We start from the raw sequence: 57,671 nt of genomic DNA, 5'->3' as shown, positions 1-57,671 counted from the left end.
AGCGGCACCGGGCGATGTTCCCGCGCGACTGGCAGACGCTGCGGCCGGGGCAGGCGGACCCCGGTGCGCCGCTGCGGGTCGCGTCCACCGAGCCGGCACCGGGCGCGCTCGCCACCCGCGCGGCGGGGCGCTACTTCGCCGAGGTGGCGCGCTCGCGCGGCCAGGAGTTCGGCTGGGACAGCCACTGGTTCCTCAGCCAGGTGGTCTGCGGGGCGCTCGCGGTGGCCCCCGCCACCAACGTGGTGCACAACGCCGGCTTCGGCGACGAGGCCACCCACACCCAGTCGGAGCGGGTGATGCCGGCGGCCGAGCCGATCACCTTCCCGCTGCGGCACCCTGCCGTCGTGGAGCGCGACGTCGCCCTGCAGCGCGGGCTGGAGCTCGGGCTGGTGCGCACCAACGGCCGCCTGGCCCGGACCGTGCGCCGCCTGGTGCCGCAGGGCCGACTGCGCACGGTGCTGCGCGCGGTCGCCGGCCGGGTGATCACCTCCCGGTCGCGGGCTCGCTGACCTTCGTCACCGTCGCGGCGGGCGGCGTGCCGTCCGGGGCCGGGGTGGTGCGGTCGGCGCCCGGCCGGTGGGGCACCAGGTACGGCGAGGAGTGCCGCGGCCGCCGTTCGGCCTCGCGCTCCCTCGCCCGCTCGCGCTCGAGCATGTGGGCGGCCATCACCAGCGAGATCGGCAGCCAGGCGAACCGGTCCCAGATCGTGTTGAGGAAGAAGAGCGCGGCGAAGTAGCCCAGCGGGCCGTAGGCGAGCCGGTGGGTGGGCCCGGCGTCGAAGAGCGGCCGCACGCCGGTCCACAGGATCATCAGGAAGCCGATGAAGCCGAAGATGCCGGCCGCGACCAGGATCTGCAGGTAGACGTTGTGGTAGTAGAACGTGTAGACGCCCGCGTAGCCGTCGCCCAGGATCGGGTTGGAGAGGAAGGCGTCCCAGCCGCGCGACAGCAGGTCGCTGCGGTAGTTGTCGGAGCCGGACGCCGACGCGCTCCCCGAGGGGTTGAGCAACCGGTTGGGCGCGGAGTCGGGGTCGAGGCGCACCAGGATGTAGGGCGCCAGCACGGCCAGCACGGTGGTCGAGGTGATCAGCGTGTAGATCAGCCTCGACGACTTCTCCAGCAGCGCCGCGACCAGGATCATCCCGATCAGCGCCAGCAGGGCGCCGCGGCTGCCGCTGAGCCCCAGCCCGGCCAGGTGGATCGCGCCGAGCCCCCACACCGCCGTACGCCGCCAGCCGGTGCTCTGGGAGTCGAGGTAGTAGATCATCGCAAGCGCGAACAGGCTGCACACCGCGAACGCGTTGGGGTGGGTCGACATGCCGATGAGCCGGCTGCCGACGCGGCCGCCGGGGCCCACGAAGCCGTAGGCGAAGCTGATGGTGTGGCCGATGACGTAGGCCCACGCCATCACGGTGATCAGCTTCTGGCTGGGGCGCCAGGCCATGAACAGGATCGGGATGATCGCCAGCGCCAGCGCGAGGCGGGCGATCCGCAGCGCGCTGAACAGGAACTCGTCCTGGGCCGCCGAGGCCAGCACGCTCATCCCGAACAGGATCACCAGCCCGCAGCCGTAGAGCAGGGGGAGCTTGATGTTGTTGCCGAGCACCCGCGGCAGGAGCAGGAAGAAGCCGAGGCCGGCCAGCAGGTCGGAGGCGGTCAGCGCGCCGGCGGCGAACCGGTCGCCGAAGATCGGGGCGAACAGCATCGCGCCGACGACGATGATCGTGCCGACCCGCTCGAGCCCGAAGATCACCAGCACGCACACGAACGCCGCCACGCCCACCGCCGCGATCGCCCCGGTGGTGCTCGACGCCGACAGCGGCACCAGCACCGCCAGCAGGCCGAGCAGCAGCACCGCCGGCATCGCCCGGCCGACGGCGGCGGCGATCCGGCGGCGCAGGTGGTCGGGGCTCGACTGACGCTTGCGGCGCTCGCGGCGGTCGCTCACCGCGCGGCGCCCTGCGGGGGGCCGGGCAGGTCGCCGGTGACGAGGCCGCGCACGGCGGCCACGCCGACGGCGTCGTCGCGGTGGGCCAGGGCGACGTCCCAGTACTCGCACCCGTGGGTGCGCGGGTCGTCGAGGCCGCGGGCCCGCTCGGGCAGCTCGTCGATGGCCACCCGGCCCAGCGGCTCGCCGAAGTTGTCCCAGACCGCGACCTCGTCGTAGCCCAGCCCGGCCAGCGCCGCCCAGACCGGTTCGGGGTCGTTGCCGACCGCCCGGCTGCGCACGTGGTCGTACTCGAAGAACAGCACCGGCGGCTGGTCGGCCCACACCCGGGCCACCGCCGGCACCAGGTCGACGTCGTAGCCGTCGGTGTCGGACTTCACCAGCCGGAGCCGGTCGAACTCGGGGTGTGCGGCGCGCAGCTGCTCGGGAGTGACCTGGCTGACGCTGCCGGCGTCGGGCGCCTCATCGGCGGGCACGAAGTGCGCGGTGCCGCCGGAGCGCACCGACGCCATCGCTCCCTCCTGGGCCACCGGGGTCAGCAGCGACGGGACCACCGTGCAGCGCGGGTCGGCGTCGACGTTGGTGTGGAGGAAGCGCAGGTAGACCGGGTCGGCCTCGACGCACAGCACCCTGGCGTCGGCACGGTCGAGCACCTGGAGCGCCGAGTCACCGACGTTGGCGCCGATGTCGAGCACGGTCAGCGGCCCCGGCTCGGCGGCGGCCAGCGCCGCGGCCAGCTCGACCAGGTTCTGGCCGTACGGCGAGCCGTCGCGCGCGTAGTCGGGCAGCCGGTGCGACCAGGGCAGCGTCATGGTGACGCCCTGCACCTCGCGGACGACGGGGCGCTGCGGGAAGCGGTCGCGCACCAGCCAGCCGGCTCGGCGACGCAGCTTGGCGGGGAGTGACTCGGGGCGGGCTGGCACAGCCCTAGGGTAGACCGTGGCCCGGTCCGGGGCGTCGTTCTCAGTGGTTCTGGAAGGGGTCGGAGTGCGGGTGGTGGTCGACGCGGTCGGGGTGCGGCCGGGCAGCAGCGCGGTGATCCTCGAGAACCTCCTCGCAGCCTGGGTCCGCGACCACGACGACGAGGTCGTGGTGGTCTCCGACGGCGCGCCCCAGCTGGTGCTGCCGCCGGGGGTCGAGGCGGTCTCGGTGGGCGGTCCCGAGGGCGGCCCGCTGGCGGCCGTGGGCCGCCGCTCGCTCGGCGTCCGCCGGGCCGCCAAGCGGCTGCGCGCCGACGCCGTGCTGAGCGGGGTGATCGCCAGCGCCCTGGCCGGCACCCCCTGCCGGCGCGGCACCGTGGTGACCGACGTGCGCCACGAGCTGCGCCCCCACCAGTTCTCCCGCGGCCGGCGGCTGGCCCGCCTGGTCTCCTACGGCTGGACCTTCCGCCGCGCCGACGCGCTGTTCTGCATCTCCGAGCGCACCCGCGGCGACCTGGTGCGCCGCCGGCCGTGGCTGCGCGACAAGGCCGTGGCGACCCTGCTCGGCTCCGACCACGTCGACGCGTGGCCGGCTCCCGAGCCGACCGGCGAGGCGCCGTACGCCGTGGCGTTCGGGCAGTTCGCCAACAAGAACGTCGACAAGGTGCTCGCCGCCTGGGCCGAGCTGTGCCGCACCGACGACCGGCTCCAGCTCCGGCTGGTCGGGATCCCCGGCAGCGCCCGCGCCCCGATCGAGGAGCAGGTCGCTGCTCTCGGGCTCGGCGACCGGGTCGAGCCGCAGTCGTGGCTCGACGACGACGCGTTCGCCCGCTGCTTCGCCGGGGCGTCGCTGGTGGTGTTTCCCTCCGACTTCGAGGGCTACGGCCTGCCGGTCGTCGAGGCCCTGCGGCTCGGCATCCCGGTGGTGGTCTCCGACGACCCGGCCCTGGCCGAGGTCTCGGGCGGCCACGCCGTCGTCGCCCCGGATCTCTCCCCGGCCCCGCTCGCCGCCGCGATGCGCACCGCCCTGGCCACCACCCCCGAGCAGCGCGCCGCCGGCCGCGCCTGGACCGACGGCCTCACCTGGTCGGGCATGGCCGCACAGGTGCGGGCGGGGCTGTTCCCCGACGCCGCCGGGTGACGAGGACCGCCGCGGGCCGAGCGACCACTCTCGTTCCGGGTCACTCCGGGGACGGGTCTCGGGCGGGTGCTGACTGCCCTGGTGTCATCCGGCCGGGTGGTGGTTGTCGGCGGGGGTGGGTGCGGAGTGCCGCGCGGTGGGGGCACTGCGGCTGCTGTGCGCCGGACGTCGTTCGGCACTCGTTGCCGTGTCGCCGGGCGCTGCCCTGCCGTGCCCCGGCCACCGCTTCGGCGCCACGCCGCCGTCGACGTGCCGTACGACGCCCGTCGACTCCGCCGCCTCCGTGCCGAGTGGCGCGGCATCCCGGCGTGCGGTGGCCGAGGTGCGAAGGCCGCTAGGCCTGAGCCTCGAGACCCGGTGAGCCGGAAGCCCTCCCGTTGCCGCTGGAGGGTGTTCCGCCGGCGGGGGTTTCGAGGCTCGCTTCGCTCGCACCTCAACCACCGGCGCGTGCGGTGGTCGAGGTGCGAAGGCCGCTAGGCCTGAGCCTCGAGACCCGGTGAGCCGAGAGCCCTCCGGTTCCCGCTGGAGGCGTTCGGCCGGCGGGGGTCTCGACGGACGCTCCTCGCTGGGGCTCGTCGCTGCTCGACCACCGGCGCGTGCGGTGGTCGAGGTGCGAAGGCGCTAGGCCTGAGCCTCGAGACCCGGTGAGGCAAGAGCCCTCCCGTTCTCACCGGAGGGCGTTCGGGTGCGCGGGAGTGTCGAGGCTCGCTCCGCTCGCACCTCAACCAGCGCCGGTGGTCGAGCAGGGAGCGCCAGCGAGCGTCGTCGAGACCCGGTGAGCCGAGTGCCCGCCGTGCGGACGGGAGGGCTTTCGTCGTACGGGGTTTCGAGACAGTTGCTAGCGCAACTTCCTCAACCAGCGGTGCTCGCTGGTTGAGGAACGACGAAGTCGTGTCTCGAAACCCGGTGAGCCGAGAGCCCTCCCGTTACCGCCGGAGGGCGTTCGGGTGCGGGGGTCTCGACGGGCGCTCCTCGCTGGGGCTCGTCGCTGCTCGACCACCGGTGCCGGCGGCGGGGGTCAGAGCAGGCGGTCGACGTACGCCAGCACCTTGGTGGGGTCGAGGCGGACGTCGGTGAGGACGCCGGTCATCTCGGCTCCCTCGCGCGGTACCCGGCCGGCGCCGACGAGGTAGTGGTGCTCGACGTCGTCGAGGGCCTGGGTGATCGTCCAGTAGCAGTGGTTGACGTACGTCGGGGCGAACAGCTCCAGCACCCGGGCCTTCGGCGGCAGGAAGACCAGGTTGGCGAGGGCGGCGCCGTGGGGGGCGACGACGACCTCGGCGCCGCTGAACAGGTCGACCTGCTCCTGCACGGAGTGCTGGCCCGGGTCGAGGCGGAGGAAGCCGCGGGACTCGAGCTCGGGCCAGAGCTGCTCCTCCTCGACGTAGCGGCGGGTGTGGGGCCGGTCGCCGCGGGTGACGTAGAGGCGCGGCCGGCCGGTGGGCACGCCGCTCGCCGGCAGGTGCTCACGCAGCCACCGCACCACCCACCGCGGGGCGGAGAGCGCGTCGTTGGGGGTGCTCGGCACCAGCAGCCGGTCGGCGGTGAGGGTCAGGTCGGCGGCCGGTTGCACGAGCGTGGTGCCGTCGCCGAGCCCGACCATCGCGAGCAGCTGGCGCTGGTAGCCGGTGCCGTGCGGCACCGCCACCGCGTCGACCGTGGCGTCGGGCAGCGCCTCGCGGAAGACGCCGTAGCGGGGCAGCACGTCGAGCAGGACGTGGTAGTAGTTCGCGGTCGAGCCGCGGGTGGTGAGGTTGAGGAGGGTGCCGTCGACGTGCTGCTCGCGCGGTAGCCGCGGGTGGAGGAAGACCGGGTGCTCGCGCCACCCGGCGATGCCGAAGTAGTTGCTGGTCTGGAAGTCCAGCGTCCCGCCCGGGGTCACCACCGCGGCGTGCTCGCCGACCACGCTGCCGCCGCGGACCTCCAGCACGTAGCGGGCCGGCACGTCGAAGGTCAGCTCGTGGGCGAACCGCCAGTGCCCCGGGGGGTCGCCCTCGGGGGGCTCGCGGCGCAGCCGCTCGGCGGGCCCGCCCGGGTGCAGCGTCACCGCACCCGGCTCGCGGGCGGCGGTGTCGGCCGACGTGGCGGTCGCGCGCACCGGCAGCCGGCGGCGCCGCGGGGTCAGCGGCGCCGTACGCCGGTACAGCAGTCCCAGCAGCAGCGACAGCGCCCGGTGGACACGCTTGAGGAGGGGCCAGGCCGGTTGCAGCCTGGCGGGGAGCCTGCTCACGCCGCGCGGGTCAGGGGGTGACCAGCTCGGGGTGCTCGCGGAACCACGAGATGGTCCGCTTGAGCGCCTCCTCGATCGAGACCTGCGGCTCCCAGCCGAGCTCCTCGCGGGCCCGGGTGATGTCGGGCTGGCGCACCGTCGGGTCGTCGACCGGGCGCTCGACGTGGACGATCTCCGAGCTCGAGCCGACCAGGTCGACGATCCACCGGGCGAGGTCGAGCATCGAGATCTCGTGGGGGTTGCCGATGTTGACCGGGCCGGGCCGGTCGGAGTGCATCAGCCGCAGGATGCCGTCGACGAGGTCGTCGACGTAGCAGATCGACCGGGTCTGCAGGCCGTCGCCGGCGACGGTGACCGGCTCGCCCAGCAGTGCCTGCCGGATGAAGTTCGGGATCGCGCGGCCGTCGTTGGGGCGCATCCGCGGGCCGAAGGTGTTGAAGATGCGCACGATGCCGGTGTCGACGCCGTGCGAGCTGCGGTAGGCCATGGTGAGGGCCTCGGAGAAGCGCTTCGCCTCGTCGTAGACCCCGCGCGGGCCGACCGGGTTGACGTGGCCCCAGTAGTCCTCGGCCTGGGGGTGCACCTGCGGGTCGCCGTAGACCTCCGAGGTCGACGCCAGGATGAACCGGGCGCCCTTCTCGCGGGCCAGGCCCAGGCCGTGGAGGGTGCCGAGCGAGCCGACCTTGAGGGTCTCGATCGGCAGCCGGAGGTAGTCGATGGGCGAGGCGGGGGAGGCGAAGTTGAGCACGGCGTCGACCGGGCCGCCCACGTGGACGTAGTCGGTGACGTCGGTGCGCACCAGCCGGAAGTCCACCTCGGGCACCAGGTGGGCCACGTTGGTGGGCGAGCCGGTGACGAAGTTGTCGAGGCACACCACCTCGTGCCCCTCACCCACCAGCCGTTCGCACAGGTGCGAGCCGAGGAAGCCGGCACCGCCCATCACGACGACCCGCTTGGACTCGGTCACTGATCCTCCTCCGCCCGGCACCGCGCCGGAACTCGTCCACAGTAACGAGCGGGAAGGCCGGTGGTGACGCCTTCGCGCAGGTTGGTCCCCGCTGCCGGGCGTGCCTCAGCGGGCCAGCCAGACGGTGCCGTAGCGGTCACCGTTGGGCTCGTGCCGGGTCACGGTGAGGCCGGCCTCGGCGAAGAACGCCTCGAGCTCCGACCACGAGTGCCCAGCCACGTCGTGGTACTCCATCACCACCCGGCGCACCGGCGCCCAGTCGGCCGGCTCGCTGGAGAGGACGATGTCGAACTCCGCGCCCTCGGTGTCGAGCTTGACCAGGTCGACGGTGTCGGACGGCGCACCGTCGACCGGCAGCTCGAGCAGCCGGGTCAGGGCGGCCGCGAACGTGACGCACGGGACGGTCACCAGGGTGCCAGCGGTGGCACCGCCGTTGAGGCCGCTGGCGTGGCCGTTGTCGACCAGCTCGAGGGTGCCGTCGTGGCCGGCGACCGCGGTGGCGTTGACCGTCACCCGGTCGGCGAGGTCGTTGCGGGCGACGTTGCGGGCCAGCCAGGTGGCGGTGGTGGCGGAGGCCTCGTAGGTGTGGACGACGGCGGTGGGCGCGAAGCGGGCGGCGGCCACCGAGAAGCAGCCGACCTGGCCGCCGATGTCGAGGATGCGCGGGGTCGGCGAGAGGCCGGCGAGGGTGTCGCGCAGGTGGTAGGCGTCCTCGGCGAAGACCTCGTAGACCGGCACCCGCGCGCCCGGCCAGTTGGGGCAGGTGATGACCGCGCCGTCGCGGGTCTCGAAGACCAGCTCGTCGCGTCGCCACGGCGCGCGGCTCGAGGCCAGGTCGAGGAGCACGCGGCCGCCGTTGGCGAAGGAGAACGTCTGGCGGACCCGTCGCAGGGCCAGCCCCGGGGAGCGTCCCATCACTTCTTGCGGCGAGGGTTCGGCGTGGTCTCCTCGTAGTAGTAGTAGTAGTAGTTGTTGGTGGAGCGCCGGGCGATCATGTTCATCACGATGCCCGAGACGCGGGCCCCGACCTGCTCGAGACGGCCCACGGCGTCGCGCAGCTGCTCGCGGGTGGTCTTGGCGTGGCGGGTCACGATGATCGCGCCGTCGGCGATCGCGCTCAGCACGGCCGCGTCGGCCACCGGCAGCAGCGGCGGCGCGTCGATGATGACCATGTCGTAGAGGTCGCGGAGCTGGTGGATCAGGTCGGCGGTGACCCGCGACTGGAGGATCTCGGTGGGGTTCGGCGGCTTGGCGCCGCTGGCCAGCAGGTGCAGGCCGCTGGCCTCGTGCACCTGGATGGCCTCCTTGACGTCGGCGCGGCCGACCAGCACGGTCGTGAGACCGATGGCGGCGTCGAGCTGGAGCATCTGCGCGACGCGCGGGCGGCGCAGGTCGCCGTCGACGATCAGCGTGCGGCGGCCGGCCTGCGAGAGCGCGATCGCGAGGTTGGCGGCGGTGGTCGACTTGCCCTCGCCGGGCACCGCGCTGGTGATGACCAGGCAGCGGGGCTGGTGGTCGAGGTCGAGGAACTGGAGGTTGGTGCGCAGGAGGCGGAACGCCTCGGTGCGCGCCGCGAACCCGCTCACGTCGGTGAGCAGCGGCTGCTTCTTGATCGCCGGGTCGAAGGCGATGCTGGCCAGCACCGGCGCGGTGGTGACCTCCTGCACGTGCTCGAGGCTCGAGACCGTGCGGTCGAGGATCTCGCGGGCCACGGCCAGCGCGATGCCGATGAGCAGGCCGAGCACGCCGGCGACCACGAGGTTGAGGATCGTGCGCGGACTGACCGCGTCGGGGTCGAAGTCGGCCGGATCGGTGACGTTCGCGTTGATCTGGGAGTTGCTGCTGCCGCGCAGGGTCTCGAGCTCGGTGAGGTACTCCGTGAGCTGCTCGGACACCGTCCGGTTGATGATCTGCGCCGTCGAGGGGTCGGGGTCCTTGGTCTTGACCTCGAGGCTCGGGGTCTCGGGCACCACCTCGGCGGAGACCTTCTCGGCCAGCTGCGCGGTGTTGAGGTTGAGGTCGAGCTCGTCGATCACCCGCTCCATCACCACGGTGCTGGTCGCCAGGGTGGCGTAGGCCTGCACCTTCTGGGTGATGGTCAGCTGCGCGGTGAAGCTGTCGGAGGCGTTGCGGACGTCGGCGGAGATGAACACCTTGGCCGACGACTCGTACTGGGGCGTGCGGGTGAAGGTGTAGACGGACGTGCCCGCGAGGGCGGCGACCATGATCAACAGGATGGTCAGCCAGCGTCGCCGCAGGACCTGCACGAGCTGTCGGAGATCCACGCGCGTCCTTCACTTCTCTTCAGAGTGCGCTCGGCACCCGTACCCACTGTGTCGAGCGAGTCTAACTGCGCCCGAGGCTCTCCGTGTGCGGGGAGCCGGAACTGAGCAATCCGGGCGTGTCCACCGTGTCAGTCCTGTCGTCAGCGGGCGTAGTCGGCGCGCTCCGCGACGCCCGTGCGGAGCCGCTCGAGGTCGACCTCCACCATGGTGCGCACGACGTCCTCGAACGACGTCGTGGCCCGCCAGCCCAGCAGCCGCTCTGCCTCGCCCGGGTCGCCGGCGAGCGCGGCGGAGTCCTGCGGCCGCACCAGCGCGGGGTCGTGGTCGACGCGGGCCCAGGCGTCGTCGACGCCGGCCGCCGCGAACGCCTGCTCCACCAGGTCGCGCAGGGTGTGGGTGACCCCGGTGGCCACGACCAGGTCGCGTGGCTCGGGCAGGTCGAGCATCAGCCGCAGCGCCTCCACGTGGTCGCGGGCGGCGCCCCAGTCGCGGGCGACCTCGAGGGTGCCGAGCCGGAGCCGCTCCTGGCGCCCCAACGCGATCGCGGCGGCTGCCGTGGTGATCTTGCGGGTCACGAACCGGGCCGGCCGCAGCGGGCTCTCGTGGTTGTGCAGCACGCCCGCGCACGCGAACAGCCCGTGCTCGGAGCGGGCCCGGCGCACGGCCTCGCGGGCGCGGGCCTTCGACTCGGCGTAGGGGCTGCGGGCGTCGCCGTGCTCCTCGGCCGACGCGGCTTGGAGGAAGCGCACGTCGTCGCCCGTGCGGTCGCGGTGGTCGCGCACGGCGGCGAGCATCCGCTCGACGGCGGCGCCGTTGACCTCCGCGACCAGCTCTGGCTGGTCCCAGCTCGCGCCCACGGAGGTGAAGCCGCCGAGGTTGAAGACCCGATCGGGGCGGTGGCGCTCGAGGAGGGCGGCGAACCCCTCGGCGTCGCGGAGGTCGCACTCCTCGAGCAGCACCCCGTCGAGGTACGGCGCCATCGCGGCCGCCGACCCGCTCCCGGGCCGGGTGGTGCCGACGACCCGGGTGCCCATGGCGAGCAGCCGGTGCGCGAGGTAGACGCCGTCCTGGCCGGCGACGCCGGTGACCAGCGCGGTGCTCACGCGCGCAGCAGCCGCGACATCTGCTCGAGGTCGGCGTCGACCATCAGGCGGGCGAGGTCGTCGGGCCCGGTCGTCGCCGTCCAGCCCAGTACCTCCTGGGCCTTGCTCGCGTCGCCGATGAGGGCGTCGACCTCGGCCGGCCGCTCGTACTGCTTGTCGTAGACCACGTGGTCCTCCCAGTTCAGCCCGGCGTGGGAGAACGCCGTCTCGACGAACTGGCGCACGGTGCGACCCTGCCCGGTGGCCAGCACGTAGTCGCCGGGCTCGTCGTGCTGGAGCATCCGCCACATGCCCTCGACGTACTCCTTGGCGTAGCCCCAGTCGCGCACCGCCTCGAGGTTGCCGAGGTGGAGCTGGTCGGCCACGCCGAGCTTGATCTTGGCGACGCCGAGGGTGACCTTGCGGGTCACGAAGCTCTCGCCGCGGCGGGGCGACTCGTGGTTGAACAGGATCCCCGACACCGCGAACAGGTCGTAGGACTCGCGGTAGTTGACCGTGACCCAGTGGCCGTAGAGCTTGGCGGCGCCGTAAGGGGAGCGGGGGTAGAAGGCGGTGTTCTCGGCCTGCGGCGGCGGCGTCGCGCCGAACATCTCCGAGGTCGACGCCTGGTAGTAGCGGCAGTCGAGGCCGGAGGCGCGGATCGCCTCGAGCAGGCGCAGCGCGCCGACGGCGTCGGTGGACGCGGTGTACTCCGGCATCTCGAAGGAGACCTTGACGTGGCTCTGCGCGCCGAGGTTGTAGACCTCGTGGGGCTCGATGGTGCGGATCAGGTTCACCAGGCTGACGCCGTCGGTCAGGTCGCCGTAGTGGAGGTGCAGCTCGGGCGAGGTGATGTGGTCGATCCGGCTGCGGTTGAGCGTGGACGCCCGCCGGACCAGGCCGTGCACCTCGTAGCCCTTCTCGAGCAGGAGCTCGGTCAGGTACGAGCCGTCCTGGCCGGTGACGCCGGTGATGAAGGCACGACGTGCCACGCGGGGCTCCTTCTGCGAGATCTGCGGGGGTGGGAGGGGCGCCCGGTGGTCCCCCGGGTCGCGGCGCGAGCATAGCCGTGCGCGACCTGCGCCTGCGTTCGGATCGACGTGACCGGGCCGCCGCGCTCGCGGGCGGTTCTCACTCAGCGAGACGGCCGTCCACGCCTCGGGACGCGAGTCGGCGGTTCGACCGCACCCGGCCTAGGCTCGGGGTCATGACCACGACCTGGCTGACCCGCCGACGCGCAGTGGACCACTGCCGCGTCCGCTCGTCGCTGTGTCGTCGCTCCTGACCCGGGGCCCCTTCCACCGTCGGTGGACCTGAGCCGTCGCGCGCATCGTCGTGCCCGCGCCGGCCGTCAGCCCCGGGACCGTCGTCCAGACCGTCCAGGAGCAGGAGAGCCATGTCCACCACCATGTCCGGCAGCCCGACCGGCACCGACGCCGGGATCGACCCGCGCGGTCCCCGGTTCACCGCGGCGGTCACCGCCGTCGTGCTCCTCGCCGTGCTGCTGCTCCCGACCGGCGCGGCGACCGTCGTGATCGCCGTCCAGGCGGCGCTGTTCGCGCTCGGCGCCGTCCGCGGCGTCCAGCACACGCCGACCGCCCACCTGTTCCGCAGCGTGGTCCGGCCACGGCTCGGCGCGCCGGTCGAGCTCGAGGACCCGACACCTCCGCGCTTCGCACAGGCAGTCGGGTTCGCCTTCGCCGCGGTGGCGCTCGGAGGCTTCCTCGCCGGGGCCACCACCGTCGGCCTGGTCGCGACCGGCTTCGCCCTCGTCGCCGCCCTCCTCAACGCCGTCCTCGGGCTCTGCCTGGGCTGCGAGATGTACCTCCTGCTGCGCCGCCTGGCGCCGGCCACCTGACCGAAGCACCCATCCCCACCACCCAGAACCCCGCACCGACAGCGGTGCGACAGAAAGGTAACGACATGAGCCGCGAGAACAGCCTGGTCTCCGCCCAGTGGGTCGAGGAGAACCTCGACAACGACAAGGTGGTCCTCATCGAGGTCGACGAGGACACCACCGCCTACGACAAGGGCCACATCAGGGGCGCCATCAAGCTCGACTGGACCACGGACCTGCAGGACCAGGTGCGCCGCGACTTCGTCAACAAGGAGCAGTTCGAGGCGCTGCTGTCGTCGCGCGGCGTCGGCAACGACGACACCGTCGTCCTCTACGGCGGCAACAACAACTGGTTCGCCGCCTACGCCTACTGGTACTTCAAGCTCTACGGCCACCAGGACGTCAAGCTGCTCGACGGCGGCCGCAAGAAGTGGGAGCTCGACTCCCGCGAGCTGACCGACGAGGTGCCGACCCGCGCCGAGACGTCGTACACCGCGCAGGAGCAGGACCACTCGATCCGCGCCTTCCGCGACGAGGCCGTCGCGGCCATCGGCGTGAAGAACTTGGTCGACGTCCGCAGCCCCGACGAGTACGCCGGCCGCCTCCTCGCGCCCGCCCACCTCCCGCAGGAGCAGGCCCAGCGCGCCGGCCACGTGCCGACCTCGATCAACGTGCCGTGGAGCAAGGCGGCCAACGACGACGGCACCTTCAAGAGCGACGACGAGCTCCGCGAGATCTACGGCGCCGCCGGCCTCGACGACAGCAAGGACACCATCGCCCTGTGCCGTATCGGCGAGCGCTCCTCGCACACCTGGTTCGTGCTCAAGGAGCTGCTCGGCCACCAGAACGTCAAGAACTACGACGGCTCCTGGACCGAGTACGGCTCCCTCGTCGGCGTGCCCGTCGCCCTCGGCGACGAGCCCGGCGAGGCCTGAGCCGCAGCGAGACGGAAGGACGACGATCATGTGCGGTGCGACCCAGGGCGGGCTTTCGCTCGACGGTGTGAACGTGGCCAAGGAGGCCGTCGTGCAGGGGCAGGTGCTCCGGGACGGCGAGCCGGTGGGCAACGCCTACGTGCGCCTGCTCGACAGCAGCGGTGAGTTCACCGCCGAGGTGCCGACGTCGGCCACCGGTCACTTCCGGTTCTTCGCCGGCGAGGGGCAGTGGACGCTGCGGACCCTCGCCCCCAAGGCCGACCCCGTGGACCGCAAGGTCCAGGCCTCGGTGGGCAACGTCGCCGAGGTGGTCATCCCCATCGGCTGACCCGCTCGCCACGAACGGCCCGCCCGGACCTCGGTCCGGGCGGGCCGTTCTGCGTCCCGCTGGTCGAGCAGCGAGCGCCAGCGAGCGTCGACGAGACCCGGTGAGCCGGACGCCTTCCGTTGCCTGGCGACTCCGGGGACGGGGCTCGGGTGGGTGCTGGACCGCGGGCCTGTGTGATCCGGCCGGGTGGTGACTGTGGGTGGGGGTGGGTGCGGGGTGCCGCGCGTGGGTGGGCGCTGCGGCTGCTGCGCGCCGGACGTCGTTCAGCACTCGTTGCCGTGTCGCCGGACGCTGCCCTGCGGTTCCCCGTGCTCGCTGCGGCGCCACGCCGCCGTCTACGTGCCGAACGACGCCCGTCGCTCCGCCGCCTCCGTGCCGGCGGCGCGGCACTCCGGCGAGCGGACGGGCGCGCACCGCTGGTCGAGCAGCGAGCGTCGTCGAGACCCGGTGCGGCGAGAGCCCTCCCGTTCCCACCGGAGGGCGCTCGGCAGGCGGGGGTTTCGAGACAGTTGCTAGCGCAACTTCCTCAACCACCGGCAGGCCACCGCTGGTTGAGGAAGGCGTGGAACGCCTGTCTCGAAACCCGGTGGGACGAGAGCCCTGCGCCAGGGACGGTCGGCGTTCGGGTGCGGAGGTCTCGACTGGCGACGAGCCTCGAGACCCCGTACGACGAGAACCCTCCCGTCTCCCCCGGGGACCAGGGTGTCAGTCGACCTGGGCGGCGTCCGGGAGCTGGTCGACGCCGTCGCCGGCGTTGGCGAGCCAGACCTCGAACTGGTCGCGCGCCATGGCGCCCATCATCTCGCGGGTGGCGCGGATGTCGAGGGTGACGACGCTGGCGCCGTCGATGGTCGGGGTGCCGGTGTAGGGCACGGTCGCGAACCGGATCACGGCGGGGCGCAGGTTGCGCGACGAGATCGCGAGGCTGCGCATCTTGCCGGGTGTGAACGACTCGTCGACGGCCACCAGGTCGCTGAGCTCGGTGACCAGCTCGCTGATCTTGAACGGGTTGGCGAGGATCCTGCGGCTGCGCACCTGGTTGAGGACGGCGCGCAGGAAGTTCTGCTGACGCTGCACGCGGTCGAAGTCGCCGCGCGGCAGGTTGTAGCGGGCCCGCACGTAGTAGACGGCCGACTCGCCGCGCAGCGTCACCGGGCCGGGCTCCCAGGTGAAGCCGGTGGGGTCGGTGCCGCCGGTGGGGATGTTGACCTTGACGCCGCCGAGGGTGTCGGCGAGGTCTGCGAAGTGGGTGAAGTCGATGACCATCACGTGGTCGACCCGCACCTTGGTGAGGTCCTCGACCGCCTTGGTCAGCAGCGACGGGCCGCCGTAGGAGAACGACGCGTTGATCTTGGTCTTGCCGTAGCCCTCGACGTTGACGTAGGAGTCGCGCGGGATGGAGATCAGCTGGGCGGAGCGGAAGTCGGTGTTGATGTGCAGCAGCATGATCGCGTCGCTGCGGAACTCGCCCTGCTCCCACTCGCCCGACTCGAGCATGTCGAAGAGGTCCTCGCGACGCTCGGGGTCGTCGATGCCGGCCAGCAGGATCGTGGTGCCGGCCAGGCTCGGGGGCCGGTCGTCGAGGTCGAGCGGGAAGCGCTGGATGTCGCCCAGCTTGCTCATCAGCCAGAGCAGCCACAGCAGCACGATGAGCAGCAGCACGCCCACGACCGCGAAGATGATCGACAACGCCCGGTGGTTGCGGAACCACCGCTTCACCTTGTGCCAGCGGGTGATCCGCTTGCGTCGCGGCGTCGGGATCTCGGTGAGCCCCGAGTCGAGGACGTTGGTCACGTGGTCACTCTAGGTGAGTCCCGGGGTCACCGCGGGGTTCTCAGCTGCCCGAGTTGATCATGCCGGCACCCACGGTGACGCCCGTCGCCTCGTCGATGAGGATGAACGAGCCGGTGGTGCGGTTCTGCGAGTAGGGGTCGCAGAGCAGCGGCATGGTCGTGCGCAGCTGCACCCGGCCGATCTCGTTGAGACCGAGCTCCTTGGTGTCCTGGTCGCGGTGGAGGGTGTTGACGTCCAGGCGGTACTGGATGTCCTTCACCAGCACCCGGGCCGACCGGGTGGTGTGCTTGATGGCCAGCTTCTGGCGCGGGTGCAGCGGCGTGGTGGTCATCCAGCAGACCATCGCGTCGATGTCCTGGCTCGGCTTGGGGGCGTTGTTGACCCGGGCGATCATGTCGCCGCGCGAGACGTCGACGTCGTCCTCGAGGCGGATGGTCACCGACATGGGCGGGAACGCCTCCGAGATCTCCTTGTCGAAGAGGTCGATGCCGGCGATCCTCGAGGTCATGCCCGAGGGCAGCACGACGACCTCGTCGCCGGGCTTGAGGACCCCGCCGGCGACCTGGCCGGCGTAGCCGCGGTAGTCGTGGTGCTCGTCGGACTTGGGGCGCACGACGTACTGCACGGGGAAGCGGACGTCGACCAGGTCGCGGTCGGAGGCCACGTGCACGTGCTCGAGGTGGTGCATCAGCGTCGGACCCGAGTACCACGCCATGTTCTCCGACCGCTCGACGACGTTGTCGCCCTGCAGCGCCGAGATCGGGATGACCTCGAGGTCGGGGATGTTGAGCTTGGTGGCGAACTGGGTGAACTCCGCGTGGATCCGGTCGTAGACCTCCTGGGAGAAGTCGACGAGGTCCATCTTGTTCACGGCCAGCACGAGGTGGGGGACCCGCAGCAGCGAGAGCAGCACCGCGTGGCGGCGTGACTGCTCGGTGAGGCCCTGGCGGGCGTCGACCAGCACCAGGCCGAGGTCGGCGGTCGAGGCGCCGGTGACCATGTTGCGGGTGTACTGCACGTGGCCGGGGGTGTCGGCGATGATGAACTTGCGGTTGGGCGTGGCGAAGTAGCGGTAGGCCACATCGATGGTGATGCCCTGCTCGCGCTCGGAGCGGAGTCCGTCGGTCAGCAGCGACAGGTCGGTGTAGTCGTGGCCCTTGGACTGGCTGGTGGCCTCGACGGCCTCGAGCTGGTCCTCGAAGATCGCCTTGGAGTCGAGCAGCAGCCGTCCGATGAGCGTGGACTTGCCGTCGTCGACCGAGCCGGCCGTGGCGAAGCGCAGCAGGTCCATGCCGATCCCCTGGTTGGTGTTCGCGGAGCTGGTGGTGGACATCAGAAGTAGCCCTCCTTCTTCCTGTCCTCCATGGCGGCCTCGGAGAACCGGTCGTCCCCTCGGGTCGCGCCGCGCTCGGTGACCCGGGCCACGGCGACCTCCGCGATGATCTCGTCGATGGTGGAGGCGGTGCTCTCGACGCAGCCGGTCAGCGTGAGGTCGCCGACGGTGCGGAACCGCACGGTCCGCTCGCTGGCCTCCTCGCCGGGACGGGTCGGGTTGAACTCGCTCTCCGTGAGCAGCATCCCGTCGCGCTCGAAGACCCGGCGCTGGTGGGAGAAGTAGATGGAGGGGATCTCGATGCCCTCGCGGCCGATGTAGTCCCAGATGTCCAGCTCGGTCCAGTTGGAGATCGGGAAGATCCGCATGTGCTCGCCCTCGTGGATCCGCCCGTTGTAGAGGCTCCACAGCTCGGGGCGCTGCATCTTCGGGTCCCACTGCCCGAACTCGTCGCGGTGGGAGTAGACGCGCTCCTTGGCGCGTGCCTTCTCCTCGTCACGGCGCCCACCGCCGAAGGCGGCGGTGAAGCCACCCTCCTCGAGGGCGTGGAGCAGGGTGCCGATCTGGAGCCGGTTGCGGCTGGTCTTGCCGTCGTCGACGACGATGCCGTTGGCGATCGCCTCCTCGACCGACGCGACCACCAGGCGCACGCCGAGGCGGTTGACCCAGTTGTCGCGGCAGGCCAGCACCTCGGGGAAGTCGTAGCCGGTGTCGACCTGCAGCACCGGGAACGGGATCTTCGCCGGGAAGAAGGCCTTCTCGGCGAGGCGCATCATCACGATCGAGTCCTTGCCCCCCGAGAACATCAGGACGGGCTTCTCGAACTCGGCGGCGACCTCACGGAAGATGTGGATCGACTCCGCCTCCAGCTGGTCGAGCTGACTCAGCCGGTAGTCGGAATGGGTTGCGGTCATGACGCGTCGACGGACCTTCTGCTCGGGGGAAAACCAACCGACAGACTAGCCCGCGCCCGACGTGGCGGCGAAACCCGTCCAGCCGCGGGCCGGCCCGGCGCGCACCCCTAGACTCCCCGGCATGAAGATCTCTGTCTTCGGCTGCGGCTACCTCGGAGCGGTCCACGCCGCGTGCATGGCCAAGCTGGGTCACGACGTCATCGGCATCGACGTCCTCGAGGAGCAGGTCGCCCAGCTCTCCGCCGGCCGCGCGCCGTTCCACGAGCCGGGCCTGCCGGAGCTGCTCGAGGAGGCGCTGGCCAGCGGCCGGCTCGAGTTCACCACCGACGCCAGCCGTGCCGCCGACGCGGTCGTCCACTTCATCTGCGTCGGCACGCCCCAGAAGCAGGGCGAGAACGCCGCCGACCTCACCTTCGTGCGGGCGGTCACCGAGACCCTCCTCCCGATCCTCAAGCCCGGCGACGTCGTGGTCGGCAAGTCCACGGTGCCGGTCGGCACCGCCGAGACGATCTCGGAGCAGGTCCACGAGGCCCAGCCCGGTGCCGAGCTGCTCTGGAACCCCGAGTTCCTCCGCGAGGGCTTCGCCGTGCAGGACACCCTCCACCCCGACCGGTTCGTCTACGGGTTCGAGGACACCGACGCCGGCCACCGCGCCGCCGGGGTGCTCGACGAGATCTACCGCAGCGCGCTCGCCGACGGCACGCCCAAGGTCGAGACCGACCTCGCGACCGCCCAGCTGGTGAAGGTCGCGGCCAACTCGTTCCTGGCCACCAAGATCTCCTTCATCAACGCCATGGCCGAGCTGTGCGAGGCCACCGGCGCCGACGTGACGAGCCTGGCCGACGCCATCGGCCACGACGCCCGGATCGGCCGCCGCTTCCTCAACGCCGGCGTCGGCTTCGGCGGTGGCTGCCTGCCCAAGGACATCCGGGCCTTCATGGCGCGCGCCGGCGAGCTCGGGGTCGACCAGGCGCTGACCTTCCTGCAGGAGGTCGACGCCATCAACCTCCGCCGCCGGGCACGGATGATCGACCTGGCCCGCGAGGTCTCCGGCGGCTCCATCGTCGGCCGCCGGATCGCGGTGCTCGGCGCGGCGTTCAAGCCCGACAGCGACGACATCCGCGACTCCCCGGCCCTCGACGTCGCCTCGCGGATGCAGGTGCAGGGCGCGGTGGTGCGGGTGACCGACCCCCAGGCCATGGACAACGCGCGGAAGAAGTTCCCCGACCTGACCTGCGTCGACACGGTCGAGGAGGCCGTCGCCGACGCCGACCTGGTGGTGCTGCTGACCGAGTGGCGCGAGTACGTCGCGCTCGACCCGGTCGCGCTCAAGGAGCAGGTCGCGGTGCCTGCCCTCATCGATGGTCGCAACTGCCTCGACCCGGTGGCCTGGCGGGCCGCCGGCTGGACCTACCGGGCCCTCGGCCGCCCCTGACCCCGCGCCGAGGCGGGGGGTGGAGGGGCGCGGTAGGCCCCCGCCCCCCCCCCCCCCCCCGCGGGGGGGGGGGGGGGCCCGCCCCCCCCCCCCCCCCCCCCCCGCGGTCAGGTCGGCAGGCGCTAGCTCCGGGCGCCGCTGCCGCGGCGGGAGCGCACGTCGGTGCCCTCGAGCTCGGCCACGGTGGGGGCGCCGAACATGGGCAGGCCCTGGCCCCGGCGCAGCAGCCCCCAGACGAACGGCACCAGCACGACCATCGCCAGGCCGACCCCGGCGATCAGCACCGGGTGGGTCTCGTGCTCGCCCAGCGGCGCCCAGCCGGCCTTGTCGAGGAGCGCCACCCCGGACATGGTCAGCACCACGACGATGCCGCGGCGGATCACCGACTGCGGCACGCGGGGCGCGATCCGGCTGCCCAGCAGCGTGCCCGGCACCGACCCGAGGATGAGCGGGACCGTGATGCCCCAGTCGAGGCCGTTGAGCGCGATGTTGGAGACCGCGGCGGCCAGCACCAGCGGCACAGCCTGCACCAGGTCGGTGCCGACCAGCTTCACCGCCGACAGCCCGGGGTAGAGCATCAGCAGCGCCACCATGATCACCGACCCGGAGCCCACACTGGTGATGCCGACCAGCAGGCCGCCGAGCATCCCGACCAGCAGCGTCGGCACCGGCCGGATCCGCGGGTCGGGGTCGCCCAGCGGGCCGCCGCGGCGGACCCGGCGCAGGTTGATGTAGAGCCGCAGGGCGTAGGTGGAGGCGGCCAGCAGCAGCGCGGCGCCGATCGCCATCTTGAGCACGTAGTCGAGCTCGTCGGCGTCGTCGGTGAACGCGGCGACCAGGTGTGGCCCGAGCAGCGCCGTGGGCACCGAGCCGATGATCAGCCACTTGGCCAGGGAGAGGTTCGGCGAGCCCTCGCGGGCGTGCACGATCGCGCCGCCGGTCTTGTAGACGGCGGCCGCGGTGAGGTCGGCGGTGACGACGGTCGCGGTCTCACCCACGCCGAGGAAGATCAGCGCGGGCGTCATCAGCGCGCCGCCGCCCATGCCGGTGAGGCCGACGACGACGCCGACGAGGAAGCCCGCCACCAGGATGGAGAAGAAGGTGGTGGTGATGACGTCGGCCATGCGGTTCGCTTCCTCGGGCGGGCGGTACGCCGCAGGAGGGCGCGCGAGACCGGCCCGAGGCGAGCCGTACGCACCCTGTCAGCAGCCTCTGCCGCCCGACCCTAGCGCCTGGGCGGGCGCTCGCTAGCCAGCGTCGCCGCGGTGGGCGCTGAGTGCCGGCAGCACCCGGGCGAGCAGCCCCTCGATCCGGGCCGTGCAGGCGACCGCGGCGTCGCGACCGCGTCGGTAGGGGTCGGGTACGTCGCCCGCCGGCTCGGCGGTGGGCCGCGACTCCGCGACCATCCGGAGCAGCTCCTCGCGGGGCAGGTCGGCCCCGACCCGCTCGACGGCGTTGGCGAACTGGCCGAGCGTGAACACCTTGCGGAACATCCCGGGCTGCTCCTCGAGGATGAAGTCGCGGTGGGCGGTCTCGGCCGTCAGCACCAGGTCGGCCTCCTCGAGCAGCCGGGTGGACAGCTGACGGCTGCGGAAGTCGTCGCTGACCACGTCGGCCGGCAGCGAGCGCAGGATCTCGGGGTCGACCGGCTTGTCGACGTGCCCGTGGGTGCCGGCGCTGGAGAACACCACGTCGGCGCTGTCGGGCAGCACCCGGCGCGAGAGCAGCTCCATGGCGGGGGAGCGGCAGATGTTCGCGGTGCAGACGTAGAGCACCTGGAGGGCGTCGTCCTCGGTCTCCTGCTCGGGGTGCAGGGTGCCGAGCAGGTCGAGGTAGCCGCGCTCGCGGAGCACCACCAGCACGTCGGTCAGCGCCTCGTCGATGCTCCGACCGGTGGTGTCGACCCGGACGTCGGCGTCGCGCGGCTCCTCGTAGGGCGAGGAGATGCCGGTGAACTCGGGGATCTCGCCGCGCCGGGCCTTGGCGTAGAGGCCCTTGCGGTCGCGGCGCTCGCACTCCTCCAGCGGCGTGGCGACGTGGACGAGGAAGAACGCGCCGCCGGCGTCCTCGACCATCGCCCGCACCTGCTGGCGGGTCTCGTCGAACGGCGCGATCGGGCTGACCACCGCGACGCCGCCGTGCCGCGCGATCTCGGCCGCGACCCAGCCGATCCGGCGGATGTTGGTCTCGCGGTCGGCCTTGGAGAAGGTCAGCCCGGCGGACAGGTTGCGGCGCACGACGTCGCCGTCGAGCGAGGTGACCGTGCGGGTGCCGAGCTCGAGCAGGTGGTCGGTGAAGGCCCGGGCCAGCGTCGACTTGCCGCTGCCGGAGAGACCGGTGAAGAACAGCACCAGGCCCTGGCGGTCCGGCGGCGGCTGGTCGGCCAGCAGCACCGCCGCGACCGGTGCGGGCACCGGGCTGTCGTCGGGGTCGAGCTCCTCGACCGGGTCGTCCTCGGCGTACGCCGCCATGATCTGGCCGAGCAGGTAGGCGTCGTCGTCGGGGTCGGCGTGGGACGCCAGCGGCACCGCGATGACGACCGCGTCGGGCAGCAGCTCGGCGGCGGCGAGGGTGGCCCGCACCAGCGTGACCGGGCCGACGGCAGCGGTGCCCTGCCCGACCATCGCGACGAGGGCGACCGGGCCGAGCGTGGCCAGGTGGCCGAGCTGGTCGGTGGTGATCGGCTCGCACACCGGCACGAACACCCGGCCGCCGTGCCGGCGCCTCGCCACCCGTGGGGTGAGCCGCAGGTGGCGGAACGGGCCGAACGCAGCGTGGGTGAGCGGTTGGATCCGGCCCTCCGGCCACGCGACCCGAGCCAGCGGCAGCCCCTCGGGGTCGACCAGCTCGACCGTGCCCGCGGTGCGCGCCAGCTCGTCGACCGACGGCGGCAGCTCGAGGGTGACCGGGCTGCCGGGGCGGTTGAACTCGGTGAGCGGCACCAGCGCGCCGCTGACGAGCAGCTCGAGGTCGTCCAGCTCCCGGGGCGTGGGGCAGTGCTGCGGCACGGGCGCGGACGACATGCCCGACATCCTGCCAGCCGCCCACAGCGCCTACGCTCGGGGCGTGCCAGCCCCCGTCGTCGCCGAGATCGTCCGCTCCGGGTTCGTGGAGGGCCACCACTACGGCTCGGTCGTCGCGCTCGATCCCGACGGTGCCACCGCCTGGTCGGTCGGCGACGTCGAGGCGCCGGTGCTGCCGCGGTCGTGCAACAAGCCGCTCCAGGCGGTGGCGATGGTTCGCCACGGCCTCGACCTGCCGCCGGAGCTGCTGGCGCTGGCCTGCGCCTCCCACTCCGGCGAGCCGTTCCACCAGGACGGCGTGCGCCGGGTGCTCGCGCTGGCCGGGCTCGACGAGTCGCACCTGCAGACCCCGCCCGACCACCCGCTCGACGACGCCGCGCGCGACGCCGTGCTCCGGGCCGGCGGGGCGCGCACCTCGATCGCGATGAACTGCTCGGGCAAGCACGCCGCGATGCTGCTGACCTGCGTGACCAACGGGTGGCCGACCGCGACGTACCTCGAGCCCGACCACCCGCTCCAGCGGGCGATCGCCGAGACGTTCGCCCAGCTGACCCGCGAACCGGTCGCGGTGACGGCCGTCGACGGCTGCGGCGCCCCCCTGCTCTCCACCTCGCTCACCGGGCTGGCCCACGCCTTCCGGACGCTCGCGCTGGCCGACGCCGGTCCCGAGCGCCGGGTCGCCGACGCCATTCGGGCCCACCCCGAGTGGGTCTCGGGCACCACCCGCGACGAGCGGGCGCTGCTCACCGCGCTCTCCGGCGCGATCGGGAAGGCCGGTGCCGAGTCGTGCTACGCCGTGGCGCTGCCCGACGGGCGGGCGTTCGCGCTCAAGACCGACGACGGGGCGCCCCGGGTGCGCCCGGTGCTGATGGCCGCCGCGCTGCGCCGGTCCGGCATCACCGACGAGGCGGCGCTGAGGACCGGGGCGGCGCCGGTGCTCGGCGGTGGCCGTCCGGTCGGTGAGATCAGGGCGACGTTCTGAGCAAGCACCCCTCGTGACCCGGATCCGCCTTGTCCGGCAGGGCGGATCCCGCCGCCGTGTGACTCGTCGCACAGACGCGTAGTTTGCATTTGCTAGCAGGAGTTAGCACAGTGGGGTCATGGCGAAGGCAACGATGGGCGAGGTCGTCGGCAAGACCGTCGGCTCGCTCGGCGACTACCTCAGGGAGCAGCGGGTCGGCGCCCGACTCTCCCTGCGGCAGCTCGCCGACCAGGCCGGGGTCTCCAACCCCTACCTGAGCCAGATCGAGCGCGGCCTGCGCAAGCCCTCGGCCGAGGTGCTCACGCAGATCGCCAAGGCCCTTCGGATCTCGGCGGAGCAGCTCTACGTGCGCGCCGGGATCATCAGCCCCGAGGACGGCGTGGGCGGCTCGGTCGAGCTCGCGGTCCTCAACGACACCGGGCTGACCGAGCGGCAGAAGCAGTCCCTGCTCGACGTCTACGCCTCCTTCCTCGCCATGAACGGCGCGGTCGGTGGCGACGAGCCGCCCACGCCGGCCTGACCAGCACCCCCCCGGAGCACCACCCGACAGCTCAGAGGAGCAACCATGCCCAAGTTCGATCTCAAGTCCGAGGCCACCCGCACCTTCTACGCCGGCGCCGGCGTGGCCGACCTGGCGGTCGAGGCCGTCAAGGAGTACGTCGTCGACGTGCAGAAGCGGGTCACCGACGTCCAGAAGGACGTCACCCGGACCATCACCTCGGTGGACCTCAAGCCGCAGGCGCTGCGCGAGCAGGCCGTGACGGTCGTGAACTCCCGCGTCGAGGCGATCAGCGAGGACGCCAAGGCCCGCCGCTCGGCGGTCGAGGCTCGCGTGGCCGACCTGCAGGAGCAGGCCAAGGCGCTGCCGACCAAGGTGACCTCCTACGTCGCCACCAACCTCGGCACTGCCTCGTCGGCGTACGCCGACCTCGCCAAGCGCGGCGAGCAGGCCGTGAAGACCTACCGCGGCCAGGCCGCCGGTGTGCTCGACGAGATCGCCGACGACGTCGAGGACTCCATCGAGGCCGTGGCCTCGGTGGTCGACGCCCCGAAGACCCCCGCCGCCAGCCGCTCGGCCGCCCGCACCGCCACGTCCGGCGCGGCTCCGCGCAAGGCCGCGAGCAAGCCGGCCGCCAAGAAGGCTCCGGCGAAGAAGGCCACCGCCAAGAAGGCGCCGGCCAAGAAGGCCGCCACCAGCAAGTGAGCCGGTCCGCCTGACCCGGCACCACCGGGTCGTCAGGCGGGACGACCAGCCGGACGACCAGCCGGGACGACCAAGTCCCCACGAGGCCCCGGGAGCCAGCGGCCCCCGGGGCCTCGTCGCGTCCGGACGGCGGACGTCGCGCGGGTAGACTCCGGCGCATGGAGACCGTGTTCACCGGCGTGGGGCTGATCACCCTGCTCGTGGTGCTGATCCTGCTCGCGGTGAACATCTTCGCCTTCGTCAACAGCCTGATGTTCCCGGCTCCGGCCTACGAGGCGGCGGGCAAGCTCACCAAGCCCGCGTGGAACCTGATCCTGGGCCTGGGCATGGTGGCCCAGGTGCTGAGCTTCTCGTTCCTGCTCAACCTCGTCGCGATCATCGCGGCCCTGGTGTTCCTGCTCGACGTGCGTCCCGCGCTCGCCGGGCTGCGGCGCCGGTGAGGTGTTCACCCACCTTTTGACCAATACCCGCCGGGGTGCCCGTGACCCTGCCTACGATGGCAGCGTTGTAGCGAGGACCGGTCCGTGGGGGCCGGCTGAGACGACAGGACCAGGATGATCGGCGACAGCGAGAACCGGCCGTGGGGGTCGTGGCACGTCCTCGACGAGGGTGACGGGTTCAAGGTCAAGCGGATCGTCGTCGACCCCGGCTCCCGCCTGTCCTACCAGACCCACGAGCACCGCGCGGAGCACTGGATCGTGGTCCGCGGCACCGCCACCTGCGTCATCGACGGCGACACCGTCGTCGCGCGCACCGGCGACAGCGTCTTCGTCGAGGTGGGCCAGGCCCACCGGATCACCAACGCCCACGCCGAGCCGCTGGTCGTGATCGAGGTGCAGCGCGGCAGCTACACCGGCGAGGACGACATCGTCCGCCTCGAGGACGACTACGGCCGCTCGCCGGTCGTCAGCACGTAGCGCTCCAGCGCCGCGCCGGCATCCTCCGGCTCGAAGCCGGTGGCCCGGAGCTTGGAGAGGTCCATCGTGCTGTTGGCGGGCCGGGGGGCCATCGAGCGGCCCTCGGCGTACGCGGCCGTGGAGGTCGCAGAGACGTCGTCGGCCGACCGGCCGCACAGCGCGAAGACCGCGCGCGCGACGTCGACCCAGGCCATCGGCTCGCCGCCGTTGCTGACGTTGTAGGTGCCGTACGCCGCGCCGGTCGTCACCAGGTGGCGGGTTGCGCGAGCCAGCTCGTCGGTGAAGGTGAGCCGGCCGACCTGGTCGTCGACCACGGTGGGCGAGACGCCGTCGTGGGCCAGCTTCTGCATGGTGCGCACGAAGTTGCGCCCCTCGCCGACCACCCACGACGTGCGCAGCAGGTAGTGCCGCGGCAGCACCGACACCGCCACGTCACCGGCGGCCTTGGTCTGGGCGTAGACCCCGAGCGGTGAGAGCGGCTCGTCCTCGACGTGGTCGGCCACGGTGCCGTCGAAGACGTACTCGGTGGAGTAGTGCACGAGCGTGAGCCGGTGGGCCAGGGCGACCCGCGCCAGCGCCGCCGGACCGCCGGCGTTGACCTGCCACGCCACGCGCCGGCCGTCGGGGGTCTCGGCCTCGTCGACGGCGGTGTAGGCGGCGGCGTTGAGCACCAGGCCGTACTCCGCCCACGGCCAGGCCGCGATCGCGGCGGGGTCGCCGAGGTCGAGCGCCTCGATGCCGGCCCCGGCGTCGGCGACGTGGTCGACCAGGTCGGCCTCGGGGAACGCCGCGGCGAGCGCGCGGCCGAGCTGGCCGGCGGCGCCGACCACCAGCGTGCGCCGCGGCTGCATCGGCTCGACGTCCTCGAGCCGGGGGTTGGCGCGGTCCTTGTCGGAGACCTCGGCCTCGGCGAGCGGGATCGGCCACGGGATGGCGGCGGTGGGGTCGTCGAGCGTGACCGCGGGGTAGGCGGTGCCGGCGCGCCAGTGGTCGTTGACGAGGTAGGAGTAGAGGGTGCCGTCCTCGAGCGCCTGGTAGGAGTTGCCGACGCCGCGGGGCACGAAGACCGCGGTGTCCGGGCCGATCTCGAGGTGGAAGACGCTGCCGAACGACGGACCCTCGCGCAGGTCGACCCACGCCCCGAACACCCGGCCGGTGGCCACCGAGACCAGCTTGTCCCACGGCTCGGCGTGGATGCCGCGGGTGGTGCCCCGGTCGGCGTTGTAGGCCATGTTCTGCTGCACCGGCTCGAAGTCCGGCAGGCCGAGCGCCACCATCTTCTCGCGCTGCCAGTTCTCCTTGAACCAGCCGCGGGCGTCCTCGGGTCGCGGCAGCCGGACGACCAGCAGGCCCGGGACCGTGGTCTCCTCGACCGACAGCTCGTCGGCCACTACTGGCCCTTCGCCGCGTACGACGCCTCGATCGCCGCCTTGTGCGGGCGCCACCAGGCCTCGTGGTCGACGTACCACTGCACCGTGTCGGCCAGGCCGGCCTCGAAGTCGGGGAAGCGCGGCGCCCAGCCGAGCTCGGCGCGCAGCTTGCCGGAGTCGATGGCGTAGCGGCGGTCGTGACCGGCGCGGTCGGTGACGAAGTCGATGTGGTCCTCGCCGTGGCCGAACCGGGCCAGGATCGCCTTCACGACCTCGAGGTTGTTGCGCTCGCCGTCGGCACCGATGAGGTAGGTCTCCCCGATCCGGCCGCGCTGCAGGATCGTCCAGACCGCCGCGGAGTGGTCGTCGGCGTGGATCCAGTCGCGGACGTTGAGGCCGTCGCCGTAGACCTTGGGGCGGCCGCCGTCGATGACGTTGGTGATCTGGCGGGGGATGAACTTCTCGACGTGCTGCCAGGGGCCGTAGTTGTTGGAGCAGTTGGAGATCGTCGCCTGCACGCCGAAGCTGCGCACCCAGGCCCGCACCAGGTGGTCGGAGCCGGCCTTGGAGGCCGAGTAGGGGCTGCTGGGGTTGTAGGCGGTCTGCTCGGTGAACCGCTCGGGGTCGTCGAGCTCGAGGTCGCCGTAGACCTCGTCGGTCGAGACGTGGTGGAGCCGGGTGCCGTGGCGCCGGGCGGCCTCGAGCAGGGTGAAGGTGCCGATCAGGTTGGTGCGGATGAACGGGCTGGGGTCGTCGAGGGAGTTGTCGTTGTGCGACTCCGCCGCGAAGTGGACGACCGCGTCGTGGTCGGCCACCAGCGGGTCGACCGCGGCCTCGTCGGCGACGTCGCCCACCACGAGCTCGACCCGGGCGGGGTCGAGCGCGTCGAGCGCCTCGCGGCTGGCGGCGTAGGTGAGCTTGTCGAGCACCGTCACGCGCACGTCGGTCTCGCGCACCAGGTGGTGCACGAAGTTGGAGCCGATGAAGCCGGCCCCGCCGGTCACGAGTATCCGCTGCATGCGGCGGAGTCTAGGGCGGGCGCCCGCGGGCCACGAAGTCGGCGGACGACCCCGCCGCTAGGGTGTCGGCCATGCGCGGGATCATCCTGGCCGGAGGCACCGGTTCGCGGCTGCACCCCATCACCCTCGGGGTGAGCAAGCAGCTGATGCCGGTCTACGACAAGCCGATGATCTACTACCCGCTCACCACGCTGATGCTGGCCGGGGTGCGCGAGGTGCTGGTGATCACCACGCCCCACGAGTCGGAGCAGTTCCAGCGGCTGCTGGGCGACGGGTCGCAGTGGGGCCTCGAGATCAGCTACGCAGTGCAGCCCTCACCCGACGGGCTGGCCCAGGCGTTCCTCATCGGCGCCGACCACGTCGGCGACCGGTCGGTCGGGCTGGTGCTCGGCGACAACCTCTTCTACGGCGAGGGGCTCGGCTCGCGGTTGCGGCGCTTCGACGAGATCGACGGCGCTGCGGTGTTCGGCTACCGGGTGGCCGACCCGACGGCGTACGGGGTCGTGGAGTTCGACGAGGACTTCCGAGCCGTCTCGCTGGAGGAGAAACCGGCCGAGCCGCGCAGCAGCTACGCCGTGCCCGGCCTTTACTTCTACGGCCCCGACGTCGTGGAGAAGGCGCGCGGGCTGGCCCCCTCGGCCCGGGGCGAGCTCGAGATCACCGACCTCAACCGGCTCTACCTCGCCGAGGGACGGCTGCGGGTCGAGGTGCTGCCCCGCGGCGCCGCCTGGCTCGACACCGGCACCTTCGACGACCTCAACGACGCCAGCAACTACGTGCGCACCGTCGAGCACCGCCAGGGCCTCAAGATCGGCTGCCCCGAGGAGGTGGCGTGGCGGATGGGCTTCATCGACGACGCCCAGCTGCTCGGCGCCGCCGAGCGGTTCGGCAAGAGCGGCTACGGCGCCTACCTCACCGGCCTGCTGGCCGACCCCACGGAGCACCCGCAAGCCTGAGCCCGCCCGTCGCCCCGGTCAGTAGGCGCCGCGGGAGCGCACGACGGCGCCGGCCGTGCGACCCAGGATGGTGAGGTCGCGCAGCATCGACCAGTTGTCGACGTAGTAGAGGTCGAGGCGCATCGCCTCGGCGGTCGGCAGGTCGGAGCGGCCGGAGACCTGCCACAGCCCGGTGAGCCCGGGCCGCACCCGCAGCCGGCGGTGGTTGTCGTCGCTGTAGGCCGCGACCTCGCTCGGCAGCGGCGGCCGCGGCCCGACCAGCGACATCTCGCCGCGCAGCACGTTGACCAGCTGGGGCAGCTCGTCGATGGAGTAGCGGCGCAGCCAGCGGCCGGGCGGGGTCACCCGGGGGTCGTCGGCGAGCTTGAACAGCCCGCCGTCGTAGCCCGTGGCGGCGTGCAGCGTCGCCAGCCGTTCCTCGGCGTCGACGACCATCGAGCGGAACTTCAGGCACGGGAAGGTGCGACCGTCGAGGCCGGTGCGGGTCTGCCGGAACAGCACCGGCCCACCGTCGTGGCGGCGCACCCACACGGCGGCGACGAGCATCAGGGGGCTGAGCAGGGTCAGCAGCAGCAGCGAGCCCGCGACGTCGAAGACGCGCTTGCCGGCGGCGGCGGTGCGGGGCTGGTCGATGTGCATCAGCGGGAGGCCGCCGGCGCCCCGCACCCGGATCCGGTCGTCGGCGACGTCGCTGACGCTGGGCGCGACCACGACCTGCACGTCGTGGCCCTCGAGGTCCCAGGCGATCCGGCGCATCTGGGCCGAGGAGTCCAGCGCGCCGCCGGCGAGGAAGACGATGTCGGCGTGGGTGCCGGCCACGACGTCGAGCAGCTGCTCGGGCGTGCCGAGCACCGGCACCTGCGCCGAGCCCCGAGACTCCGCGGGCAGCAGCGCGCCGACCACGCGGTAGCCCAGCCACGACTCGCGGCGCAGCACCCGGGCGACGTCCTCGACGTGGGTGGCGCTGCCGGCGATGACCACCCGGTTGAGCAGCCGGCCCCGTCGCCGGAGGGCGTGGAGCCCGCGACGGACGGTGAACCGCCCGAGCACCAGGGCCGGCACGCCGACCAGGAACGCGAGCAGGAAGAAGCCCCGGGAGAGCGGGAACTTCAGCAGGTAGCACCCGACGCCCACGACGCCGGCCGCGGCCAGGCTGGCGTTGACGACGATCTTGTACTCCTCGGTGCCGGCCCCGAAGACCCACGGCCGGTAGCCGCCGGCCAGCGTGATGCAGACCAGCCAGGCGGCGAGCATCAGCGGCGCCGCTGCGCCGAGCGCCTCGGCGGCGGCGTAGACCTCCGAGGAGCCGGTGCGCTCGAAGAGGTCGAGCCGGTGGCGACCGACCAGCGCGAGCAGGCCGGCGAGCGTCACCGCGACGAGGTCGACCGCGAACGCCGCGCGCGGGACGTGGCGCAGCGCCCTGCTGCGGACACCGGCGACCAGGGTCGACCGGTGCTCGGCGATCAGGGTCACGGCCACCTCTGCACACGTCGCGGGTCGGGCTCGGGGCGACGAGCGGTCGCCACCGGACCTCCAGCCTCCCCCCGCCGGCCCGGTGGGGCATCACCTGCATCGGGTAACCGGGGCCCTGCGTCGCGGCAGTCCCCGCGGTCACCCACGTGGTGACCCGCCCGAGCGGGCGCGGGCCGGCGAGGCACGGGAGGGGGCGGGGAGGGACGGGCGAGTCCGTCGCGCGACGGACTTGTCGGGCTGTTCCTGGTGTTGTCGGGCATGGCAAGGCCCGACAGCACGGCGAATCCCCGGTCGACCGGGGATCCCGCGCGCCGCGCAGGCCCGCTTCGCCGCCGCCTCCTGTCGCACGCCCGGCCCCAGGGCCCGGCCCGCGGCAACCGCCCCGAGGGGGCCGGGGGCGCCACCGGCCGCCCCTCTAGGCTCTGACCCCATGAAGGTTCTCGTCACCGGCGGCGCCGGCTACATCGGATCGACCACGGCCAAGGCGCTCGAGGTGGCCGGCCACACGCCGGTGGTGCTCGACTCGCTGCTCACCGGTCCGCGGGCGTTCGCGAGGGACCGGATCTTCTACGAGGGCGACATCGCCGACCGCGACCTGGTCTCCCGGATCGTGGAGGAGCACCCCGACCTCGACGCCACCATCCACATGGCGGCCCGGATCATCGTGCCCGAGTCGGTGGAGCAGCCCTACGAGTACTACCGCGACAACGTCGCCAAGTCGCTGGAGCTCTTCGACCAGCTCGACCGGCTCGGAAAGCCGCGGGTGCTGTTCTCCAGCTCGGCCAGCCTCTACGCGCTCAAGCCCGACTTCGAGGTCGTCGAGACCGACCCACTGGCGCCGAACTCGCCGTACGCCCGCACCAAGCGGATGATGGAGGAGGTGCTCCAGGACATGGCGGCCGCCACCGACCTGCGCGCCGTCATCCTGCGCTACTTCAACCCCATCGGGTCCGATCCCGACCTCGAGTCGGGCATCTACGCCAAGGAGCCGTCCCACGTGCTCGGGCAGCTGGTGCTGGCGGCCCGGGGGCAGAAGGACTCGTTCACCATCACCGGCACCGACCTGCCCACCCGCGACGGCACCGGCATCCGCGACTACATCCACGTCTGGGACGTCGCCCGCGCCCACGTGCGTGCCGTCGAGCAGTTCGACCAGGTGATCGAGCGGGCCGGTGCGCCCAGCGTGGTCATCAACCTCGGCACCGGCGACGGCACCACCGTGCGCGAGCTCGTGGCGGCGTTCGAGAAGGTCTTCGGCCGCGAGGTGCCGATCACGGAGGCTCCGCCCCGGCCGGGCGACGCCGTGGGGGCGTTCGCGAACGTGGACCGCGCCGTGGAGCTGTTCGGCTGGCGCAGCGAGCTGTCGATCGAGGACGCCATCCGCTCGGCGCTGGCGTGGGCCGACCGGCGCCAGGAGGTGCTGGGCTACGAGTGAGCCCGGCCTCCGACCCGGGTCGTAGGCTGCCGGACGTGTCGAGCGCCGGGGCGTCGTGGTCAGCCCGCAACACCCACCACTGGGACGACTGGACCCTCGACGACCTGCTGCGCGCCAAGGCCGGGCGGGCGGTCAGCCTCGTCGTACCGGCCCGCAACGAGGCCGCGACCGTGGGCGACGTCGTCACCCGGGTGCGCGAGGCGCTGGTCGAGACGGTGGCCCTGCTCGACGAGGTCGTGGTGATCGACTCCGACTCCACCGACGCCACCTACGACGTCGCCACCGACGCCGGCGCCGTCGTCCACCGCGCCTCCGAGGTGCGCCCCGACCTGGGGTCGTGGCCGGGCAAGGGCGAGGCGATGTGGAAGTCGCTGTTCGTGACCCGCGGCGAGGTGCTGGTCTTCATGGACGCCGACCTCGTCGACTGGGACACCCACTTCGTGCCCGGCCTGCTCGGCCCCCTGCTCACCCGCCCCGAGGTCGAGCTGGTCAAGGGTTACTACGAGCGGCCCGGCGAGCAGGGCCCCCTCGACGGCGGCCGGGTCACCGAGCTGGTGGCGCGCCCCCTGATCGGGTTGCTGTTCCCCGGGCTGGCCGACCTCGTGCAGCCGCTGGCGGGGGAGTGGGCGGTGCGCCGCTCGCTCTTCGAGCGGCTCGCCGTGCCGACCGGCTACGCCGTCGAGCTGGCCGCGCTGGTCGACACCCTCGCCGAGCGCGGACCCGCCGCCATCGCGCAGGTCGACCTCGGCGTGCGCGCCCACCGGCACCAGTCGCTCCACGACCTCGGCGGGATGGCCACCCAGATCCTCGCCGCGGCGCTGGCCCGCAGCGGCGGCGAGCCGCGGGACTCCGCGCCGCTGCGCCAGTTCCTGCCCGGCCCCGAGGTGGTCGACCGGCTGGTGCCGACCCGCGAGCGGCCGCCGGCGGTGAGCGTCGGATGACGCTGCGCCTGGGCCGCCACTCCTTCGCCGACGACGCCACGCTGGTGATGGCGATCGTCAACCGCACCCCCGACTCCTTCTACGACCGCGGCGCCACCTGGGCCGAGGACAAGGCGTTCGAGCGGGTCGCCACCGTGGTCGCGCAGGGCGCCGAGGTGGTCGACATCGGCGGCATCAAGGCCGCCCCCGGCGAGGAGGTCGGCGAGGCCGAGGAGCGCAGCCGGGTGGTCGACCTGGTGGCCCGGGTGCGCGAGGCGTTCCCCGGCCTGGCGATCTCGGTCGACACCTGGCGGGCATCGGTGGGCGACGCGGTGTGCGCGGCCGGCGCCGACGTCCTCAACGACGCCTGGGGGGGCGCCGACCCCGAGCTCGTCGACGTCGCCGCGGCCCACGACGTCGCCGTCGTCTGCACCCACACCGGCGGGGTCACCCCCCGCACCCGCCCCTACCGCATCGAGTACGACGACGTCGTGCGCGCCGCGATCGACGACACCGTCGCCTACGCCGAGCGCGCGGTGGCGGCGGGCGTGGCGCGCGAGTCGGTGGTGATCGACCCGGCCCACGACTTCGGCAAGAACACCTTCCACTCCCTCGAGGTCACCCGCCGGCTCGGCGAGATGGTCGCGACCGGCTGGCCGGTGCTGGTCTCGCTGTCCAACAAGGACTTCGTGGGCGAGACCCTCGACCTGCCCGTCGGGCAGCGGCTCACCGGCACCCTGGCCGCCACCGCGGTCTGCGCGCTCGCCGGTGCCCGGATCTACCGCGTGCACGAGGTGGTCGAGACCCGGCAGACCGTCGACATGGTGTGGTCGATCGCCGGTCGGCGGCCGCCGCGCCGGGCGATCCGGGGGCTCCAGTGACCGGTCCGGCGCGGGTGGCCCTGGTACCCGGCGTGCTCGCCCTGCTGCCCGAGCACGCCGGCCTCGACGACCCGGTCGCCGCGCTGCGCGCCGCCTGCCACGCCGCCGTCGGCTGGCTGGGCCGCGACGTCACGGTGCTCGCCGACCCCCAGGGCGCGCGGGTGGCCGCCCACCTGCTCGGCGCCGTCGGCCGCGAGGGCGACGCGCCGTCGTACCTCGTGGTGGCCAACGGCTCCGCCCGCCGCAGCGAGAAGGCGCCGGGGCACCTCGACGGGCGGGCCGCGGGCTTCGACGCGGCGCTGGGGGCCGGGCTGCGTGCGGGGAGCTTCGAGGTCGACGCCGACCTCGCCGCCGAGCTCTGGGCCTCGGTCGAGGGGCTGGTGCTGGCCGGCCGCGAGCTCGGCGGGTGCCGCCTGGCGGGTGTGGACTACGACGACGACCCGTTCGGCGTGCAGTACTGGGTGATGAGGTGGACGTGCGAGTCCTGATCGGCCCCGACACCAGCGACCTGGCGACGCTCTACGCCGTGCCGCGGACACCGTGGCTGCGGGTCAACATGGTCGCCACCGTCGACGGCTCCGCCACCGGCGACTCCGGTCGCAGCGGCTCGATCAACAACGCCGCCGACAAGCGGGTCTTCGACACCCTGCGACGGCTGGCCGACGTGGTGGTCGTCGGCGCCGGCACCGCCCGGGTCGAGGAGTACGGCCCGACCGACCGGCCGGTCGTGGTCGTCAGCCGGCGCGGCGAGGTGCCCGAGACGCTGCGCGGCGCCGAGCCGGGCGCCGTCCGGCTCGCCACCTGCGCCGCCGCCGACGGGCTGACCGCGGCCCGCGACCTGCTCGGGCCCGAGCACGTGCTGGTGCTCGGCGACCACCGGGTCGACCTCGAGCGGCTGCGCGACGTCTTGGCCGGGCAGGGGCTGCGGCACGTGCTCTGCGAGGGCGGGCCGCACCTGCTGCGCGACCTGCTGGCCGTCGGGGCGGTCAACGAGCTGTGCGCCACGGTGGTCCCGCGGCTGGTGGCCGGCGACCACCCCCGGATCACCAGCGGCCCGCCGGTCGACGCACCGCTGACGCTGCACACGCTCCTCGAGGACGACGGCACGCTGCTCGCCCGCTGGCTGGTCGGGTGAGGCACGACCCGCCGCACCGCCTAGCCTGACCCCCGTGGACGAGCTGAGGATCACCCGCACCGACGGCGTCGTCGAGGTGGTGTTCGACCGGCCGCAGCGGCACAACGCCTTCACCCGCGCCATGTACGCCGCGATGAAGGACCTCTGCGCCGAGCTGGCCGACGACACCTCGGTGCGGGCCCTGGTGCTGCGCGGGGCGGGGGGCCGCGCGTTCGCGGCCGGCAACGAGATCTCCGACTTCCTCGAGCAGGACGCCGTCGCCTACGAGGACTGGATCCGCGAGCTGCTCGAGTCGCTCTTCGCCCTGCCCCAGGTGACGATCGCGGCCGTCGACGGCGTCTGCGTGGGCGGTGGGCTCGCCGTGGCGACCCACTGCGACCTGCGGATCGCCACCCCCCACAGCCGGTTCGGCTACCCGATCGCCAAGACGCTCGGCAACGCGCTCGCCGCCAGCATCGTCTACCGGTGCGCCACGGTCTTCGGTGAGCCGCTCACCCGCGAGATGCTGCTCGCCGCCCGACTGGTGCCGGCCGAGCGGGCGTACGCCGTGGGCGCGCTCACCGCTGTCACCGAGGACCTCGACGGCGAGCTCGCGACGCTCCTCGACGGGCTCCGCCGGGTCTCGGGGGTCACCCTGCGCGCCACCAAGTCGCAGCTGCTGGCGCGCGCCCGCACGCTCGAGGCCAGCCCCGAGGGCGACGCCGACCTGCTCCGCGAGGTCTACACCGGCCCGGACTTCCGCGAGGGGGTGCGGGCGTTCCTCGCCAAGGAGCGACCCGCCTTCGGGTGAGCGGCCGCGGCCGCCGGCTGCTCGTCGGCCTGGAGCGCCGCTACGACGCCGCCCGGCTCCGTCGCCGCGCCGGCCGGCCGCCGGCGTACTTCCGGATCGTGCCCTACGTCGGCCACGGCAGCGCGGCGACCGGACGGCTGGTCGTGCGCGGCCGGGTGCTCGACGACCCGGAGCCCGCCGGCACCACCGACGGCGAGGGGGCCTGGCCGGCGCTGCGGCGCTCGGTGGCGGGGTTCCTCACCGACGAGCTGCCCGGGGTGCGGCTGCGGGTCTCGGTCGGCGGGGTGGTGGCCGAGGTCGTCACCGACGACGAGGGCTACTTCCGCGCCGAGCTCGAGGGCGCCGGGCTGGTCGCGCCCTGGACGGTCGGCCGCGTCGAGCTGGCGGCGCCGTACCGGGGGCTGGTCGAGGCGGCCGCAGACGTGCGGGTGCGGGTCAGCGCGCCCGGCGTCACGCTCGGCGTGGTGTCCGACGTCGACGACACCATCCTCGAGACCGGCGTGCAGCGCATCTGGGCGATGGTGCGCCGCACCCTCACCGGTTCGGCGCTGACCCGGACGCCGTTCGCCGGCGCCGCGGAGCTCTACCGCGCGCTGGCGGGCCACGACGACCGTACGCCGTTCTTCTACGTCTCCTCGAGCCCCTGGAACCTCCACGACTTCCTGCTCGCCTTCCTGGCCCACCGCCGGTTCCCGGCCGGTCCGGTGCTGCTGCGCGACCTGGTCGGCGGCGAGCGCACCAAGCACGGCCGGATCGAGGAGGTGCTCGCCCTCCACCCCGACCTGTCGTTCGTGCTGATCGGCGACTCCGGGGAGCACGACCCGGAGATCTACGCCGAGATCGTCCGCCGCCACCCCGGCCGGGTGCGGGCCGTCTACATCCGTGAGGTCCGCCTCGACCCCGGCGACGGCCGCGTCGAGGCCGTCACCGACGCCTGGGACCACGACGTCCCGTTCGTCCTCGCCCTCGACTCCGCCGCCGTCGCCCACCACCTGCACGACCTCGGCCTGCTGACCGCCGCCGAGACCGCCGCCGTCGTCCGCGCCGTTGGTTGAGGGAGTAGCGCAGCGCCGAGCGCCGGTGGTCGAGCAGCGAGGAGCGCCAGCGACGAGCGCCCGTCGAGACCCCTGCCGGCCGAACGCCCGCCCGTCCCACCGGAGGCTGGTCGTGTTTCGCCGACCCGGCGTTAATTGACGACGGCTCGGCAAGACCCTGACTGCCCCCGGTGCCTGTTGGAGGGCTTTCGTCTCACCGGGTTTCGAGACAGGACTTCGTCCTTCCTCAACCAGCGGTGGCCGCCGGCGCTCGCTGCTCGACCAGCGGTCCGCGCCCGATCCGCACGCCGGCGTGCCGCGCCGCCGGCACGGAGGCGGCGGAGCGACGTGCGGCGTTCGGCACGTAGACGGCGGCGTGGCGCCGCAGCGGACGCCGGGGAACCGCAGGGCAGAGTCCGGCGACACGGCAACGAGTGCCGAACGACGTCCGGCGCGCAGCAGCCGCAGTGCCCCATGCGCGGCACCCCGCACCCCACCACCAACAGTCACCCGCCACCCGGATCACACGAGCCGCAGTCAGCACCCCGCCGAGCCCCGTCCGCGGAGTCACCCGTTACAGCGAGGGCGTTCGGCTCACCGGGTCTCGAGGCTCGTCGCCAGGGCTCCTCGCACCTCGACCAGCGGGACGCGCCCGTCCGCACGCGGGGATGCCGCGCCACTCGGCACGGAGGCGGCGGAGCGACGGGCGGCGTTCGGCACGTAGACGGCGGCGTGGCGCCACAGCGAACCTGGGGAACGGCAGGGCAGCGTCCGGCGACACGGCAACGAGTGCCGAACGGCGTCCGGCGCGCAGCAGCCGCAGTGCCCCGCCCCCGCGCGGCACCCCGCACCCCACCACCAACAGTCACCCGCCACCCGGATCACACGAGCCGCAGTCAGCACCCCGCCGAGCCCCGTCCGCGGAGTCACCCGTTACAGGGAGGGCGGTCGGCTCACCGGGTCTCGAGGCTCAGGCCTAGCGGCCTTCGCACCTCGACCACCGCACGCCGGCGTGCCGCGCCGCCGGCACGGAGGCGGCGGAGCGGCGGGCGGCGTTCGGCACGTAGACGGCGGCGTGGCGCCACAGCGAACCTGGGGAACGGCAGGGCAGCGTCCGGCGACACGGCAACGAGTGCCGAACGACGTCCGGCGCGCAGCAGCCGCAGTGCCCCGCCCCCGCGCGGCACCCCGCACCCCACCACCAACAGTCACCCGCCACCCGGATCACACGAGCCGCAGTCAGCACCCCGCCGAGCCCCGTCCCCGGAGTCGCCCGCTACGGGAGGGCGGTCGGCTCACCGGGTCTCGACGACGCTCGCTGGCGCTCGCTGCTCGACCACCACCCGAACGGCGACCATCCCCACCGGAGGGCTTTCGGCTCACTGGGTCTCGAGGCTCAGGCCTAGCGGCCTTCGCACCTCGACCAGCGCACGCCAGCGCGTCCGTCAGCCCAGCAGGTGCTCGTCGACCTCGAGCAGGGACGGGCCGTACCAGGTGATCAGGCGGCCGCTGACGAGGCGGGTCGGGGTGCGCGCGAAGGACTCGGGGCCGTCGGTGGGGGAGAAGACGTAGGGCTCGTCGGGGAGCAGCACCACGTCGGCGCCGGCCGCGTCGAGGTCGCTGAGGTCGACGCGGGGGTAGCGGTCGGGACTGGTGCCGTAGACGTTGGCCATCCCGAGCCGGCGCAGCAGGTCGCCGGTGAACGTCGAGGAGCCCACCACCATCCACGGGTCGCGCCAGATCGGCACGGCGACCCGCTGGCGCACCGGCGGCAGCGGGCCGGAGAACCGGCGGCCCGCCTCGGCGAGCCACGCCGGCCGGCCCCAGCCCAGCGCGTCGAGCAGGCGCCCCAGCGAGTCGACCGCCCCGGGCACCGTCTCGATGTCGGTCACCCACACCGGCACGCCCGCGTCGCGCAGCCGGCGTACGTCGAGCTCGCGGTTCTCCTCCTTGTTGCACACCACCAGGTCGGGGGCGAGGGCGCGGATCGCGGCGAGGTCGGGGTTCTTGGTGCCCCGCACCCGGGTCGCCTCGAGGTCGGCGGGGTGGGTGCACCAGTCGGTCGCCCCCACCAGCGCCTCCGGGCGCACGGAGGCGAGCGTCTCGGTGATCGACGGGACCAGCGAGACGACCCGCCGGGCCGGGCCCGTGAGCCCGACCGGGTGACCGAGGTCGTCGATCACCGCAGCGCGAGCGATCCCGAGGTGGGGGACTCGAACGGCAGCCGGGCGTCCTCGGCGATCCGCGCGTCGAGGTTGGCGGCGACGTCGTCGGGCCAGGGCGCCGTGCGTCGGGTGCTCATGTCGATGTGGAGGAAGATCTCCTCCATCACGTAGCTGAGGGTCTCGTGGGTCTCGTCGAGCAGGTAGACGATGACGTGCGCCGCCCGCTCCGAGCGGCCGAGCAGCCGCACCCGCGCCGACAGGGTGGAGCCGGTGCGCAGCTCGGTGAGGTAGGTCAGGTGGTGCTCGGCCGAGAAGCAGGCGTGGCCCGATGCGATCGGCCAGTTTTGGGTGATGCCCAGGGACACCAGCGACTCGTCGAGCCCCTCACTGGCGATGCCGAGGTAGTGGCGGACGTTGAGGTGGCCGTTGACGTCCTCGAAGGCGACCGGGACCGGCTGGCGGGTGTACGCCGGCAGGCCGGCGAGCTGCTCGTAGGTGGGGTGCGGGGTGCTCACACGTTGCGACGATACTGGCCGCCGACCTCGAAGAACGCCTCGGTCACCTGCCCGAGTGAGCAAACTCTCGCCGCGTCCATCAGTGCGGCGAAGACGTTGCCGTCGGACATGGCGACCTCCTTGAGCCGGGCCAGCGCGGCGGTGGCCTCGTCGGCGTGGCGTCGCTGGAAGTCACGGACCCGCGCGAGCTGCGACTGCTTCTCTGCCTCGGTGGCCCGGGCGAGCTCCAGCGGCTGCCCCGCGGGCTCGCTGCCGTCCTCGGCCTCGGGGCGGCGGAAGGTGTTGACGCCGACGATCGGCAGGGTGCCGTCGTGCTTGCGGTGCTCGTAGAGCATCGACTCGTCCTGGATCCGGCCGCGCTGGTAGCCGGTCTCCATCGCGCCGAGCACGCCGCCGCGCTCGTTGATCCGGTCGAACTCCGCCAGCACGGCCTCCTCCACGAGGTCGGTGAGCTGGTCGATGATGAACGACCCCTGGAGCGGGTTCTCGTTCATCGCCAGCCCCCACTCGCGGTTGATGACCAGCTGGATCGCCAGCGCGCGACGTACGGACTCGGTCGAGGGCGTGGTCACCGCCTCGTCGTAGGCGTTGGTGTGGAGGCTGTTGGCGTTGTCGTAGATGGCGATCAGCGCCTGCAGCGTGGTGCGGATGTCGTTGAAGTCCATCTCCTGCGCGTGCAGCGAGCGGCCGCTGGTCTGCACGTGGTACTTCAGCTTCTGCGAGCGCTCGTTGGCGCCGTACCTGTCCCGCATGGCGACCGCCCAGATCCGCCGGGCCACCCGGCCGATGACGGAGTACTCGGGGTCCATGCCGTTGGAGAAGAAGAACGACAGGTTGGGTGCGAAGTCGTCGACGTCCATGCCCCGGGCGAGGTAGGACTCGACGTAGGTGAAGCCGTTGGCGAGCGTGAAGGCGAGCTGGCTGATGGGGTTCGCCCCGGCCTCGGCGATGTGGTAGCCGGAGATCGAGACCGAGTAGAAGTTGCGCACCCCCTTCTCGATGAACCACTCCTGGATGTCGGCCATGCAGCGCAGGCTGAACTCCGTGGAGAACAGGCAGGTGTTCTGGCCCTGGTCCTCCTTGAGGATGTCGGCCTGCACGGTGCCGCGCACCGTGCGCAGCGCCTCCTCGGGGTCGACGCCGCGCTCGCGGGCCTGGTCGATGACGGTGTTGAGGAAGAAGGCCAGCACGGTCGGCGCGGGGCCGTTGATCGTCATCGACACGCTGGTCGTCGGTGCCAGCAGGTCGAAGCCGTCGTAGAGCACCTTCATGTCGTCGAGCGTCGCGACGCTGACCCCCGACGTGCCGACCTTGCCGTAGACGTCGGGACGCTCGTCGGGGTCGCGGCCGTAGAGGGTGACCGAGTCGAACGCCGTGGACAGCCGGGTGGCGCCGGCGTCGTGGGCCAGCAGCTTGAACCGGCGGTTGGTGCGCGCGGGATCGCCCTCGCCGGCGAACATCCGTGCCGGGTCCTCGCCCTCGCGCTTGAACGGGAACACCCCGGCCGTGAAGGGGAAACGGCCGGGCAGGTTCTCGCGTCGCCAGAAGCGCACCAGCTCGCCGTGGTCGGCGTACGCCGGCAGCGCGACCCGCGGCACGACGTTGCCCGACAGCGACTCGCGGCCCGGCGCGGCGGCGTAGTCCGCCACGACGGTGGGCCACTGCGCGAGCTGCTCGGCCACCTCGGGGTCGAGCTCGCGCCGGGCGCGGTCGAGCAGCGCGGAGACCTCGTCGCGCCCCGCACCCTCGCCGAGCTCGGCGGCGACGGCGTCGAGCCGCTGCACCCGGCGCGCCTGCTCGACCAGCTCGTCGGTGCGCGCGTGGAAGGCGCGCACGGTCTCGGTGATCTCGGCGAGGTAGCGGGTGCGCTCGGCGGGCAGCACCTGGCGGATCCGCGACGACTGCTTGACGGTCACCTCAGGCAGCGCGCCCTCCGCGACCGGCAACCCGGCCTCGCCGAGCAGGGCGCGCAGGTGCTGGTAGAGAGCGGTCACGCCGTCGTCGTTGAACGTCGCGGCGCTGGTGCCGTAGACGGGCATGTCCTCGGGACGCTGGCCGAACGCCTCGCGGTTGCGCACCAGCTGGCGCGCGACGTCGCGCACGGCGTCCTCGGCTCCGCGGCGCTCGAACTTGTTGATGGCGACGACGTCGGCGAAGTCGAGCATGTCGATCTTCTCCAGCTGCGAGGCGGCGCCGAACTCCGGCGTCATCACGTAGAGGGAGGTGTCGACGAACGGCACGATCGCGGCGTCGCCCTGGCCGATGCCCGGAGTCTCGACGACCACCAGGTCGAACCCGGCGGCCTTGAGCACGTCGATGACGTCGCGCAGCTGGTCGGGCAGCTCATGGGCGCCGCGGGTCGCGAGGCTGCGGAAGAACACCTGGTCGTGCCCGGTGATGGAGTTCATCCGGATCCGGTCGCCGAGCAGCGCGCCGCCGCCCTTGCGTCGGGTGGGGTCGACCGCGACGACGGCGATCCGGAGCTTGTCGTGCTGGTCGACCCGGAAGCGGCGGACGAGCTCGTCGGTGAGGCTGGACTTGCCGGACCCGCCGGTGCCGGTGATGCCGAGCACCGGCACGGTGCGCCGCCCGGCTGCGGCCCGGACCTCGGTCAGCAGCTCCTCGGGGAGCCGACCCTGCTCGGCCGCCGTGATCGCGCGGGCCACCGAGAACCGGTCTCCGCTGAGCACCTGCTCGGCCCCGACCTGGCGCGCGGCCCACAGGTCGACGTCGATCGCCCGGACGACGCTGTTGACCATGCCCGGCAGCCCGAGCCGCTGGCCGTCCTCGGGGGAGAAGATCGTGACGCCGCTGTCGCGCAGCCGGGCGATCTCCTCGGCCACGATCACGCCACCGCCACCGCCGACGACCTGCACGTGGTCGGCGCCCTGGGCCCGGAGCAGCTCGACGAGGTACTCGAAGTACTCGATGTGCCCGCCCTGGTACGACGACACGGCCACGGCCTGCACGTCCTCCTGGATGGCGGCCTCCACGACCTCCTGCACCGAGCGGTTGTGCCCGAGGTGGACGACCTCGCAGCCCTGGCTCTGGAAGATCCGCCGCATGATGTTGATCGAGGCGTCGTGGCCGTCGAACAGGCTCGAGGCGGTCACCAGGCGGACGGGGTGCTGCGGCACGTGCAGCTCGGGCATGGGCTCGACTCCGGGGTGGGCGCAGGGAAGGTACTAGGACGTCAAACTATTTGGTGTCCAGCCTACGGCACGGCCGGTGGTCGGCCAATCCGGACGGCGGTCTCACTCGACGCGGTCGCCGGCGGAGGCGCGGAGGGCGCCGAGCAGCCGGGTCAGGTCCGCCACCTGACCGGGGCCGACGCCGGGCGCGGCGAAGACCTCGCCGTTCAGCCCGTCGGTGGCCTTCTCGACCACCGCGCGCCCCTCGTCGGTGATCGCGGCGAGGATCACCCGGCGGTCGTCGTCGCGGCCCTGGCGCTCCACGAAGCCCTGGCGCACCAGCCGCTCCACCGCGCTGGTGACGCTGGTCGGGTGCACCTGGAGCAGCGACCCGAGGCGGGTCATCGGCATCCGTCCCGAGGACGAGAACGACAGCAACCGGAGCACCTCGTAGCGCGCGAAGGTCAGGTCCAGCGGCCGGAGCACCGCCTCGATCCGCTCGAGCAGCAGCTGGTGGGCCCGGACCAGCGAGGTGACCATCGCCATGCCGTCGGCCGCGTCGTCCCAGCCGTGGGCCACCCACTGGCGGTGCGCCTCGCGGATCGGGTCGCGCTCGTGAGCACTCACGGCCGACAGCATAGGCAGCGCGGCTCCGCCCGAGTCGCGACCAGGCGTCCTGTCTGCTCCCCGGACGCAGCGGGTATCGACCCGGCGAGGACGTCGTGGCCACGATGCCGACACCCGTGTGAGCCGGGTCACCCGCCCCGCTCCGGGCCGTTCCTCCGGTCGGCCGTGCCACCACTGTCATTACGTACCACTTACGGATCCCCCCACGACACCCAGACGTGATCATGGGTTGGTTGACCCCCACCTGGTGCAACTCGGGGCACCTCTCCCTCCCTCTCTAGGAGCTGCAACTGTGCGTCACAGCACTCTCGTAGCCCGTTCGACCACGGCCGCCGTCGCAACAGCGTTGGCCGTCGCTGGTCTCACGGCAATCTCGACCTCGACGGCCCAGGCAGCGCCTGGGTCCCAGACCTTCAACTACAACCCGGGTGACCTGGGCCAGAACTTCGTGGTCCCTGCCAACGTCACGGGCCTCAACGTCACCCTCGCCGGCGCGGCCGGCGGTGCCGGTGGCAAGGAGGGCGGCTCCGGCGGTCGCGGTGCCGTGGGCACGGTCTACGTGCCGGTCGAGCCCGGTGACACCGTCACCATGCTGCTCGGTGGTCGCGGCCAGGACGGCTCCCCGGACGCCAGCTTCGGCGAGGGCTTCCCCCAGCCGCACGGTGGCGCGGCCACCGGTGGCCCCGGCGGTGAGGGCCTCGGCGCCTTCGTCGCCTACGGCGGCGCCGGCGGCGCCGGCGGTGGCGCGACCGAGGTCTTCGTCAACGGTGAGCGCGTCGCGGTCGCCGGTGGCGGCGGTGGCGGTGGCGGCACCGGTGCCTTCATCAACACCGGCGGCGAGGGCGGCAACGCCGACGCCGACGGTGGCGCCGGTGGCGGCGGCGACGGCTCGTGGGGCGGCGAGGACGGCGACGCGCAGACCCAGGCCGGCGGCGAGGGCGACGACGCGATCCTCCTGCCCGGCGGCGGCTCCGGTGGCGGTGGCGGTGGCTACCCCACCGGCGGTAGCCAGGGCGCGACGTTCGCCGACAACGGCGGCGGCGGTGGCGGCGGCGGCCGCAGCTGGGTCAACCCCGACCCCAGCAAGGCCGCGCTGGTCAGCCCCTGGACCTCCACGCGTGAGGGCAACGGCACCGTCCTGCTCCAGTGGAACACCCAGTTCGACACCACGACCACGATCACCGCGCCGGGTGGCGCCGTGACCGGCCAGCAGGTGCCGTTCACCGTGACGGTGACGCCCGAGGCCGGCGGCCAGGTGCCGACGGGCACCGTGGAGCTGTTCGCCGAGAACGACAACACCGGCGTCGTGACGCCGCTGGGCACCAAGAACCTGGTCAACGGCTCGGCGAAGATCTTCTACCACCCGACCCCGGGCACCCCGGGTCTCAAGGTGGGCCAGTACACGCTGACCGCGGTCTACACGCCGAACGGCAACAGCGACTCGCTGCCGTCGACCGGCACCGCGCCGTGGACGGTCGTCAAGGGCAACACGCAGGTGCTGCTCGCCGGTCCGCTCGACCCGCCCAACTACGGCGACGTCGTCGACTTCGGCGTCACCGTGCTGCCGGTCGACCCGGCCCTCGGCACCCCGACCGGCAAGGTCGTCTTCCGCACCAACGGCAACGCCGTCATCGGCGGGACCGTCACCCTGGACGCGAACGGCCAGGCGACGCTGACGACCCACCGGCTGCCGGTGGGGACCCAGAACATCACCGCGGAGTACCTCGGTGACAAGGAGTTCAACGGCTCCGAGTCGACCATCGCCGACTTCGTGGTCAACCAGGGTGACGTCAACGTCGCGCTGAGCATGCCGCACACCACGGTCATCAAGGGCGAGAAGTCGATCTTCGACGTCAAGGTCACCGCGACCAAGCCGACCCAGGTCGACCCGACCGGCAACATCCAGCTGTACGTCTACGACCAGCCGCTCGGCGCGCCGGTGGCGATCGACGACGACGGCGAGGCGCACTTCGAGATCGAGATGCCGGTGACCGAGCCGGACGCGCACCACCACGTGCGCGCCCACTACGTCGGCGACGCGAACTTCGACGAGGCCTACAGCAACTACGTCGACCACGTCGTCAACTTCGGCTCGGCCAAGGTCAAGCTGACCAGCGACGTCAACCCGTCGCACGCCGGCCAGCTGGTGACCTTCTCCATCGACGTCGACGGCAACCTGCCGACCAAGCCGTACGAGCCCACCGGCGAGGTGCAGCTCTACGTCAACGGCACGGCGTTCAACGCCCCCGTCGCGATCGACGCCAACGGCCAGGCCACGGTGCAGACCGACGACCTGCCGGTCGGCGACAACGTCGTGACCGCGACCTACCTCGGTGACGACAACTACGAGGAGGCCACCAGCAACCCGCTGGTCCAGGTCGTGGAGAAGCAGCTCGTCACGGTCGCGCTGACGGCCAACGACACCGACCTCCAGTACGGCCAGCTCCTCGAGCTGACCGCGGCGGTCACCACCGAGAACGGCGCGGTGGCCACGGGCACCGTCCGCTTCCTCGACAACGGCGTCTACGTCAGCGGCCCGATCCCGGTGGACGACGCCGGTGTCGCGACCTGGACGATCGCCAAGCCGTCGAAGGGCCTGCACACCTACACCGCCGAGTACTCGGGCGACGACAACACCATCCAGGGCATCTCCAACGTCCTGCAGGTGGTCGTCCGGGCCAACCTCCTGGACTTCACCGTCATCTCCACCAAGATGCCGGCGTTCCAGGGCGAGCGGATCGCCTACCGCACGCTGGTGAAGCCGCGTCCGGGTGGCTTCGGCCCGATCGCCGGCACGCTGCAGTACTACGTGGACGGCAGCAAGTGGGGCAAGCCGACCCCGGTGAAGGGCACCCAGTGGGGCGAGAAGGTCATCAAGCGCCTCCGTCCCGGTGTCCCGCACCTGGTGTGGGCGACCTTCACGCCCGCGGCGAACTCGTTCTACGACGCCACGCACAGCGACAAGGTGTTCCAGGACGTGCTCAAGGGCAAGGCCAAGGTCGAGGTGGACCTCAAGGTCAAGCGCACCGGGGCGACCAGCGGTCTGCTGCGGGTCAAGGCGCACAAGAAGGGTGGCGGCGCGGTCCGTGGCGCCATCAAGATCTACGTCGACGGCGTCAGCTACAAGACGATCTCCCTCGCCCCCGGTGGCGGCTGGACGCAGGTCTCCCTGCCCGGCATCGCCTCCCGGGCGGTCCCGGTGACCGTCACGTACCGCCCGCCGCACAGCCAGAAGGCTCTGCGTCGCGCCTCGGCGAGCGGCCTGGTCCCCGGGCTGTAACCGACACCGCCTGACCCGACCGCCCGGTCCCGGATCCCCCGGGGCCGGGCGGTCGGCATTTCCGGCGTGCCGGTGGTGGAGGAAGGACGACGTCCTTCACTCGTCACCCGGTGAGACGAGCGCCCTCCCACCGCTGGTTGAGGAGGGGCGAAGTCCCGCACTCGTTGCCTGGTGAGACGGGAGCCCTCCGGTCCCCACCGGAGGGCGTTCGGCCGGCGGGGTTTCGAGGCTCGCTTCGCTCGCACCTCAACCAGCGCACACCGCTGGTCGAGGTGCGAGGAGCCCTGGCGACGAGCCTCGAGACCCGGTGAGACCAGAGCCCTGCCGTCCCCACCCGAGGGCGTTCGGCCGGCGGGGGTTTCGAGGCTCGCTTCGCTCGCGCCTCAACCAGCGCACACCGCTGGTCGAGGTGCGAGGAGCCCTGGCGACGAGCCTCGAGACCCGGTGAGACCAGAGCCCTCCCGTCCCCACCGGAGGGCGTGCGGCCGGCGGGGGTTTCGAGTCTCGCTTCGCTCGCACCACAACCAGCGCACACCGCTGGTCGAGGTGCGAGGAGCCCTGGCGACGAGCCTCGAGACCCGGTGAGACCAGAGCCCTCCCGTTCCCACCGGAGGGCGTGCGGCCAGCGGGGGTCTCGGAACAGTTGCGGGCGCACTTCCTCGACCCGCGACCGCGACCAGCGACTCAGGCCGGCAGGCGGCGCAGGGCGTCGGCGAGGTCGCCGCGGCGGTTGACGCCGAGCTTGGTGAAGACCCGGGCCACGTGGGTCTCGACCGTGCGGGCCGAGAGGTGCAGGCGCTCGGCGATCGCGGGGCTGGTGAGCCCGGCGGCGACCAGGGCCGCGACCTCGGCCTCGCGGCGCGAGAGGCTGGCGGGTGGGGTGACGGTGCCGAGCGGGAGCCAGTAGCCGTGCTCGGCGAGCCGCGACTCGACCGCCTGGAGCATCCGGCGGTCGCCGCGCACGGCGGCGTCGACGTGGGCGGCGAGGTGGGTCGCGACCGGGGCGTCGACCAACGTGGCCAGCTCGGCCGCCCGGTCGGCCGCGGCGAACTCGCGCGCGTGGTCGGGGGAGGCGACGGAGAGCAGACCCAGCGCCCACATCTCGGCGAGGTGGTGGCCGTGGCGGCGCGCCCACGGCACCATCGCGGTGGCCCGGGCGGCGGCGTCGGGGTCGCCCAGCCCGATCAGGGTCGCGACCAGGTGGACGCGGAGATCCGGCTCGAGGGCCCGGCTGCCGCGCAGGGGGGTGCGGTCGACGCGCTCGCAGAGCTCGCGGGCCCGGTCGCGGTCGCCGACCTTGAGCGCGGCGTACGACTCGGCCGCCAGCGCCCACGCCAGCAGGCCCCGGGGATCGCGCACCTCCAGCGAGAGGTGCACCGACCGGTGCAGCTCGTCGGCGGTCCGCCAGCAGCCGAGCGCCGCGGCCTTGCGGGCGGCCAGGGCGGCGGCGAGCGCGGGCTCGGCGAGGTCGGTGCGCAGCGCGGGGTCGACGTGCCCGGCGGCCAGGCGGCCGAGTCCGGCCGCGAGCCGGACCTCGCTGCGGGTGGTCGGGTCGTCCTCGTCGTACGATGGGGGACCGGGCACCCAGGCGTCGGCCAGCCGGTCGACGTCGCCTGCCCGGCCCGCCCAGGCCAGGCCGAGCAGGGCGGGCGCAACCACCCGGTCGTGCCAGGTGGCACCGCCGGGGGCAGCCAGGACCAGCTCGTCGGTGAGGTCGCGGACGACGCCGAGGTCGCCGGCCCAGCCGCGACGGGCCAGCCGGGTGAGCCGGTGGCGCTCGGCGAGGAGCGGGTCGTCCCCGGCCCTGCCGAACCCGGCGTCGAGGAGCGCCAGCGCCTCGCGGGGGCGGTCGTGAGTGAGCTGCTCGAGATCGGCCCGGAGCTCGTGCAGCGCGACCACGAGGTCCGCGGTGTCGGGGCCGGCCGGCAGGGTGTCGAGGAGCGCGGCCGCGGCGTGGGCGTCGGCGCCGGCGTCGCCCGGCCGACCGGCGAGCCGCCGGGCGGTGCCGCGCAGCAGCCGGGCCTCGACCTCGAGGTGGGGTTCGGTGCTCCGCTCGACGGCGGCGCCGGCGACGTCGCCGGCGAAGTCGTGCTGACCCAGCGCGGCGGCGGCCCGCGCCGCACGCACCAGCTCGACGGCGTCGATGGGGCCGCCGATCTCGAGGGTCCAGGCGACCCGGCGGAGGAAGCCGGACACCGTCTGGGGCGGTGACGCGGCGTCCTCGGCGTAGAGGGCCGCGTGCAGCGCGTGCCGCCGCCCGGGGCCGATCGTCGCCCGCAGGCACTCGGCGTGCAGGGGGTGGGCCAGGCGCAGCACCTGGGTCGACAGTCGGTCGGTGGTGAGCGCGGCGTCGACCCGCAGCAGGCCCGAGCCGACCAGGCGGTCGAGCGCCTCGTCGTCGACGTGGGGGCGGGCCAGGGCGACGGCGACCGGCTCGGCCAGGGCGACCAGCTCGACCGCGGCCCGCTCGTCGGCGTCGAGCCGGTCGAGCTCGGCGGCGATGAGGTCGACCAGCCCGGCGTCGGGGACGGTCGGCCCCACCCGCGACCAGCTGCCGGCGCGCAGGCCCAGGCTGCCGTCGGTGAGCCCGACCCGCACCAGCTCGCGCACGAACATCGCGTTGCCGCGCGAGGAGCGGTGGACCTCGTGCACCAGGTCGGCGCCCACGGGTCCGTCGAGCGCGAGCCGCAGCACCTCGCGCACCTCGTCGAGCGTGAACGCCGGCACGTCGACCCGGTCGAGCAGGCCGTCACGCCACAGGTCGACGAGCGGGGTGACCGGTCGTTGGCCGGACCGGATCGTGGCGAGCAGGACGACGTCGCCCAGGCGGGCGAGGTTCGCGAGCAGCTGGGCGCTGGCGTCGTCCAGGAGGTGGGCGTCCTCGACCCGGACGACGGCGCGGCGTCCGTCCGCGACCAGCCGCTCGTGGACGACGCGGGCCAGCTGGCGCGGCGAGCCGACCCGGCCGAGCCGGACCTCCCGGAGCAGGCCGTCGACGGCGCCGAGGGGGATCTCCCGCTCGGCGTGCGACCCGATGACGACGTACCAGTCGAGCTCGGGGGAGGCCTGCTCGAGGGTGTCCTGCACCGCGCGGGCCAGCCAGGTCTTGCCGACGCCGCCGGCTCCGTGCAGCACGACGCCACGACGCTCGGCGAGCGCCGCCAGGGCAGGCGTCCGCTGCTCTCGGGGCAGCATCGGCCACGTCGACGGCACGGACGGCACCACGACTCCACTACACAACCAGCGGGAGCGGTGCACGACCCGGCTCCCCGGTCGCGCGTGCTGCGCTTCCGGCCCCTTGTGCGAGTCGTCCGCCGTCCCCGCGACGGCCCTCGTGTCGATGGCGGGATTCGAACCCGCGACCGGTGCCGGAGCACCGTTGCTGCCGTTCAGCCATCGCTGTCAGCGCCCTCGGGCGCCGCGCCAGACTACTGTCGTCGCAGGTCAGCCTTGACGTGAATAGCCCGGATGAGTCATTCGTGAGACAGCTGGTCCAGTCCTCCCGACGTGGCAGGGTGGCGCCGTGGACGTGGGGATGACCTTGCCGGTGATGGAGCCGGACCTCTGGGACGACGGCGCCGCGACGCTCGAGCGGTGGAGTCGCGCGGTCGACGCGGGGCCGTTCAGCTCGCTGTGCTTCGGCGAGCGGATGGCCTTCGACAACCCCGAGACGATCACCCTCCTCGGCGCGGTGGCGGCCTGGACGACGCGGGTGCGGCTGGTGACGACGGTGGTGGTGCCGCAGCTGCACGACCCGGTGCTGCTGGCCAAGTCGCTCGCGACCGGCGACCAGCTCAGCGGCGGTCGCCTCACCGTGGGGCTCGGCGTGGGTGGTCGCGAGGAGGACTACCGCGCAGCCGGGGCCGACGTCGCCACCCAGACCATGGGCGAGATGGCCAGGCGGGTCGGGGTGATGCGGCGGGTGTGGCGCGGGGAGCGGGTCACCGAGGCGGTGCGGCCGGTGGGGCCGCCGCCGGCGCAGGCGGGCGGACCCGAGCTGCTGGTCGGCACCATGGGCCCGCGCACGATCCGGTCGGCCGCCGCCTGGGCCGACGGCCTGGCCGGGGTCACCCTCGACCTCGATCCTGTCGCGGTCTCCGGCCTGTTCGACCTGGCCCGCACGGCGTGGGCGGACGCCGGTCGGGGCGCGCCGCGGCTGACGACGTCGTTCTGGTTCGCGCTCGACGACGGCGACGGGTCGGCCCGGCGACAGGTGCACGCCCACCTGCGCCACTACATGAACTGGCTGCCGGTCGACCTGGTCGACGCGATGGCGCCGACCACCGGCTTCGCCGGCACCGAGACCGAGCTGCGCGAGCTGCTCACCCGGTTCGAGGACGTCGGCGCCGACGAGGTGCAGCTGATCCCGACCGGCAGCGACGTCGCCCAGGTGGAGCGGGTCGCGGCGCTGCTGGGCTAGCCGGCCTCCGCCAGCGCCCGGGCCAGGTCGCCGACCTGGTCGAGCGGGGCGTCGTACCCGGGGAAGTAGCAGCAGACCCGCTCGGCGACGTCGCCGAACCGCCGCTCGAGCTCGCCGGCGCACTGCTCGGGCGTGCCGCGGACGGCGAGGGTCTCGACCATCTCGTCGGTCACCAGCGCCATCATCGCGGCGACGTCCCCGACCTTGGAGAGGGCGTTGAACTCGGGCTGCACCTCGCCCCAGCCCTCGACGTCGAGCACCGGTCGGTACGCCGGGGTGGAGCCGTAGAACGCCAGCAGCCCGCGCACGCCGGCTGTGGCCCGGGCCAGCTCGTCGTCGGTGCGGCCCATCGCCACGATCGCCTGCGGGAACAGGTCGATGCGGTCGCGGCCGGCCCGGGCCAGCCCCTCGGCGACCGCCGGCAGCGTGCGCTCGCGGAGGTGGCGGTGGCTGTGGAACGGCATGACCAGCAGCCCGTCGGCGACCTCGGCAGCGGTGCGGGTCATCACCGGCCCGAGCGCTCCCAGCAGCACCGGCGGGGGACCGAACGGGTTGGGGCCGGGCACGAACGTCGGCGGCATCAGCGTGTGGGTGGTGTGCTCACCACGGAAGTCGAGGCGGGTGCCGTCCTGCCACGACGCGAGGATCGCCTTGGTGGCTTGGACGATCTCACGCATCCGGGCGGCGGGCGGGCTCCACGTGGCGCCGTACCGCTTCTCGACGTGGGGCCGGATCTGCGAGCCCAGCCCGAGCCGGAACCGGCCCTTGCTGATCAGCTGGAGGTCCCAGGCGGCGTGGGCCAGGTGCATCGGGGAGCGGGGCATCGCGATCGCGACGTTGGTCATCAGGTCGGTCTCGACCACCCCCGCCGCCGTCACCAGCGGGAAGAACACGTCGTGCGGGCCCTCGAACGTGAACAGCCCGGCCACCCCCGCCGCTACCAGCTCCCGGGCGCGCTCCGCCGCTCGGTCGGGCCGGCCGTCCAGCTGGACGTCGAGCAGCATGCGGCGGACTGTAACGCGTTCTAGTTCTGGCGCGGTAGTCCGTGACGTTCGGGCCCCTGATCGGGCCGCGGAGGGGCCCAAACGTCACGGACTACCGCGACGCGGGGGCTAGGCGCTCGCCCTCCGCACCAGCGTGGGCGGGAAGACGACCCGCATCGGCTGGATGCCGCGCTCGCCCTCGATCTGCTCGATCAGCAGGCGGGTGGCGTGCTCGGACATCTCCACGATCGGGTTGCGGACCGTGGTGAGGGGCGGGTCGGTGTGCTCGGCGACGCCGAGGTCGTCGTACCCCACCACCTTGACGTCGTCGGGCACCCGGCGGCCACGGGCGGCCAGGGTGCGCAGGGCGCCGGCGGCCATCAGGTCCGAGGCCACGACCAGGCCGTCGAGGTCGGGGTGGGCGTCGAGCAGCTCCACGGCCGCCTGCTCCCCACCCGACTCGGTGAAGTCGCCGTGCACCACGGCGTCGGTGCCGAGGCCGGCGTCGGTGAGCGCCGCCCGCCAGCCCTCGAGCCGGTCGGTGCCGGCGGTCATGTCGGCCGGCCCGGCGACGGTGCCGATCCGCCGACACCCCCGCTCGAGCAGCACCTCGGCCGCCGCCCGGCCGCCGGCGAGGTTGTCGGTGTCGACGTACGGCACCCGCTCGGCGCTGGTCCACGGCCGGCCGATGAACGCGCACGGCAGGTCGAGGGCGGCGAGGTGGTCGGCGAGGCTGTCGGCGCGGTGGTGGGAGACCACGATGGCGCCGTCGATGTGGCGGTTGCGCAGGTAGCGCAGCATCCGCGCCTCCTCCTGGCCCGGCCGCGCGAGCAGCAGCACCAGCTGGAGGTCGCGCTCGTCGAGAACCCGGTTGACCCCGCTCAGCGTGCGGGCGAAGAACGGGTCGGCGAAGACCCGCTCGTCGGGCTCGGGGATCACCACCGCCACCGAGTCGGTGCGTCGGGTGACCAGGCTCCGGGCCGCGGGGTTGGGGGAGTAGCCGAGGGTGCGGACGGCGTCGTCGACGGCCCGGCGGGCGGCCGCGCTGACCCGGTTCCCGCCGTTGATGGCCCGCGACGCCGTGGCGCGCGAGACCCCGGCGAGCCGAGCCACCTCGTCCAGCGTCGGCTGGCCACCCGGGCCGCGGCCTCCGCCGGTCCCCTCCACGCTGCGCAACTTAGTCGAGCCTCCCGGTGGCGGCGACGCGGGCGTAGAAGCGGGCGCTGTCCTTGGGGGTGCGGACCTGGGTGTCGTAGTCGACGTGGACGATGCCGAACCGCTTGGCGTAGCCGTAGGCCCACTCGAAGTTGTCGAGCAGCGACCACTGGAAGAAGCCGCGGACGTCGACGCCCTGCTCGATCGCGTCGTGCACGGCGCGCAGGTGGCTGGCGATGAACGCGACCCGTTCAGGGTCGTGCACCTCGCCGTCGGGACCGACCTCGTCGGCGTACGCCGCGCCGTTCTCGGTGACGTACATCGGCAGCGGCCCGTAGTCGGCCGCGAGCCGGGTGAGCAGCCGGGTCAGCCCCTCGGGCTGCACCTCCCAGTTCATGTCGGTCACCGGCAGGCCGCGGCTGGGGAACGTGACGTCCTCGCAGCCCACGAACGGGGTCGAGGTCGGCCGCTCCGCGTGGGCGCCGTCGAACCCGGTGACGTCGGTGTGCGGGTGCCCGGAGACCGCGTCGCCGTGGTAGTAGTTCACGCCCAGCAGGTCGATCGGCGTCGAGATCAGCGCGAGGTCGCCGTCCTGCACGAACGACGTCCACGAGCGGCCCTCCCAGGCCAGGTCGGCGGTGTCGGTGAGCAGGTCGGCGGGGTAGCGGCCGCGCAGCACCGGGTCGAGGAAGACCCGGTTGTGCAGCGCGTCGATCCGGCGCGCGGCGTCGACGTCGACCGGGTCGGTCGGGTCGTGGGGGTCGGCCACCGTCATGTTGAGCGTGATGCCGAGGTCGGCGGCGGTGCCACGTCGGCGCAGCTCGTCGACGACCAGGCCGTGCCCCAGCATCAAGTGGTGGGCGGCGACCAGGCCGGCCACGCCCTCCTGGCGCCCCGGGGCGTGCTGCCCGCCGGTGTAGCCGAGGAACGCCGAGCACCACGGCTCGTTGAGCGTCGTCCACACCGGCACCCGGTCGCCGAGCGCGTCGTGGACGGCGAGGGCGTAGTCGGCGAACCGGTACGCCGTGTCGCGGTTGGTCCAGCCCCCGACGTCCTCCAGGGCCTGGGGCAGGTCCCAGTGGTAGAGCGTCAGCCAGGGCCGGATGCCGGCCCCGAGCAGCTCGTCGACCAGCCGCCGGTAGAAGTCGAGCCCGGCCTGGTTGACCGGGCCGGCGTCGGGCCGGACCCGCGGCCAGGCCACGGAGAACCGGTAGGAGTCGAGGGAGAGCTCGCGCATCAGCGCGACGTCCTCGGCGACCCGGTGGTAGTGGTCGCAGGCGACGTCGCCGGTGTCGCCGGCCACGACGGCCCCGGGCAGCCGGCAGAACGTGTCCCAGACCGAGGGGCGGCGGCCGTCCTCGGCGGCGGCGCCCTCGATCTGGTACGCCGCGGTGGCCGCGCCCCACCAGAAGCCGGCGGGGAACTGCACCCCCGTCGTCGTGCGGGGATCGGTGGTCAGGTCGGTCATCCCTTGACGGCTCCTTGCATGATGCCGGCCACGAGCTGGCGGCCGGTGAGGACGAAGAGGGCCAGCAACGGCACGGTCGACAGCACGGCGGCGCAGAGCACCAGGCTGTAGTCCACGTAGTAGCCGCTCTGCAGCTGCTGGAGGGCGATCTGGACGGTGGGGTTGGTCGCCGGCAGGGCGATCATCGGCCAGAAGAAGTCGGTCCACACGGTCATGAACGTGAAGAGCCAGAGGATCGCCGCCGCCGGGCGGGCAGCGGGCACGGCGACGTTCCAGTAGATCCGGAACTGCGAGCAGCCGTCGACGCGCGCGGCGTCGATGAGCTCGTCCGGGATCGCGTCGACGAGGTACTGGCGCATCCAGAAGACGCCGAACGCCGTGACCAGCGTGGGGACCATGACCGCCCACAGCGTGCCGGTCCAGCCGAGCTCGGCCATCTGGATGAACAGCGGGATCACGCCGAGCTGGGTCGGCACCGCGAGGGTCGCCACCACGAAGACCAGCAGGCCGTCGCGACCGCGGAAGCGGAGCTTGGCGAAGGCGTAGCCGGCCAGGGTGCAGAAGAACACCACGGAGGTCGCGCACACCGTGGAGACCACGAGGCTGTTGGCCAGCGCCTTCCAGAAGTCGACGGTCTCGAACACCCGCTGGGCGTTGTCGAAGAAGTGGCCACCGGGCAGCAGGGGTGGCACCCGCTTGGTGACGACGTCCTTCTCGTGCGACCCCACCAGCAGCGACCAGTAGAGCGGCCCGGCCGAGCCGAGCACGAAGGCCGTGAGCAGGCCGTAGACGAGGAACCCGGGACGGCGGCTCACCTGGTCACCCGCCTTCCGACGCCGCCCGCGATCCGGCGGGACAGGTAGAGGTTGAGCAGCGCGACCAGGCAGATGAACACGAAGAGCAGCCAGGCCACGGCCGAGGCCATGCCGAGGTTGCGCAGCCGCCAGCCGAGCTCCCAGAGGTAGAGGGTCACGGTCTGCCACTGGCGGTCGGAGCCGCCGAGACCGACGTTGTCGAACAGGCGGGCCTCGGTGAAGATCTGCAGGCCGCCGATGGTCGAGGTGATGATGACGAAGATCAGGGTGGGCTTGACCATGGGCACCGTGATGGAGAAGAACTGGCGCACCCTCCCGGCCCCGTCGATCGAGGCCGACTCGTAGAGGTCGCGCGGCACGGCCTGCATCGCCGCCAGCAGGATCAGGGCGTTGTAGCCGGTCCAGCGCCAGTTGACCATCGAGGCGATGGCGACGTGGCTGGCCAGGGTGTTGACGTGCCAGGCGATCGCGTCGATGCCCACCACGTCGAGCGCGGAGTTGATGAGGCCGTAGCGGTCGCCGAACAGGTTGCCGAAGATCAGCGCGACCGCTGCCGGCGCGACCACGAACGGCAGCAGGATGCTCATCCGCCAGAACGTGCGGCCCCGCAGCGTCGTGTCGAGCAGCCCGGCCAGCAGCAGCGCGATCAGCACCTGGGGGATCGAGGAGAGCAGGAAGATGCTGACGGTGTTGCGCAGCGCCCGCCAGAAGTAGCGGTCCTCGAAGACGGCGCGGTAGTTGTCGAGGCCGACGAACTCCCCCTTGCCGCCGATCAGGCTCCACTCGTGCACGGACACCCAGCCGGTGAAGACCAGCGGGAACATGCCGACCACGAGGAACAGCAGGAAGAACGGCGAGATGTAGAGATACGGCGCGAAGCGGACGTCCCACCGGGAGAGCCGCTGGCGGAAGGTGAGGCGCAGCGGCTCGTCCGGCAGGGGGGACAGCGGGGTCACACCCGCCGGGGACGAGGCGGTGTCCCCGGCGGGCGTGAGCACTGGACGCGAGGTCATCGAGCCGGTGTCACCCGATCCGCTCGACGTCGGCCACGAACGACTCCCAGGCCTCGTCGGGCGACTCCTGGCCCTCGTCGACGCGCAGGACGGCGTTCTGGAAGGCCGTGATGATGTCGGCGTACTTCGGGCCCTTGTAGGGCTGGATCGTCACGGCCTGCGCCCGGTTCGAGAGGATCTCCCCCGTGGGCGCGTCGTTGAAGAACGCGTTGGTGGCGCCGGTCAGCACCGGGTCGTCGAGGGCCTCGACCTGGCTCGGGAAGGTGCCCTTGGCCTCGAACGCCTTGAGCTGCTGCTCGGGCGCGGTCAGCCAGGCGGCGAGGGCCTTGGCCTCCTCGGGGTGCTCGCTCTGCGCGGGCACGGTCAGGAACGACCCGCCCCAGTTGCCGCCACCGCCCGGGAAGGCGTCGGCGATGTCCCAGCCGGTCACGCCGTCGGCGTTGCCCTCGATGACGCCGAGCATCCAGCCGGGGCAGGCCATGGTGGCGAAGCCGTCGTTCTGGAACGCCGCGACCCAGTCGTTGGACCACTGGTCGAGGTTGGTGGCCAGGCCGGCCGCCTGCATCGAGGTGACGGTGTCGAAGACCCGCTTGACCTCGGGGTTGGTGGTGGCGACGACGTTGTTGTCGGCGTCCTCGAAGGGGTACTCCAGCTGGTTGATCATCGCCTGGCTGGTGCCCTTGGACGAGTCGTACCAGGCGGTGCCGGGCACCTTCTTGATGAACTCCTTGCCGGTCTCGAAGTAGGAGTCCCAGCTCTCGAAGAGCTTGGCGACCTCGGCGCGGTCGGTGGGTAGACCGGCCTTCTCGAACAGGTCGGCGCGGTAGCAGATGCCCTCGGGGCCGATGTCGGTGCCGTAGCCGATCAGGCGGCCGTCGGAGGTGGTGCCGGCCTTCTGCTTCCAGTCCAGCCAGCGGCCGTCGACCTCGTCGTCGGTGAGGTCGACGAACGCGTCGGCCTCCTCGAGGATCGCCGGCATGCCGTCGCCCTCGATCGCCTCGATGTCGCTGAGGCCCGAGCCGGCGGCGAGCTTGGTGTAGAGGTTGTCGCGGTGCTCCTCCCAGGTGCCGGTCTTCTTCTGGACGACCTTGATGTCCGGGTTGAGCTCCATGTACTCCTTGATGAGCTCCTCGTAGCCGAACTCGTTGAAGGTCGCGACGGTCAGCGTGATCTTGCCGTCGGAGTCGGCCTCGGAGTCACCGCCGCAGGCGGCGAGGCCGAGGAGGAGGACGCCGGTGGCGCCCAGGGCGAGCGAGGCCCGCCAGCCGCGGCGCCGAGGGCGGTCGGGCCGGGACGGACGGGGCCGGGACAAATGAGGATGCTGCACGGTCAACGCTCCTGACGTGGTGCGGGTCGGTGCCCGCGGCGAGGTGGAAGGTGTGAGAGCGCTTCCACCCATCGGGCGGGACGACTATGACCGGCGTCACAGCAGGGGGTCAATGGGCCGCGCAGCACACATTGCGCCGGGGTCGGGACGAATGTGGGAGCGCTTCCATGGACGCTGAGGTAGTCGGCGCTCCATCCGGAGGCCGGGTTGGCCCGTTCGACGTACCAGGAGGGGCGCGCAGCGAACGCGCTACTTGGACGCCTTGCGCGCCCGGCTGGCGATCTTCGCGCGCTCGTTGGCGTCGAGGATCACCTTGCGGATGCGCACCGAGTCGGGCGTGACCTCGACGCACTCGTCCTCGCGGCAGAACTCCAGGCACTGCTCGAGCGAGAGCTTGCGCGGCGGCACCAGCTTCTCGAAGTTGTCGGAGGTGGCGGACCGGATGTTGGTCTGCTGCTTCTCCTTGGTGATGTTGACGTCCATGT

The 57,671-nt window shown here is 72.9% G+C and carries 49 protein-coding genes (2 of these 49 cut by a window edge); 21 read left to right on the top strand and 28 right to left on the bottom strand.

Annotated features, from left to right (window positions below; translation table 11 throughout):
* A protein-coding gene (locus JT721_RS15485; protein WP_205474146.1) for a glycosyltransferase crosses the window boundary here: on the top strand, positions 1-509 show its end. The gene continues 511 nt to the left of window position 1, outside the view; 509 of the gene's 1,020 nt are visible here — the last part of the coding sequence; its start codon lies off the left edge, out of view; it ends in the stop codon at positions 507-509.
* Here the strand turns inward: JT721_RS15485 and JT721_RS21815 are convergent.
* Together JT721_RS21815 and JT721_RS15475 are read right to left on the bottom strand one after the other, a co-directional pair.
* A complete protein-coding gene (locus tag JT721_RS21815; protein WP_205474145.1) occupies positions 484-1,947 on the bottom strand; it encodes an O-antigen ligase in 1,464 nt (487 codons plus the stop codon). The genes JT721_RS15485 and JT721_RS21815 overlap by 26 nt on opposite strands.
* A complete protein-coding gene (locus JT721_RS15475) occupies positions 1,944-2,870 on the bottom strand; it encodes an FkbM family methyltransferase (protein WP_205474144.1) in 927 nt (308 codons plus the stop codon). Before JT721_RS15475 ends, JT721_RS21815 begins: the two co-directional genes overlap by 4 nt.
* Positions 2,871-2,940: 70 nt before the next feature.
* On the opposite strand from JT721_RS15475, the gene JT721_RS21810 reads away from it, so the two are divergent.
* Complete coding sequence (locus JT721_RS21810) at positions 2,941-4,008, top strand: glycosyltransferase family 1 protein (protein WP_205474143.1); 1,068 nt, start codon at positions 2,941-2,943, stop codon at positions 4,006-4,008.
* A 1,018-nt stretch (positions 4,009-5,026) separates the two neighbouring features.
* Here JT721_RS21810 and JT721_RS21805 read toward each other — a convergent pair.
* The 6 genes from JT721_RS21805 to gmd form a co-directional block, all read right to left on the bottom strand.
* Positions 5,027-6,238, bottom strand: a complete 1,212-nt coding sequence (locus JT721_RS21805; RefSeq protein WP_205474142.1) for a DUF563 domain-containing protein — start codon at positions 6,236-6,238, stop codon at positions 5,027-5,029.
* A gap of 10 nt (positions 6,239-6,248) precedes the next feature.
* On the bottom strand, positions 6,249-7,205 hold the full coding sequence (locus JT721_RS15460; RefSeq protein ID WP_307828087.1) for an SDR family oxidoreductase: 957 nt from the start codon (positions 7,203-7,205) through the stop codon (positions 6,249-6,251).
* A gap of 105 nt (positions 7,206-7,310) precedes the next feature.
* Positions 7,311-8,120, bottom strand: coding sequence for an FkbM family methyltransferase (locus tag JT721_RS15455; RefSeq protein ID WP_205474141.1), 810 nt, complete (start codon positions 8,118-8,120; stop codon positions 7,311-7,313).
* A complete protein-coding gene (locus tag JT721_RS15450) occupies positions 8,120-9,490 on the bottom strand; it encodes a polysaccharide biosynthesis tyrosine autokinase (RefSeq protein ID WP_205474140.1) in 1,371 nt (456 codons plus the stop codon). The genes JT721_RS15455 and JT721_RS15450 overlap by 1 nt, the downstream gene beginning before the upstream one ends.
* A gap of 140 nt (positions 9,491-9,630) precedes the next feature.
* Positions 9,631-10,593, bottom strand: coding sequence for a GDP-mannose 4,6-dehydratase (locus JT721_RS15445; protein ID WP_205474139.1), 963 nt, complete (start codon positions 10,591-10,593; stop codon positions 9,631-9,633).
* Positions 10,590-11,564 (bottom strand): GDP-mannose 4,6-dehydratase, encoded by a 975-nt coding sequence (gene gmd, locus JT721_RS15440; RefSeq protein WP_205474138.1) that lies wholly within the window; start codon positions 11,562-11,564, stop codon positions 10,590-10,592. Before gmd ends, JT721_RS15445 begins: the two co-directional genes overlap by 4 nt.
* Positions 11,565-11,968: 404 nt before the next feature.
* On the opposite strand from gmd, the gene JT721_RS15435 reads away from it, so the two are divergent.
* From JT721_RS15435 to JT721_RS15425, 3 genes are all read left to right on the top strand, one after another.
* On the top strand, positions 11,969-12,430 hold the full coding sequence (locus JT721_RS15435) for a DUF4395 domain-containing protein (RefSeq protein ID WP_240340822.1): 462 nt from the start codon (positions 11,969-11,971) through the stop codon (positions 12,428-12,430).
* Between the two features lie 65 nt (positions 12,431-12,495).
* Positions 12,496-13,344 (top strand): sulfurtransferase, encoded by an 849-nt coding sequence (locus JT721_RS15430; RefSeq protein ID WP_205474137.1) that lies wholly within the window; start codon positions 12,496-12,498, stop codon positions 13,342-13,344.
* Positions 13,345-13,372: 28 nt separating this feature from the next.
* A complete protein-coding gene (locus tag JT721_RS15425; RefSeq protein ID WP_205474136.1) occupies positions 13,373-13,672 on the top strand; it encodes a DUF1416 domain-containing protein in 300 nt (99 codons plus the stop codon).
* Positions 13,673-14,377: 705 nt separating this feature from the next.
* Here the strand turns inward: JT721_RS15425 and JT721_RS15420 are convergent.
* The 3 genes from JT721_RS15420 to cysD are packed head-to-tail and all read right to left on the bottom strand — an operon-like array spanning position 14,378 to position 17,713.
* Positions 14,378-15,466 carry an LCP family protein gene (locus JT721_RS15420; protein WP_205474135.1) on the bottom strand — a complete coding sequence of 363 codons (1,089 nt, stop codon included), beginning with the start codon at positions 15,464-15,466 and terminating at the stop codon, positions 14,378-14,380.
* A 40-nt stretch (positions 15,467-15,506) separates the two neighbouring features.
* A complete protein-coding gene (gene cysN, locus JT721_RS15415) occupies positions 15,507-16,799 on the bottom strand; it encodes a sulfate adenylyltransferase subunit CysN (protein WP_240340821.1) in 1,293 nt (430 codons plus the stop codon).
* A complete protein-coding gene (gene cysD / locus JT721_RS15410) occupies positions 16,799-17,713 on the bottom strand; it encodes a sulfate adenylyltransferase subunit CysD (protein WP_205474134.1) in 915 nt (304 codons plus the stop codon). Before cysD ends, cysN begins: the two co-directional genes overlap by 1 nt.
* 121 nt (positions 17,714-17,834) lie before the next feature.
* Here cysD and JT721_RS15405 point away from each other — a divergent pair, with 121 nt between their 5' ends.
* Positions 17,835-19,148: a UDP-glucose/GDP-mannose dehydrogenase family protein gene (locus tag JT721_RS15405; RefSeq protein WP_205474133.1), complete on the top strand. Its 1,314-nt coding sequence runs from the start codon at positions 17,835-17,837 to the stop codon at positions 19,146-19,148.
* Between the two features lie 122 nt (positions 19,149-19,270).
* Here the strand turns inward: JT721_RS15405 and JT721_RS15400 are convergent, their stop codons facing one another.
* Both JT721_RS15400 and cysC read right to left on the bottom strand, forming a co-directional pair.
* Positions 19,271-20,272 carry a sulfite exporter TauE/SafE family protein gene (locus JT721_RS15400; protein WP_205474132.1) on the bottom strand — a complete coding sequence of 334 codons (1,002 nt, stop codon included), beginning with the start codon at positions 20,270-20,272 and terminating at the stop codon, positions 19,271-19,273.
* Positions 20,273-20,395: 123 nt separating this feature from the next.
* Positions 20,396-22,171: an adenylyl-sulfate kinase gene (gene cysC / locus JT721_RS15395; protein WP_205474131.1), complete on the bottom strand. Its 1,776-nt coding sequence runs from the start codon at positions 22,169-22,171 to the stop codon at positions 20,396-20,398.
* 43 nt (positions 22,172-22,214) lie between these two features.
* On the opposite strand from cysC, the gene JT721_RS15390 reads away from it, so the two are divergent.
* The 5 genes from JT721_RS15390 (at position 22,215) to JT721_RS15370 (ending at position 25,274) form a co-directional block, all read left to right on the top strand.
* Positions 22,215-23,153: an asparaginase gene (locus JT721_RS15390; RefSeq protein WP_307828086.1), complete on the top strand. Its 939-nt coding sequence runs from the start codon at positions 22,215-22,217 to the stop codon at positions 23,151-23,153.
* A 118-nt stretch (positions 23,154-23,271) separates the two neighbouring features.
* Complete coding sequence (locus JT721_RS15385; RefSeq protein ID WP_205474129.1) at positions 23,272-23,673, top strand: helix-turn-helix domain-containing protein; 402 nt, start codon at positions 23,272-23,274, stop codon at positions 23,671-23,673.
* Between the two features lie 45 nt (positions 23,674-23,718).
* The gene (locus JT721_RS15380) at positions 23,719-24,357 is read left to right on the top strand and encodes a hypothetical protein (protein WP_205474128.1); all 639 of its coding nucleotides are present in this window, start codon (positions 23,719-23,721) and stop codon (positions 24,355-24,357) included.
* Between the two features lie 158 nt (positions 24,358-24,515).
* Positions 24,516-24,797, top strand: coding sequence for a DUF2516 family protein (locus tag JT721_RS15375; RefSeq protein ID WP_205474127.1), 282 nt, complete (start codon positions 24,516-24,518; stop codon positions 24,795-24,797).
* A gap of 114 nt (positions 24,798-24,911) precedes the next feature.
* Complete coding sequence (locus JT721_RS15370) at positions 24,912-25,274, top strand: phosphomannose isomerase type II C-terminal cupin domain (RefSeq protein ID WP_205474126.1); 363 nt, start codon at positions 24,912-24,914, stop codon at positions 25,272-25,274.
* On the opposite strand, the gene JT721_RS15365 is transcribed toward JT721_RS15370, so the two are convergent.
* Positions 25,244-26,665, bottom strand: coding sequence for a sugar nucleotide-binding protein (locus JT721_RS15365; protein WP_205474125.1), 1,422 nt, complete (start codon positions 26,663-26,665; stop codon positions 25,244-25,246). The genes JT721_RS15370 and JT721_RS15365 overlap by 31 nt on opposite strands.
* A complete protein-coding gene (rfbB, locus tag JT721_RS15360) occupies positions 26,665-27,663 on the bottom strand; it encodes a dTDP-glucose 4,6-dehydratase (RefSeq protein WP_205474124.1) in 999 nt (332 codons plus the stop codon). The genes JT721_RS15365 and rfbB overlap by 1 nt, the downstream gene beginning before the upstream one ends.
* A 71-nt stretch (positions 27,664-27,734) precedes the next feature.
* On the opposite strand from rfbB, the gene rfbA reads away from it, so the two are divergent.
* On the top strand, positions 27,735-28,619 hold the full coding sequence (gene rfbA / locus JT721_RS15355; protein WP_205474123.1) for a glucose-1-phosphate thymidylyltransferase RfbA: 885 nt from the start codon (positions 27,735-27,737) through the stop codon (positions 28,617-28,619).
* Between the two features lie 18 nt (positions 28,620-28,637).
* Here the strand turns inward: rfbA and JT721_RS15350 are convergent, their stop codons facing one another.
* The gene (locus JT721_RS15350; RefSeq protein WP_205474122.1) at positions 28,638-30,098 is read right to left on the bottom strand and encodes a sugar transferase; all 1,461 of its coding nucleotides are present in this window, start codon (positions 30,096-30,098) and stop codon (positions 28,638-28,640) included.
* A 424-nt stretch (positions 30,099-30,522) separates the two neighbouring features.
* Here JT721_RS15350 and galE point away from each other — a divergent pair, with 424 nt between their 5' ends.
* The 7 genes from galE to JT721_RS21800 are packed head-to-tail and all read left to right on the top strand — an operon-like array spanning position 30,523 to position 36,308.
* On the top strand, positions 30,523-31,527 hold the full coding sequence (gene galE / locus JT721_RS15345) for a UDP-glucose 4-epimerase GalE (protein ID WP_205474121.1): 1,005 nt from the start codon (positions 30,523-30,525) through the stop codon (positions 31,525-31,527).
* Between the two features lie 35 nt (positions 31,528-31,562).
* Entirely contained in the window at positions 31,563-32,468 is a 906-nt protein-coding gene (locus tag JT721_RS15340) for a glucosyl-3-phosphoglycerate synthase (RefSeq protein ID WP_205474120.1), read from the top strand.
* On the top strand, positions 32,465-33,328 hold the full coding sequence (gene folP / locus JT721_RS15335; protein ID WP_205474119.1) for a dihydropteroate synthase: 864 nt from the start codon (positions 32,465-32,467) through the stop codon (positions 33,326-33,328). The genes JT721_RS15340 and folP overlap by 4 nt, the downstream gene beginning before the upstream one ends.
* The gene (locus JT721_RS15330) at positions 33,325-33,816 is read left to right on the top strand and encodes a hypothetical protein (protein ID WP_205474118.1); all 492 of its coding nucleotides are present in this window, start codon (positions 33,325-33,327) and stop codon (positions 33,814-33,816) included. Before folP ends, JT721_RS15330 begins: the two co-directional genes overlap by 4 nt.
* Positions 33,804-34,463, top strand: a complete 660-nt coding sequence (locus JT721_RS15325) for a dihydrofolate reductase family protein (RefSeq protein WP_205474117.1) — start codon at positions 33,804-33,806, stop codon at positions 34,461-34,463. The genes JT721_RS15330 and JT721_RS15325 overlap by 13 nt, the downstream gene beginning before the upstream one ends.
* Positions 34,464-34,497: 34 nt before the next feature.
* Complete coding sequence (locus JT721_RS15320) at positions 34,498-35,253, top strand: enoyl-CoA hydratase-related protein (RefSeq protein WP_205474116.1); 756 nt, start codon at positions 34,498-34,500, stop codon at positions 35,251-35,253.
* On the top strand, positions 35,250-36,308 hold the full coding sequence (locus tag JT721_RS21800) for an App1 family protein (RefSeq protein ID WP_205474115.1): 1,059 nt from the start codon (positions 35,250-35,252) through the stop codon (positions 36,306-36,308). Before JT721_RS15320 ends, JT721_RS21800 begins: the two co-directional genes overlap by 4 nt.
* Before the next feature lie 1,424 nt (positions 36,309-37,732).
* Here the strand turns inward: JT721_RS21800 and JT721_RS15310 are convergent.
* The 4 genes from JT721_RS15310 to JT721_RS15295 all read right to left on the bottom strand — a co-directional run bounded on the left by JT721_RS15310 (position 37,733) and on the right by JT721_RS15295 (position 42,725).
* Positions 37,733-38,470: a helical backbone metal receptor gene (locus JT721_RS15310; protein ID WP_205474114.1), complete on the bottom strand. Its 738-nt coding sequence runs from the start codon at positions 38,468-38,470 to the stop codon at positions 37,733-37,735.
* The gene (locus JT721_RS15305; protein ID WP_205474113.1) at positions 38,467-38,967 is read right to left on the bottom strand and encodes a thioesterase family protein; all 501 of its coding nucleotides are present in this window, start codon (positions 38,965-38,967) and stop codon (positions 38,467-38,469) included. The genes JT721_RS15310 and JT721_RS15305 overlap by 4 nt, the downstream gene beginning before the upstream one ends.
* A complete protein-coding gene (gene icmF, locus JT721_RS15300) occupies positions 38,964-42,119 on the bottom strand; it encodes a fused isobutyryl-CoA mutase/GTPase IcmF (RefSeq protein ID WP_205474112.1) in 3,156 nt (1,051 codons plus the stop codon). The genes JT721_RS15305 and icmF overlap by 4 nt, the downstream gene beginning before the upstream one ends.
* A gap of 102 nt (positions 42,120-42,221) precedes the next feature.
* Complete coding sequence (locus JT721_RS15295; protein ID WP_307828084.1) at positions 42,222-42,725, bottom strand: MarR family transcriptional regulator; 504 nt, start codon at positions 42,723-42,725, stop codon at positions 42,222-42,224.
* Between the two features lie 448 nt (positions 42,726-43,173).
* Between JT721_RS15295 and JT721_RS15290 the strand changes: the two genes are divergently transcribed.
* The gene (locus JT721_RS15290) at positions 43,174-46,005 is read left to right on the top strand and encodes an Ig-like domain-containing protein (RefSeq protein WP_205474110.1); all 2,832 of its coding nucleotides are present in this window, start codon (positions 43,174-43,176) and stop codon (positions 46,003-46,005) included.
* Positions 46,006-46,689: 684 nt separating this feature from the next.
* Here the strand turns inward: JT721_RS15290 and JT721_RS21795 are convergent.
* The gene (locus JT721_RS21795) at positions 46,690-49,230 is read right to left on the bottom strand and encodes a LuxR C-terminal-related transcriptional regulator (RefSeq protein WP_205474109.1); all 2,541 of its coding nucleotides are present in this window, start codon (positions 49,228-49,230) and stop codon (positions 46,690-46,692) included.
* 298 nt (positions 49,231-49,528) lie between these two features.
* Here JT721_RS21795 and JT721_RS15280 point away from each other — a divergent pair, with 298 nt between their 5' ends.
* Entirely contained in the window at positions 49,529-50,425 is an 897-nt protein-coding gene (locus tag JT721_RS15280) for an LLM class flavin-dependent oxidoreductase (RefSeq protein ID WP_205474108.1), read from the top strand.
* On the opposite strand, the gene JT721_RS15275 is transcribed toward JT721_RS15280, so the two are convergent.
* The 7 genes from JT721_RS15275 to typA form a co-directional block, all read right to left on the bottom strand.
* Positions 50,422-51,429 (bottom strand): TIGR03617 family F420-dependent LLM class oxidoreductase, encoded by a 1,008-nt coding sequence (locus tag JT721_RS15275; RefSeq protein WP_205474107.1) that lies wholly within the window; start codon positions 51,427-51,429, stop codon positions 50,422-50,424. The two genes, JT721_RS15280 and JT721_RS15275, sit on opposite strands and share 4 nt — an antisense overlap.
* A gap of 108 nt (positions 51,430-51,537) precedes the next feature.
* On the bottom strand, positions 51,538-52,575 hold the full coding sequence (locus tag JT721_RS15270) for a LacI family DNA-binding transcriptional regulator (RefSeq protein ID WP_205474106.1): 1,038 nt from the start codon (positions 52,573-52,575) through the stop codon (positions 51,538-51,540).
* A gap of 10 nt (positions 52,576-52,585) precedes the next feature.
* The gene (locus JT721_RS15265; RefSeq protein WP_205474105.1) at positions 52,586-54,031 is read right to left on the bottom strand and encodes a GH1 family beta-glucosidase; all 1,446 of its coding nucleotides are present in this window, start codon (positions 54,029-54,031) and stop codon (positions 52,586-52,588) included.
* Entirely contained in the window at positions 54,028-54,846 is an 819-nt protein-coding gene (locus tag JT721_RS15260; protein ID WP_307828083.1) for a carbohydrate ABC transporter permease, read from the bottom strand. Before JT721_RS15260 ends, JT721_RS15265 begins: the two co-directional genes overlap by 4 nt.
* On the bottom strand, positions 54,843-55,859 hold the full coding sequence (locus JT721_RS15255) for a carbohydrate ABC transporter permease (RefSeq protein WP_205474104.1): 1,017 nt from the start codon (positions 55,857-55,859) through the stop codon (positions 54,843-54,845). Before JT721_RS15255 ends, JT721_RS15260 begins: the two co-directional genes overlap by 4 nt.
* A gap of 10 nt (positions 55,860-55,869) precedes the next feature.
* The gene (locus tag JT721_RS15250; protein WP_205474103.1) at positions 55,870-57,171 is read right to left on the bottom strand and encodes an ABC transporter substrate-binding protein; all 1,302 of its coding nucleotides are present in this window, start codon (positions 57,169-57,171) and stop codon (positions 55,870-55,872) included.
* A 264-nt stretch (positions 57,172-57,435) separates the two neighbouring features.
* Positions 57,436-57,671, bottom strand: partial view of a translational GTPase TypA gene (typA, locus tag JT721_RS15245; RefSeq protein WP_205474102.1) — the end only. Its footprint extends 1,654 nt past the window's final position; the window shows 236 of its 1,890 coding nt (coding positions 1,655-1,890); its start codon lies off the right edge, out of view — the gene reads right to left on this strand; it ends in the stop codon at positions 57,436-57,438.

Source organism: Nocardioides sp. SYSU D00038 (genome assembly GCF_016924665.1).
Lineage (GTDB): Bacteria > Actinomycetota > Actinomycetes > Propionibacteriales > Nocardioidaceae > Nocardioides.
The sequence above is the reverse complement of the archived record's forward strand: the minus strand, read 5'-3'. Positions and strand labels throughout refer to the sequence as shown.

Coding starts and splice junctions, on each gene's coding strand:
- JT721_RS15455 (WP_205474141.1), bottom strand. CDS start 8,120: ATGGGACGCTCCCCGGGGCTGGCCCTGCGACGGGTCCGCCAGACGTTC.
- JT721_RS15435 (WP_240340822.1), top strand. CDS start 11,969: ATGTCCACCACCATGTCCGGCAGCCCGACCGGCACCGACGCCGGGATC.
- JT721_RS15430 (WP_205474137.1), top strand. CDS start 12,496: ATGAGCCGCGAGAACAGCCTGGTCTCCGCCCAGTGGGTCGAGGAGAAC.
- JT721_RS15425 (WP_205474136.1), top strand. CDS start 13,373: ATGTGCGGTGCGACCCAGGGCGGGCTTTCGCTCGACGGTGTGAACGTG.
- cysN (WP_240340821.1), bottom strand. CDS start 16,799: ATGTCCACCACCAGCTCCGCGAACACCAACCAGGGGATCGGCATGGAC.
- cysD (WP_205474134.1), bottom strand. CDS start 17,713: ATGACCGCAACCCATTCCGACTACCGGCTGAGTCAGCTCGACCAGCTG.
- JT721_RS15405 (WP_205474133.1), top strand. CDS start 17,835: ATGAAGATCTCTGTCTTCGGCTGCGGCTACCTCGGAGCGGTCCACGCC.
- JT721_RS15400 (WP_205474132.1), bottom strand. CDS start 20,272: ATGGCCGACGTCATCACCACCACCTTCTTCTCCATCCTGGTGGCGGGC.
- cysC (WP_205474131.1), bottom strand. CDS start 22,171: ATGTCGTCCGCGCCCGTGCCGCAGCACTGCCCCACGCCCCGGGAGCTG.
- JT721_RS15385 (WP_205474129.1), top strand. CDS start 23,272: ATGGCGAAGGCAACGATGGGCGAGGTCGTCGGCAAGACCGTCGGCTCG.
- JT721_RS15380 (WP_205474128.1), top strand. CDS start 23,719: ATGCCCAAGTTCGATCTCAAGTCCGAGGCCACCCGCACCTTCTACGCC.
- JT721_RS15375 (WP_205474127.1), top strand. CDS start 24,516: ATGGAGACCGTGTTCACCGGCGTGGGGCTGATCACCCTGCTCGTGGTG.
- JT721_RS15370 (WP_205474126.1), top strand. CDS start 24,912: ATGATCGGCGACAGCGAGAACCGGCCGTGGGGGTCGTGGCACGTCCTC.
- rfbB (WP_205474124.1), bottom strand. CDS start 27,663: ATGCAGCGGATACTCGTGACCGGCGGGGCCGGCTTCATCGGCTCCAAC.
- rfbA (WP_205474123.1), top strand. CDS start 27,735: ATGCGCGGGATCATCCTGGCCGGAGGCACCGGTTCGCGGCTGCACCCC.
- galE (WP_205474121.1), top strand. CDS start 30,523: ATGAAGGTTCTCGTCACCGGCGGCGCCGGCTACATCGGATCGACCACG.
- folP (WP_205474119.1), top strand. CDS start 32,465: ATGACGCTGCGCCTGGGCCGCCACTCCTTCGCCGACGACGCCACGCTG.
- icmF (WP_205474112.1), bottom strand. CDS start 42,119: ATGCCCGAGCTGCACGTGCCGCAGCACCCCGTCCGCCTGGTGACCGCC.
- JT721_RS15275 (WP_205474107.1), bottom strand. CDS start 51,429: ATGCTGCTCGACGTCCAGCTGGACGGCCGGCCCGACCGAGCGGCGGAG.
- JT721_RS15265 (WP_205474105.1), bottom strand. CDS start 54,031: ATGACCGACCTGACCACCGATCCCCGCACGACGACGGGGGTGCAGTTC.
- JT721_RS15255 (WP_205474104.1), bottom strand. CDS start 55,859: ATGACCTCGCGTCCAGTGCTCACGCCCGCCGGGGACACCGCCTCGTCC.